Genomic DNA, 57,043 nt, shown 5'->3' with positions numbered 1-57,043 from the left:
ATGCACATGCGCCCCGCCCCTGCCATCCGTGCTGCCGCCAAAAAAGGCATCGCGCACAGGGAACGCGTGAGCGCGCAAGCGAGCCGGGCGTACTTTGGCCAGCTCATGGCCGCGAGCGCAAGTGCCGCATGAAACAGTCCTCCGCCAAGCACCCCCGCCAATGCGACGGCAAAGACGAGCGCGGGAAAGGCGAGAAATACATCTGCGGCACGCATGATCGCCGTGCGTACCCATCCGCTGCAAAATCCTGCCGCTGCACCGGCCACACAGCCAAAAACCGCAGCAGCGGCGACGAGTACAAGCGTCGCACCGAGTGTCGTCTGCGCGCCGACGAGGACGCGCGAAAAAACGTCGCGGCCATAGGAATCCGTGCCGAGAAGATACGTAGCAGACGGAGGCAAAAGCGCCGCCGATAGATCCTGCGCGTACGGATCGCATGGTGCGAGCACAGGCGCGAGGATCACGGCTGCGAGGAGCGCGCCGGTCATAAGAAGATACGGAAAAAGGGACTGCCATTCACAGCGTCTCATGCGCCCCCCTCCTTCTCACTGCGCTCCTCCATGCGCATGCGCGGATCGACCCACATCGAGACAAGATCGGCCGCGAGGTTCACTGCAACGTAGAGGATCGCCATCCATACGACGTAGGCGGCGATGAGCGGGTAGTCACGCATGAGGATCGCATCGACCGCCATCTTGCCGACGCCGTCCCACAGAAAGAGTGTCTCGACAATCGCCGTGCCACCGAGAAGCGAGCCGACCGAGAGCGCGAGCAACGTCAAGATCATCGGAAACGCCGACTTCATCACGCTGAAGCATAAAATGCGCCACATTGCGACGCCGCGTGCGCGCGCACCGAGCACGTAAGGCATGCCAAGCTCATCGAGGACGGCAGCCCGAATCTGCCGCGTGTACTTTGCGCCCATCGCGGAAACGAGCGTGAGCGTCGGCAGGATGAGGCTTGCTGGCTCTTCCGTTCTCCCCATGACAGGCAGAAGGCCGAGCTTGAGTGCAAAAAAGTAAAGCAGTAGAAGCCCGACGAAGAAATTCGGCAGCGCACTCCCAACGAAAGTGACGCTGCGAACCACTGCATCGAACAGACTTCCCCGAAAGACGGCGGCGATCACGCCGAGCGGCACGGCAAGAAGAAGCGTCACAAGAACGGACGCAACCATCAGCAGCGCCGTATTCGGCAGCTTCTCGGCGAATGTTTCCCAAACGGGCTTGCCCGAAATGTAAGAGCGACCCAGGTCGCCTGTCAGAACGCCCTCTGCCCATCGGCCGTACTGCACGGGAAGCGGCTGATCGAGCCCGAGCTCCGCCCGCTTCTCCGCCTTGATCTCCTCCGATACGACGCCCGACTGCTCGTAAATCATATCGACGGCGTCGCCTGCTGCAAAATGCATCATGGCAAACGTCAGAACCGTGATGCCAAAGAGAATCGGAACGAGCTGCAGCAGGCGATTTCGGACATAGTGCCCCATCAAGTACATTCCCTCTTTTCCGCGGTCATAATTCCTATTTTGCCTATTATAGCGAAACGAATAAAAAATTTTAACCCATAGCTGGGGATAGAAAACCCCCGCTGTGGGTTAAAATATTTCGATGGCTTCGCTATAATGATATTCACTATAATGATATAAGATCCAAACATTCCCGCATACGCCTTTGATCGGAATGCGGAACAGAAGCGGCAAGGAGCATCACATGCAAGGCAGAAATGAAGAAATGTCCGATGAAGATGAGGCGATCTTCGCACGGATCGAAGCGTATTGGGATGGGCGCAGCGCCGATTTCAGCGCGCACCGCCATCAGGAGCTATCCGGGCCAAATGCGTCAGCATGGCTCGGCGTGCTTCGCGAGCACTTGCCGCAGAAGAAGCATCTGCGCATCCTCGATATCGGCACAGGCTCCGGCTTTTTCGCAATCCTGCTCGCAGGCGAAGGGCATGCCGTGACGGGCATCGATATGTCGGCGGAGATGCTCCACGAAGCGAGGGCAGCCAGTCTCGCCTTTGGTCGGCGCGCGGCGTTTCAGAAGATGAACGCGCAGAAGCTCGCATTTTCCTCGGAGCGCTTCGACGCCATCGTCACGCGAAACCTCACTTGGACGCTTCCAGACGTCATGCAGTCGTACCGTGAGTGGCATCGCGTGCTCAAAAAGGGAGGCGTCCTACTGAACTTCGACTCGGACTACGGCGAGCAAACCTTCTCGAAGAGCGGCAGCCAAGCATCCGTCCATGCAGGTGTGCAGGAGGAACAGCTCACCACTTGCAATGCAATCAAGGGAAGCCTGCGCATCAGCATGCATCGTCGCCCTGCATGGGACACCTTCTTTCTTGAAAGCCTCGGCTTTCGCACAAAGATCGATTCCGATATCGCACCGCGCGTCTACCACGATGCAGCGCTCGCATATGATGACCTCCCGCTCTTCGCGCTATATGCACAGAAATAAGCCAGATCCGTCGAAGTACGCGATGGCGAAAAGCCCTATCCCGAATGCGAAGAGCACAGCCGTAAGGAACGTACGGCGCAAGATGCGCCCCTCCTGCCCCACGATGTCGACGGCAGACGTACCGAGCAGGATATTGCTCGGCGATAGGATCGTTCCGATCGCGCCGCCCGTCGTCTGGAGCGCGAGAAGCGGGATCGCGCTGAGTCCCAGCACCTCTGCCGCCTGCTCCTGAAATGCACCGAACAGGATATTCGAAGAAAGGTTGCTCGCGGTCAGGAACGAACCGAGCATGCCGACGTAGGCGGCGAAAAGCGGATAGCTTCTGCCCGCGAGTGTGGCGATGGCACTTGCCGCTGCCTGCGTCTGTCCCGTCATCACCATCACGGCTGCCATCGCGAGCAGAAGCGTGATCGGAAGCCCTGCAAGAACGGTGCGCCGCACGGCATAGACGAGCGCAGTGAAACCTATCGTCTTGATGTCCGTGCACAACGCGCGATGGTTTCCCTCGCGTTTTTTTTCATCTGTCGCGTTCGTCTCACCTCGCACGCGGAGGCAAAGAAAAAATGTGAGCAGGCCGGCAGATGCAGCGATGAAATTTGCTGGATTCACGCTCAAAAAAGCAATGCAGGCATCCTGCACGATGGATTGGATGAGTCCGATAGCGAGCACGAGCAGGAACGTCTGCTTCATGCCGCACCAGCCACCGATGAGGAATGCAATGATCCAGCCCGTCACGACACAGATCGGCGCAAAGAGATGTGACACACTGATCGCGAGCGCCGCGATCTCCTCCGTCTGCAATGTCATCTGCGTCAAGAGCCCTTCCCAACCGAGCGCAAACGTCCCGAATGTGCTGCCCCAGCACTGCCCAAGCTGTGCGATAAAGACGGCACGCGCAGGCGAAACGCCGCATTTGACGAGGATCGGCGCGCAGAGCAGCACGGGGATGCCGAATCCAGACGCCCCCTGCAGCAGATGAACGAAAAGCCAGCCGATGAGGAGTGCCTGCAGCACTGGATCCTCCGTTTGGCGGTGAAGCCACTCGATAAGCCGCGCAAAAAGCCCCATGTTCTCTGCTGCATTGTAAAGCAAAAGCGTCAGAAATATGACGAGAAGAATCGGCGCAGAGTGACACGCGCCTTGCACAGCGGCAATCGCCATTTTCCCCGGTACGCCAGCAAATGCCAACATCCCGACCGCAAAGGCACCGATAAGCCCCCAAAGTGCCGTCTCCCAAATGCTGCGGCGCAGGATGATCAAGAAAAATGCGAGCAGCGCAATCGGCAGGAATGTCGCCGCACTCGAAAACACGTCTTGCATAACACTTTCCTTCTAAGAGAAACATCTCTTTATTATCGGGTCAGTGGTAAAATAACCTACACCATATTTTACCAATTCTGTCAAGTTTCCTGCTTGCATGAGATTCTGATTTATGATAAAATGCTTTATATTGTGTTTTGGGATCAATTGTTCCCAGCGAGTAAGGAGGTGTAACACATGGCAAATGTTTGTGAAGTTTGCGCAAAGGGCGAGATGACGGGCAACAACGTCAGCCACTCCCACCTGAAGACGAAGCGTTCCTGGAAGCCGAACATCCAGCGCGTCCGCGCAATGGTCGACGGGGAGGTCAAGCGCATCAACGTCTGCACGCGTTGCCTGCGTTCCGGCAAGGTCGAGCGCGCCATCTGATGTACGATGGCATACAGCACAGCAGAAAGCTGATATATCATAAAAGGAACCGCCTAACGATGTTGGACGGTTCCTTTTACATTTATTGGGATTTTCTTTGCAGCCTGCGCTTTTATGCGTTCACGCTTCGAGACAGGCGGCGATGTGATCCAGGATGATGCCGGCAAGTTCCTGCTTCTGCATCAGCGGGTACTCCTGCACGCTTCCATCCGCCGAGAAGAGCTTGACGTGGTTCGTCTCGACGCCAAACCCCGCCCCTTTCTCAGAAACATCATTCGCGACAAGAAAATCGAGGTTTTTCTTTTGGAGCTTTTCCCGCGCGTACCGCTCGATATTCTGCGTCTCAGCAGCAAAGCCGACGAGAATCTGATGCTGTTTTTTTTCGCCAAGCTCCAGGAGTATGTCGGGGTTGCGCGTGAGCACCAGCGTAATCTCCCCGTCCTGCTTCTTTATCTTGTTTTTTGCGGCGGTCTTTGGGCGGTAGTCGGCAACTGCCGCCGCCTTGATGACGACATCGACATCGTTGTAGGCAGCGAGCACGGCATCGTGCATCTCGCGTGCCGTTTCGACCATCGTGCGCGATACGCCGGCAGGTTCTGGCAGCACACTCGGACCTGATATGAGCGTGACCGCGGCACCGCGTCGTACTGCTTCCGCTGCGATCGCATAACCCATGCGCCCCGTTGAACGGTTGCCGAGGTAGCGGACGGGGTCTAGCGGCTCGATCGTGCCGCCTGCCGTCACGAGGATGCGCGTTCCGGCAAGAGGCATCCCCGCACAAATGAGCCCCTCTAACGCCGCAATGATCTCATGTGGCTCCGGGAGCCGTCCCTTGCCCGATGTACCGCATGCGAGCTGCCCCGATGCCGGCTCAATGACCTGTATGCCGCGCGATTTCAGCTCCGTAAGGTTGCGCTGCGTAATGCGATTTTCGTACATATTCGTGTTCATCGCAGGTGCGACGACGATAGGCGCGCGCGTCGCGAGCAGCGTCGCCGTCAGCATGTCATCCGCAATGCCGCAGGCGAGCTTCGCAATGACGTTCGCCGTCGCAGGCGCGACGAGCACGAGGTCGGCAAGCTTTGCGAGCGCAATGTGCTCGACGTTGTAGGCATGCACTTTATCCCACATATTGGAGGCTACGGGGCATCCCGTGATCTCGCGGAATGTAAGTTCCGTGACGAACTCTTTCGCTTCGCGCGTCATGATGACATGAATCGAGGCTCCCGCTTTCTTGAGGCGGCTCGCAATCTCGACGGCCTTGTACGCCGCAATGCTCCCCGTCACGCCGAGCACGATGTTCTTGCCCGCAAATGTCATCTTAGAGGTTCTCCTTCGCGACCTTGTAGGAAATCTTGCCTTCGACAATCTCCTCGAGAGCATTCGTCACGTTCTTTGTCGAGCGCGCTTGCTCTGCCTTGACCTCATCACCGTCGAGGAGCTGACGCGCACGTTTCGCCGCGAGTACGACGAGCCCGTAGCGGCTGTCGACCTTCTTCATCAGTGCATCCGTCGAAGGATTGACCATGCTCATTTCCGTATTGATAGCTTTCATTTCCTTAACACCTCTGCGATCATTTCATCTTTTTCTTTTTTGCAATGCTCTGCAAGCACGATGGCCTGAATCCGTTCAACGGCATGCGCTACGGTATCGTTGATGATCCCATAGCCGTACTTATGGCCGAGCTCGATTTCCTCAGTTGCCGCACTAAGGCGTTTTGCAAGAACCTCCTCTGTCTCCGTACCACGGCCGCGGATGCGTCGCTCCAGTTCGGCAAGCGAAGGCGGAAGAAGAAAGATGAATATGCCGTCGGGGCACTTCTTCATGACGTTCAGGGCTCCCTGCGTATCAATCTCAAGCAGGATATCCTGCCCCTTCCCGCGCCGCTCCTCAATTTTTGCAAGAGGCGTTCCGTAGTAGTTGCCATAAACGTTCGCATACTCCAAAAAGCCGCCCTCCGCAATCATCTTCTCGAACGCCGCCTTGTCGAGGAAGTAGTAGTTCTTGCCATCGACTTCCCCTTCCCGTGGCGTCCGCGTCGTCGCCGAAATCGAATAAGCGAGCGCAGGCGTCTTTTGAAGGAGCTCGGTGCAGACTGTCCCCTTTCCCGTTCCGGATGCTCCGGATACGACGATCAATAGGCCTTTGCTCATTCGCTTTCTTCCTTGTCCCTGTTCTTTGCGTCCTCGTCCACGATCACGCGGTTTGCGACCGTCTCCGGCTGAACGGCAGAGAGGACAACGTGGTCGCTGTCCATGATGACGACGGCGCGCGTCCTGCGGCCGTACGTCGCATCGATGAGACGGCTGCCGTCGCGCGCCTCCTGCACGATGCGTTTGATCGGCGCGGACTCAGGACTCACGATCGCAATGACGCGATTTGCCGAAACGAAGTTGCCGAATCCTATGTTGATGAGTTTGATTTCCATCCAAAATCCCTTTCATTGCTGCGGTGGTCACTCAATGTTCTGTACCTGCTCGCGGAGTTTCTCGATCTCGCCTTTCATATCGACGATATATCTTGCAGCCTGCGTGCTGTTCGCCTTTGAGCCGATCGTATTCGCCTCGCGATTGATTTCCTGTATGAGAAAGTCGAGCTTGCGTCCGACCGGTGCTTTCGCATGCCTCAGCATCGAGCGGAACTGCTGGAAATGACTTCTGAGCCGAACGACTTCTTCCGTATAGTTGACCTTGTCTGCGAAGAGCGCCATCTCCTGTACGATACGCGTATCATCAATATCCTGTTCAGCAAGTAGCTCGTCCAAGAACTCTTTTATGCGCGTACGGTACGCCTGCACGATCTCGGGAGCAAGCGCTTCGAGCGAGTCGGTGAGATGTGCGAGCACATCGAGCCGCGCCAAAAAGTCGCGCTCGATGTTCGCTCCTTCCGCCCTTCGCATTGCCGTGAGGGATACGAGTGCCTCGCGGAGCACATTGAGGAGCATCGGTTCCAAGCCTTCGAGCTCCTGCGCCCGCTCGATCCGAAGAATATCGGGAAAGGCGGCAATCGCTGTGACGTCGTCGGGACGCGGCAGGCGAAGCACGTCGCTCATGCGGTTGAGTGCCTGCTGATACGAAAGCGCCAAATTCTCGTCAAGTGTGACGTTAGCCGCCTGCTCACGCCTGTCGATGAAACTGACTGTGACATCCACCTTTCCACGCGACAGCGCGGCATGAATCTCCTTGCGCATCGCCGCTTCGTATGCGGCGAGCTGATGCCCCATGCGAAAATTAAGTTCGAAAAAACGCTGGTTGACCGAACGTACCTCTATTGAAACCTTATAGGCATCCGTCTCCGCCAAAGCAGAGCCGAATCCCGTCATGCTGTTCAGCATACTGCACCCTCTCCGCTCAAAGCTTTCCTGAATAGACCATCTCGGCGGGGCCGGTCATAAAGACGTGATTGTTCGCTGCCCATTCGACCATGAGCTTGCCGCCGTCCAGCTCGATTTTCACCTTGCGCTCCGTCTTGCCGTTCAGGATGGCGGCGACCGCCGTCGCGCAAGCACCCGTTCCGCAGGCAAGCGTCACGGCAGCGCCGCGTTCCCAAACGCGCATGCGGATATGCGTGTGGTCGCGCACCTCGGCAAATTCCGTGTTCGTCTTTTTCGGAAACGCCTCATGATGCTCAAACGAGGAGCCGACGTCCGCAATCGGAAACGCCTCTGCGTCCTCGACAAAGATGACGCAGTGCGGGTTTCCCATCGAGACGCAAGTCATGCGGTATTCCTTTCCAAGAACAGCAATCGGCGCGTCGACGACACGATCCTTGCCGAAGCCTAAAACCGGGATCTCCTCTGCCGCGAGATGCGGCTCGCCCATGTCAACGCGCACGCCTGTGACACATCCCGCCTTTATGATAAGGTGCGGCACGAGCACGCCTGCCCCCGTCTCAATCGTAAGCTCCTCCTTGTCTGTCAAGCCGAAGTCGTGGGCATAGCGCGCAACGCAACGAATCCCGTTTCCACACATCTCCGCCTCGCTTCCGTCGGCGTTCAAAATGCGCATGCGAAAAGCCGCAATCCTAGACGGCAGGACAAGCAGGATCCCGTCTGCACCAATGCCGTAGTGCCGGTCACAGATACGCCGCACGTCCGCCGCGTCATGCTTCCATTCCGATTCCATGCAGTCGACGAGGACGAAATCATTGCCGCATCCCTGCCATTTCGTAAAGTCCATCATGAGTCTCCCCTTACGTTCTATCTTCATTCTATTATTATATGGGTTTCGCATACGTGTTGCAAGGGGGCATTCCTTGTATTTTGACTGTATGTGTAGGTTTGTCAATCATGTATTGCAAAATACCCATGCAAAGAGAGCGCACCTAATAATAGTGGCCTGACCCACAAACAAATAGTTGGCTTTTAGTTGGCTTTCCCAAGCCTGTCGTTTGTGGTCACGGAAAATCCTTCCCTTAATGGAAACGGAACGGAAGGATTGCCCTATCTCTCAATATTTGCGATAATAAAGGCAACATGTAGTTTGAATTTCTTTTGGAGGGATTTCGATGGAACTGGCTTTTTTCGATGGCACATTTATCCGACCCGACGAGCGCAAGGTTCTGCTCGAGGATCGTGGCTATCAGTTCGGTGACGGCATCTACGAGGTCACGCGTGTCTACAACAGGACGTGTTTTGCGCTTGACCGTCACCTCGCGCGCTGCCGCCGCTCCCTGCGCGAGCTTCGCATCCCCATCACTTACATGGACGAAGAACTAGCCGCCATACATCACGACATCATCAAAAAGAGCGGCATCAAAGACGGTACGATCTACTTCCAAATCACACGCGGCGTGGGAAAACGTACGCACACCTTTCCCGATCAGGTCGTGCCGCTTCTCTCGATGACAATACGCGAATCGAAACCCAATTCCGAGTGGCAGGAAAACGGCATCCACTGTGGTCTCTTTGAAGACATCCGCTGGCTTCGCTGCGACATCAAAACGCTCAACCTCCTCGGCAACATCTTTGCAAAACAGGATGCACATGACAAGGGACTGCAGGGAACGATCCAATACCGCAGGAATACCAATCTCATCACGGAAGGCGCATCGAGTAATTTCTTCTGTGTCAAGGATGGCGTCATTTGGACGCACCCCGCCGATAATCTGATCCTAAAGGGCGTGACTCGCTCGATTCTCCTTGAAGAAATCATCCCCCATCTCGGCTATACCGTCGTTGAAAAGGCAATCTCGCCCGAATTTGCCCTCTCGGCAGATGAGGCGTTCGTCACGAGCACGAGCCTTGAGGTAACACCCGTCGTCAACATCGCCGGCCATACCATCGGAGATGGTGCACCCGGCAAGGTCACACAGAGTCTTCTCGCGTCCTATCACGCACTAGTCAAGAAAGCTTGCTACGAAAAATGACGAAAAATGGTAGCATAAACCAAATGTATGATTCCAATTAGTTATACATTGGGAAAAGAATCACATTATTCATTGACAAAGGAAAAATTAGTACCTATACTAGGCATGTGATATAAATTATTACGATGCCGTTGAACCATGAAGTCATCGTGCATCTGCGCATAATTCCATGGTTCGTTCCTTTTGTTTTGGTTGTATGCTGCATAGCAAAAAGTTATGTTACCATATTTTAAAGGAGTGTTTTGTTCATGGCTAAGAACCCGGTCAAAATCATGGAAACTGTCCTTCGTGACGGTCATCAGTCCCTTTGCGCGACGCGTATGCGCACCAGCGACATGATGCCGCAGCTTGAGGCACTCGACAAAGTCGGCTACAAGGCTCTCGAAGCGTGGGGCGGCGCCACGTTTGACACCTGCCTTCGTTTCCTCGACGAGGATCCATGGAAGCGCCTCGATACGTTGAAGGCACATCTCAAGACGCCGATCCAGATGCTCCTGCGTGGTCAGAACCTCCTCGGCTACAACCATTATTCGAACAACGTCGTGGAAAAGTTCGTTCAGAAAGCTTCCGAGCACGGCATCGGCGTCTTCCGTATCTTCGATGCGCTCAACGATGTCCGAAACCTCAAGGTCGCAATCGAAGCGGCCCTGAAGTGCAAAGAAAAGCCGGAAGTCCAAGGCTGTCTCGTATACACGCTGAGTCCTGTTCATACGAACGAAACGTTCGTCGAACTCGCCAAGGAACTGCAGTCCATGGGTTGCCATTCTGTCTGCATCAAGGATATGTCCGGCCTTTTGAAGCCGTATGTCGCGGAAGACCTCGTCAAGAAACTCAAGTCCGCTCTTGATATCCCAGTTGAGCTCCATACGCACTGCACGTCTGGCTTCGGCCATGCGACGTACCTCAAGGCGATCGAGGCAGGCGTCGACATCATCGACACAGCGCTCGCACCATTCTCCTCCGATACGTCCCAGCCGTGCACGGAGACGATGATCCGCATGCTCGAAGGAACGGATCGCGATACGGGCATTGCCGTCCAGCAGCTCACGCCGATCTCCAAGCACTTCCTCGAAGTCAAGAAGCGTCTCATCAAGGAGTTCAACCTCAAGGGCTACTTCGACATCAATCCGAACGTCCTCGATTTCCAGATCCCGGGCGGCATGCTCTCAAACCTCGCCAATCAGCTCAAAGAAGCCGGCATGGAGGACAAGTATCAGGATCTTCTCGACGAGATGCCGCGCGTCCGCAAGGATGTCGGCTATCCGCCGCTCGTCACGCCATCTTCGCAGATCGTCGGCACGATGGCAACATTCAACATCATGAGCGGCGAGCGCTACAAGATGGTGCCAAACGAATTCAAAGACCTCGCGCGCGGCAAGTTCGGCAAGACGCCAGTTCCGGTCGATCGCGACTTCCTGACGAAGACTCTCCACGTTGATCCGAGCGAGATTATCACGGATTGCTCCATCGAAGATGCAAAGGCAGAATCCTTCGCAGACTTCGAGGCAGAACTCAAAAAAAAGGGCTATCTGAACCCATCCGAGGAAGATGTTCTCTCCTACGCACTCTTCCCGCAGGTTGCCGAGGAATTCTTCCAAGCTCACTTCAAGAAGATTACAGCGTACGTCAAGTAATATCCGCTTAACTGGAGACGAAGCCAGTGCCCACCGCTAGACGGTATGGGTACTGGCTTTTTCCGTTTCGTTGCAAGCTTGACGTTATTATACCTCTTTTTGTATAATAGCTATATGTTTATTATATGGTTTTTGAAAAGGAGGCTTTTTTATGGACTTATTGAACACCATCGTTTCAGAAGTCAATACGGTCTTATGGTCGTACGTCATGATCGTTCTGCTCATCGGCTGCGGTCTTTGGTTCACCCTTTCAACAAAGTTCGTACAGCTTCGCATGCTCCCCGAGATGCTGCGCCTTATCACGGATGGCATTGGTCACCGTCCCGATGGCGATGCCATCAGCTCCTTTCAGGCGTTTTGCGTCAGCACGGCATCACGCGTCGGTGTCGGCAATATTGCCGGCGTCGCTATCGCCATTGTCTTGGGCGGTCCCGGTGCCGTTTTTTGGATGTGGCTCATCGCCTTCATCGGCTCAGCGACAGGCTTCGTCGAGAGCACGCTTGCGCAGATATACAAATTGCCACGCGGAAACGGCAAATTCCACGGCGGTCCTGCCTATTACATAAAAAATGCATTGAAACAGCCTGGTGTCGCAAAACTCTTCGCTTTGCTCATCTCCGTTACATTCGGTCTCGTCTACGTATCGGTCCAGGCGAACACAATTGCGCTTTCCTTCCAAACCGCGTTTTCCATCCCCCCCATTACTACGGCCATTGTGCTTTCCATCCTGACCGCTCTCGTCATTTTCGGCGGCATGAGGCGCATCGCACGGTTCACGGAATGGCTTGTGCCCATCATGGCAACGATCTACATCCTTGCCGCTATTCTCGTCGTCCTCTTTAACATAGAGAAGGTGCCTTCCGTCATCGTACTCATCTTCCACGATGCCTTTACCGCACAGGCAGCAGTTGGCGGTGGGCTCGGCGGTGTTATCCTGACAGGCGTCAAGCGCGGTCTCTTTTCGAATGAGGCAGGCGAAGGCTCCGTTCCGAACGCTGCCGCAACGGCAAATGTCACACATCCAGTCAAGCAGGGACTCGTGCAGGCGTTCGGCGTTTATGTTGATACGTGGCTCGTCTGCTCCGCTACGGCATTCATCGTACTCCTCACGCAGCAGTATACGATCGGCGGCGAACTTACGGGCATCGCGCTCGCGCAGCAATCGCTCGCGACCGTATTCGGCCCTATTGCACCGCCTGCTGTCGCCATCCTCATTTTCCTCTTTGCCTTCAGCTCAGTCGTAGGCAACTACTACTATGGTGAAATCAACATCGCATTCTTCGAAGGCAATGTCAGGAAATACCTCTTCGTCTTCCGCATCGGCGTCGTCCTCATGGTGCTCTTCGGCTGTTTGGCCGAGCTTTCCTTCGTCTGGAACCTCGCTGACCTCTTCATGGGCTTCCTATGCATTACCAACCTCTATGCGATCGCACGCCTCTACAAATACGCAAAAATCGCACTTCACGGCTACGTCGAGCAGAAACGCAACGGCATCAAAGAGCCTGTATTCAATCCTGCTGACCTAGGTAACGAAACCGGCATTCATTCTTGGGGCATCAACGAGAAAAAAGCATGATCTTTTCTTCTCGAATGGAAAACAAAAATAAGGACATCCACTGCGGACGCAATTTTGCCCCCGTCGAATTTGACGGGGGCAAAGTTGCGTCTGCAGAAAATACCAAGGAATCACGGATAAAATGAAGTTCGTCAGATTGGCGTAGATTTTTCGTCCGAATGATGCGTTTCACGACATCAACATCAACATCGTTTGGAATGACGGGTTCGATGCCTTGCTCGATCAGATCGTGAACGATCCGAAATCCGCAACGCCAGCTCCTCATTTGTTGGCGGCGATCAGAGGGCAAGGCGGATAAAAGAATGCAGCGTTCGGCGAGACGAATGTCCCGCATCCCATGACCGCATAAATCAACCTCTTGTCCGTGCAGAGGCGAAAGGCACGTATCACCGTGCTCAGATTGAGGTCGAGAAAATCGGCTAGCTCCCGCTGCGGTGGGAGTTTTGTGTGCGGCGGCAGCCGTCCGCCGAGGATATCGCGCTCGAACCGCACAGCAGGCGTACGATAAAACGGAGCATACAGTCTTGTGCGATCCGGCCGCCATGTCATCGGATAGTCGCCAACTGAATGGATGGGCATAGGGTATCTTCCGTAACATTGTCATACATACAATCTTTCTATTGAAATCATACAATAAGCAGTATAACATGATAATTGTATGTATTATACCACAGAAGGAATGATGATGGATATGAAAAATGACATTGCTTCAACGAACACAACGGCATCCGTATCTCTTCATATCCTGCCCTTTATACTGGTCGGCTCGTTCCTGTCCATCTTCGATCAGTTCGTGATCAATGTCGCCGCCCCCGCCATCATGGCATCGTTACATCCCTCAGCAGCAGCATTCGAGGGTATTATGAGCGGCTATGCGCTCATCTACGGCATGGGTCTGATTGTCGGCGGACGCCTCGGCGACCGATTCGGAAGGCGGCGGGCCTACCGAATCGGACTGCTTCTCTTTGCCGCGACCTCGCTGCTCTGCGGCTGCGCACAAACAGCTGGCCAACTTGTCATCGCACGCCTTCTACAGGGACTTTCGGGCGCGGTTATGGTCCCACAGGTGCTCGCTCTGATCCGTGTCTCATACGAAGGAAAAACACGTGTGCAGGCACTGTCCGCATTCGGCGTCTCCATCGGGCTTGGGCAGATCATGGGGCAAGTGCTCGGCGGCTGGATTCCTGCATGGAATATTTTGGGGTTCGGCTGGCGCATGATCTTTCTCGCCAATATGCCCATCTGCCTGATCGCCGCGATTGGCTGCACGTCGCTTCCCTTGGATCCAAACGCTGCATACGAGGCACGCCACAACCAGCTTGGAAATCCGCTTCGGCTCTTCCGATATCGCGGCTATGCGATCGGAATTCTTCTCAATGTATGCCTGTACGCCGCCATTGTCCCCTTCTTTGTTGTGCTCGGCCTCTACCTGCAGAATATCTGCAGGCTCGCACCACAGACGGCGGGACTCGTCTTTATGGCAGTCGGCACAGGATTTGTCCTAGCCTCGTCTGCAGGACCCACACTCATGCGGAAGTTTGCGCCGCCACGCGTGCTGATCTATGGAACGATCTGCACAAGCGCAGGCATCCTCGCCGTGCTGCTCGGCACAATAACGGGACAGTCCACTGCAATCCCCTTCGTCATCCTCGCCCTGTTTCTCCTTGGGCTCGGCAACGGCACGGTGATTCCCATTGCAACAGGTGTCGTCCTGCGCTATCTGCCGATTGCGGATGCAGGTGTTGGCAGTGCCATCCTGACGACGGGACAACAGCTCGCAGGTGCGCTCGGAATTATGCTTGCAGGCGAGTTTCTGATGGGAGACGGCATCCCCCTCGACTCTCCCACAGCCTATGTGGACGGCCTCTCCCTTCAGGTATGCGCCGCATCGGCTGCACTCTGCTGCGCCATTTCCCTCAGCCGTATCTCTTCCGTGCAAGATATGTGAGGATAGAAGACAACGGAAGATTTGCGCTTGCCTCATTCCTCAATCTATCTTATACGACCATAGTGGACGGAGACTGTCATCTCCGGCAAACAGACACAAAGCGAAATAATGGAAAACGTAAAAACATCCTCTCGCTCCAAAACGAGAGGATGTTTCCTGCATTGGTCTCTCACGGTTTCTTCGATCCCTTAAAACTCGATGCCCTTTTGGGCCTTGATCCCCTGTTGGAAAGGATGCTTCACAAGACGCATCTCCGTCACGAGATCGGCACGTTCGATGAGTGCAGGGCACGCATCGCGTCCCGTGATGAGCAAGTGGAGTCCGAGTGGACGCAAATCGAGAAGAGCCATGAGTTCTGCTTCCGACACGAGCCCGAACTTCACAGCGTAGTTGAGTTCGTCCAAGATGACGAGATCCCATGCACCGCACGTGATCGCCACACGCGCTTTTTCGAGTGCTGCCTCTGCAGCCCGTCTATGTGCCACGTTTTTTTTCTCGCCTTTGCGCGTGAAGCCGAGACCGCATTGCGTGATCTGGATGCGTCCGTCTGCCTGCGCGAGCGCCTCGATGGCACGCAGCTCGCCATACTCCCAGCTGCCCTTAATGAACTGCAGGATGCATACGCGCATACCGTCTCCCCATGCACGAAGGGCAAGACCGAGTGCTGCCGTTGTCTTTCCTTTTCCATCGCCCGTATGGACGAGAAGGAGTCCTTGCTTTTTCATTCGCATTATTCCTTCCTTAATGGTATACTGGTAATGTTACGGTATCATATTACCATACATTCCGAATCCACTTTATACTCATAGGTTATCACCGTGATAAAAAAACTTCCGCATTTCCTGCTTTTTCTTTTTCTCATAACAGCCTACGTCGTCGCTCTTTCCTTCACCGTTGAACGATACGATACGCTCGGACTCCAAAAGCACACGATCGAAACTGCATTTGCAGAGAAAAACGGACGTCTCTACCTTTCGTGGACACCGCTCCCCTACCCTTGCTACTACAAAGTCGACGTCCTGTCACCGACGACGGGACTCGTCGAAGGCGAGGCGGGATTCCATCTCTTTGGTTCCTATTACACGCGTGAGCCGTCGATCGAATTGCCGCGAACGGCGATTCCGACATCGTACCGCGTCACGGCGTACGGCATTTTCGGCAAGGTCGGCAGCGACGCTGTCCCCGCAGCCAATCCGGATTTTCCAAAGCGGCCAAAGCATCCCGCCATCATCTCGCATTACGGCAAAGATACTCCTGCAAGCCTCATGCCGTTTCTCGTTTGGCACAACGTTCCTGGTGCCGTCTGCTACGAGCTTGAGATCCTTTCCCTGCCGCCGGATGCCGAAGGCGGTACGGTTCTCGCAGCGAGTCCGAAGCATCTGGAGAGCACGCACGAAATTTTCACAAACGGCTGGCAAGCCGATCTGCGCCCTTATGCAGACTCCGGCGTAGTCTATTGGCGCGTCCGTGCACTCGACCTCCACTTGCAGCCCATCGGTGAATTCTCCAAGGCGGAGGCAGTCACGCTCGATTCGAGCTTGCCGCTTCCGACTCACCCGCTGCTCAACGAATACGACTAGATGCCGCACTTCAAGCAACCGCTCTACCCCGTCTACAACTGGATCCCGCTGCACGGCATCATGCGCTACGAAGTCGAGCTCATGGCGGATCCTCCCGCGCAGCCAAACGGCACGCAGCCTGACCCTGGTCGGGCGTGGAGCAAGATCGTAAATGCCGCCACGACGTGCTACGACGAGTACCCACGCCCCTACGCTGGCGATTACTACTGGCGCGTGCGCGCCATCGATGCGGAAGGAAACGCGATCGGCACATGGTCGGATGCGGCGCATTTCGTCGTGAACAAACACCCAAAGCGTGTCAAAGTTGCCGTGCTTGGCGACAGCATCACGCATGGCGGCGGATCCATCTCCTACCCGCCCTCGGCACTTGAGTACAGCTATACGACGTATTTCGACTTTCCCTGTCTCAACCTCGGCAGGAGCGGCGACACCTCACGCATGACGTGCGACCGTTTCGAGCAGGACGTCTTGCCATTCCATCCCCAAAATCTCTTGATTCTCACTGGCTCAAACGGCCTGCGCACCTCGACGATCTCCGCACAGGACATCATTGACGACCTCGCAGCGATCGAAGAGAAGTGCCGTGCGCACGACATACGCCCGATTTTTATGACGCTCATACCGATCAACCCAACGAATATCCGGTTTGCGTTTCATGCGGAGACCGATCCGAATTGGAATGAGAAGCTTCGCCTGATCAACATGTGGATTCGCTCGCACGACTGCTGCATTGACCTCGAACCGTATTTCTACAATGAGACGGGGACGGATCTGGATGAATCGTTCTCGGTCGACGGGCTGCACCCTGATATTCAAGGAAAAATGCTCATGGGAGAGATCGTAAATGCCAGCGAGGCACATGCGTTGCTAAAGTGAATCGGCATCGTGCCGTATGCAGCACGCACACTTGCATGCAAGGGAAAGCCCGCCCACAAAAATACTGTCCTCTTGCCAAACGCACTTTTTGGTTGAACAAGACAATCGGACGGATGGTGTATGGGCGGGCTTCTTCAAATCCGGTTAATAACACCCTCGAAGAGGCCGACAAAAAAGGAGCCGATGCTGAATCCGGGCAACACTTTATCGGCTGCCATATTGACGGTGCCGACGGGTTCCCCTTTATATAGGAGCGTCATCTTTCCGACGATTTCACCGTCTTTCGCAGGCGCAGCGATGACACTCGGCACGTCACAGTGGATCGTGTAGTTCTTTGCGTCTTCGCCATCGATGATCGGGTAGTTGATATCCTCGACAGGGCGGACAAATGTTCGCGCCTCCTGCCCACCCTTGACCCAAACCTTGCGCGCAGTCCTGCTGCTCGTAATGCCCCGCACCATCGTGACGTGCCGAAAACCGTAGTCGAGCATCTTGCGCGCGTCGTCAAAACGATCATTTGGTGTCGGTGCGTGCATGACGATTGCGATGAGCGAGACGCCTTTGCGCTCGGCAGACGCTGCGAGACAGCCCCCCGCCGCATTCGTCCATCCCGTTTTGATGCCCGTGATACCGTCGTAGTGACCGAGGAGCTTGTTCGTGTTCTCGACCGGCAAAAACTTATCCTTTGGGAACGTCCAGCGAATGCCGGCGTTTTGCTGCCCGACGATCGAGCGGAACGCCTTGTTCCTCATCGCGTACCGAGCAAGACGCGCCATGTCGTGCGCCGTGGAATAGTGCATGGGGTTCGGCAAGCCATTCGGGTTGGCAAAGTGCGTATCCTTCATGCCGAGCTCAGCCGCCTTTTCATTCATGCGTTTCGCAAAGCTCGTCACGCCGCCGTCGATATGCTCGGCAACGGCGACGGCCGCGCCGTTATCGGAGCACAGCATCATGCCGGTCAAAAGCGCATCTGCCGTCAGCCGCTCGCCTGCGAGGATGCCGAGCGGCGTGTCTTCCGTCTGCTCGGCATTCGGGGTAATGAAGATTTCCGCGCGCGGACTGACGTTTTCAAGTGCGAGGATGCACGTCATCATCTTCGTCATGCTCGCGGGGAAGCGGCGCTCTTCGGCATTCTTCTCCCATACCACGCGTCCCGTCTCCGTCTCGATGAGAATGGCAGCGTCCGCCGTGATGGCTGGCTCTTCTGCGCTTGCCATGCGGGGGACGGGCAGCAAAGTGGCGGCAAGGACGACAAAAACCGCCGCAGCATAGTGTAAAAATCGCAAGGAAATGCCTCCTGAAGCTACAAGAATACGATCCCGTCCATTATAACACGTTCCCCCCACTTGTCGATAGCGCATCACCGATTTATGCATCTTTTTCCAGGATCTGCCACACGGCTCAAGACGCCTGCAGTTCTTTCGGCATCGCGAGCCGAAGCGCGTCGCCAATGCTCTCCGCTCCATGAAGCGTGATTCCATCAAAGGCGCCCTTCATCTGACGGAAGTTCTTCATCGGCAGGATGACGTGCGAAAAGCCGAGCCGTCGTGCCTCGGCGATGCGAAGATCCACTTGGCTCACGGCGCGAACCTCCCCCGACAGCCCGACTTCGCCGAAGACGATCATCTTTGGGCGCAAAAGGCGATTCGCGAAGCTCGACGCCATGGCGATACAGAGGCCGAGATCCGCGGCGGGCTCATCAATGCGTATGCCGCCCGCGACCTTGATGTAGACATCACACGCGCCAATCGGCAGCTTGACGCGCTTTTCGAGGACAGCGAGGAGGAGCTGAATGCGCTTGATGTCAACGGAGTCCGCCGTGCGCCTCGGCGGCACGTATGGCGTCGCAGCGACGAGAGCCTGCAGTTCGACAAGGAGCGGACGCGTTCCTTCGACAGTCGGCACGATGACCGTTCCCGTGTCCTGCTCGCGATCTGAGAGAAACAGCTTCGAAGCATCAGGCACATCGACGAGACCGATATCCCGCATCTCAAAGAGACCGAGCTCATTCGTGCTGCCGAATCGGTTCTTGACGGAACGCAGCACGCGATACTCGGCATTGCGCTCTCCCTCAAAGTAAAGCACAGTGTCGACGATGTGCTCGAGGACGCGCGGGCCTGCAAGCGTTCCATCCTTCGTGACGTGTCCGATGATGAAGGCAGCAATGCCGTCCGACTTCGCGATGCGCAGGAGGTCGACGGCACACTCGCGCACCTGTGAAACGCTGCCCGGTGCGCTCTGAACGGTCGGCTTGAAGACGGTTTGGATCGAATCGACGACGAGAAGATCTGGCTTTGTATTTTTTACGTGCCCCTCTATCGTCTCGAGATTCGTCTCGCTGACGATCAAGAGACCGTCTGCGATCGCCTGCAAACGGTCTCCGCGCATGCGGACCTGCCGCGTGCTCTCCTCACCCGTCACGTAGAGCACGTGGCGCCCCATGCGCGCAACATTGGCGCAAACGCGAAGCGTGAGGCTCGACTTGCCGACACCGGGATCGCCGACGATGAGCACCATCGAGCCCGGAATGACGCCACCGCCTAGGACGCGGTCAAGCTCGCCGCTGCCCGTCGGGAAGCGCGGCAAATCCTCAACTTTGACCTCGCGGATCGGCTGCGGCTTTGCCGCATCGGAAAGACCAAGACGCAGCCCGCGCTGCCCCAGCTCCGACATGACGGTCTCCTCGACCATCGTATTCCACGCGCCGCAGCCGGGACAGCGTCCAAGCCATTTTGGTGCGTCGTAGCCGCATTCCTGGCAGACGTAGACGGTTTTCCTCTTCTTTGCCATCGCTACCTCTCTTTTCCGCACGCGCGCAAGATCCGATCCACACCAAGGCGCATGAGGCGCATCGTCCATCTGCCGAGCCAAACGATCGCCCAAAAAAGATTGAGCGCGAGGTTGAGATACCTCTCACTGCGCGCTTTCGGCGCGAGTTTATTGCGCCGCATCGACAGTCTCCCGCGATACGGCATCTTCTTTCTTCAAAAAGACGAGCTCTCCATCCATCTTGCGCACCTGCACCGTGTCGCCCTCCTTGAATTCGCGTGCGAGCAGCCGCTCGGCAAGCACATCCCCAACGTGCTTTTGAATGGCACGGCGCAGGGGGCGCGCACCGTACTTCACATCTGTTCCGAGCGCGATGAGCTTTGCCTTCGCCGCAGGGCTGACTTCGAGCGCAATTCCCTTTTCCGCAAGGCGTGACCTGAGGTCGCGCAGGAGGATGTCGACGATGGAGGCAAGCGCTTCGCCGCTCAGCGAATGGAATACGACCATCTCATCGACGCGGTTCAGGAACTCCGGCTTAAAGATGCGGCGCACTTCTTCGAGCACGCGCGTTTCCGCCATCTTCTGCTTCTCCGCCTCATCCTGATGCGTCATAAATCCCATCGTGCCGGAAGAGGTTCGAAAATGGTTTGCTCCTGCATTGCTCGTCATGATGATGACGGTATTGCGAAAGTCGACCGTGCGCCCTTTTCCGTCTGTGAGGCGCCCATCATCGAGCACCTGCAGGAGCATGTTGAATACGTCTGGATGCGCCTTTTCGACCTCGTCGAGCAGAATGATGGAGTATGGCTTCCGGCGCACAGCATCCGTGAGCTGACCACCCTCCTCATAGCCGACATAGCCTGGAGGCGCGCCGATGAGACGCGAGACCGTGTGTTTTTCCATGTACTCGGACATATCGAAGCGAAGAATGGCATCCTCCATTCCGAAGAGTGCTTCGGCCAAAGCCTTTGCAAGCTCCGTCTTTCCAACCCCCGTCGGACCCAAGAATAGGAATGAGCCAATCGGACGTTTCGGATCCTTTAGCCCCGCACGGGCGCGGCGCACCGCCTTTGCGACGGCGCGAATTGCTGCATCCTGCCCAACGACGCGCCGCGTGAGGACGCGCTCGATGCGGAGCAGCCGCTCCGACTCCTTCGCCGCGATCTTGCGTACGGGGATACCCGTCCAAAGCGAGACGACGTCCGCAATATCCGATGCGTGCACAAAGACGGGAGCACCTTCCTGCACGCCTTTCCCACGCTCCTTGTCGAGCGCATCCCGCAGCGCCTGTTCCTGGTCGCGCAGGCTCGCCGCCCGCTCGTAGTCCTGCGCTTCGACTGCGGTCTCCTTGTCTTTTTCAATGGTCTCTATGCGCGCACGGCACTCCTTCTGCACGTCGAGCGGAACGGATTTTTTCACGCGTGCCTTCGCCGCCGCCTCGTCCATGACGTCGATTGCCTTGTCGGGCAGGAATCGATCCGTGATATAGCGTGCAGACAGCTTCACTGCTTCCTCGATCGCCTCGTCCGTAATCCTAGCGTGATGGAACGTTTCGTACGCCTCGCGCAGTCCAAGCAGGATCTCGCGTGCTTCCTGCGGCGTCGGTTCTTCGACGATCACGGTCTGGAAGCGGCGTGCGAGTGCCGCATCGCGTTCAAAGCGCTTCTTATACTCGTCGAGCGTCGTCGCGCCGATGACTTGAATCTCGCCGCGCGAAAGGGCAGGCTTTAAGATATTCGCCGCATCAAGCGAGCCCTCGCCCGAGCCTGCGCCGATGAGCGTGTGCATCTCGTCGATGAAGAGAATCGCATCTTTCGCCTCAATGAGCTCCTCGACAAGCCACTTCATGCGTTCCTCGAACTCGCCGCGATACTTCGTGCCCGCGACGAGCGATGCCATCGAGACCGAAATGACGCGCTTCCCCTGCAGCATATACGGAACGGTTTCGTCGGCGATGCGCTGCGCAAGCCCCTCGGCAATCGCCGTCTTGCCGACACCAGGCTCACCGAGCAGGATGGGGTTGTTCTTCGTTCGCCGCGCGAGGATCTGAACGACGCGCTCGATTTCTGTATCGCGGCCGATGACGGGATCGATCTTTCCATCCTTTGCCACCGCTGTAAGGTCGCGTCCAAACTGCGCAAGCACCGATCCCTTCTTCGACGCACGTACAGGCGGCTTGCCCGTTTCGCGCACGCGTTCCTCCCCTCTGCCGCCCATGTACGGATCTTCGATGTAGTCGAGCACTTCATCCTGGAATGCAGCGGGATTGATGCCGAGGTGTTCGAGTATTTCGATCGCTGCTCCGCCCTTTTCGTCGAGGAGCATCAGAAGAATGTGCTCCGAACGCGCGCAGCGCGCATTGACGTCGTCAGCAAGCTCCAGCGCGTTCGCAAGGATGCGGCGGGCGCGTGGCGTATAGCGTGGGTCGTCGGAAGGATTCGACGGCGCGCTCCGCACCATATCCTGCACCATGCGCAGGACGCGTGCATAGCCGATGCCGTGCCCTTGCAGAATGGACGCGGCAAGGCTGTCTGCCGCGTATAGGATGCCTAGCAGGAGGTGCTCCGTCCCGATATAGTCCTGCCCGAGTTCCTTTGCCATGTGCGCCGCGTGCTTCAATGCCACGAGCGTGTTTCCCGAAAACTGATTGCGATTGTTCATGTGAGATTCTCCTGTGGACGGGAACAAGAGAGAAGGATGCTCCTCGCCTGCTCTGCCCGAAGCCTGTCGATTTCATTCTTTGAGAGATTTTCATTCTCCGCGAGATTCTGCAGATACGAAACGCCGCTCCGCACCAAGATCTCGGAGAAGCACGACGCATCCACCTCGTGGATGAGTTTGAGGTCGATGCCGAGACGGACCTTCGAGAGAAGCTCGAGCGTCTCTTTCTTCGGCAGGAGGCGCGCGTAGCGCAAGAGCCCGTAAGCGCGCCACACCTCGTCATCAAGCTGTTCCTTTAAGTAAAGTGCGAGCGCCTTTCGCGCCTGCCGCTCGTGTGAGACGATCTCCTGCACGGCGGACTCGACGTTCGCGAGCAGTTCCTCCTCGGAAAAACCGAGCGTGAGCTGATTGGAAATAAGAAAGAGATTTCCTACGCTCTCCTTCTCGTCGCCGTAGACGCTCCGAATCGCAAGACCGAGCTGCGGCGAAACGTTTGCGATGTTTTGGATATTTTTCGTAAAGACGAGTCCCGGCAGATGCAGGAGCACCGAAGCGCGAAGCCCCGTACCAAGATTCGTCGGGCAGGACGTCAGGTAGCCCATGCGCTCATCAAATGCGATGTCGAGCTTGGACTCGATGAGATCGTCGAGGCGCGAAGCCGTCTGATTCGGCGTCCGAAGGTCGAACCCTGCCGCCATGCACTGGATACGCAGATGATCCTCCTCATTGACGAGGATGCTCGTACCGAGATTCTCCGAGAGAAAGACGACGCGGTGCTGCGGACTGCGAATGAAATTGCGGCTGATGAACTGCTTTTCCAACAGGACGCCGCGCTGCACGGGCGTCATCTGCTCCATGTCTGCCGCCGTGAACGCTTGACCGATTCCCTCGGACAAGACGGGCAGGATCGCCTCAAACGCGTGGCGAGAGGCCGCCAGCTGACGGTTATTCGCGCGATTCGGAAATGGAATTGCACGGAAATTGCGCGCGAGACGCACGCAGCTCACAAGGACGACATCGTTGTCCTTGCCCTTGCCCGACTGCCACGCAAGGCGGCCGCTCTTCAAAAGGTCATGCATCTCCATGCGCTGCGCCCCCTTCTTTTGCCGCGAGTTCCTTTTCGATACGGCGAATCGCATCGCGGTACTCTGCCGCTTTTTCGTATTCCTCGCGCATCACGCTCTCGCGAAGCTGCTCGCGCAGACGCGCCGCTCTTTGTTTTAACTCCAGCGCGCCGCCCGTGCGGTGCGGGATCTTGCCTGAATGGGCGCTCGAACCGTGGATGCGTCGCAAAAGCGGGTCGAGCTGATGACGGAACGTCTCATAGCATACGCTGCAGCCGATTTTCCCTGTCTGTAGGAAATCCGCGTAGCTCATGCCGCAATTCGGGCAAACGAGTTCTGTCTGCTCCGCGCGGCTGCCCCGATCCTCGCGCTCCTCGCGTGCGCCGAATACCCCCTTCAAAAAATCGTTGACTGAGACATCGCGCCCGCCGAAGGGCATGAGAAGGTCGCCGTACTTCGCCGCGCACTCCTCACAGAGATTCTTTTCGACGCGTCCACCCGCGCCTGCCTGTACAATATGGACGACCGCCTTATTGCGGCCGCAATCATCACACAACATACGATGCATTGCCTTCTTTCCCAATCACAATATCCCCTGCCATGCTAGGAGAATTTTTCCAATGTCAGCAGCAGGGACTTCAGCAGGTGGACACGTTCCTCTGCGCGCATCCCAGAACGATACGCCGCCGTGACAACCTGCATCAGGAGCGCCGCTTCGCGGCTCGAAACCATTTCATGCTGCAAAAGGCAATGCACCATGGAGCGCACCGTCCCCTGATCCGTCTGCGCATCAATCTTTTCGATCATATCCTGATAGACGAGATTATTGATCGGGATCTGCACGATGCGAATGTAGCCGCCAAGACCGCGGCGCGACTCGACGACAAAGCCCTTGTCCTGCGTGAACCGCGTCGAAAGCACGTAGCTGATCTGGGACGGCGCACAGGAAATCTCATCGGCGATATCGGTGCGCCGCAGTTCGACCTTGCCGTCCTGCTGCGTCGCGAGTCGTCTCAAAATATAGGCTTCAATCAAATCTGCGATATTGCTCAAGAAAATCACCTTCATCCGATTGACAATTTGACTATTAACGCTTTTATTATATTAGACTTTTTGACTTTTCGCAAGCAATATCGAAAAATAACAGCGAGCTGCCGGGAAGCCTCGCCCCCTCAGCCGCTCGCTGACACTTCATCTTAGTTCCATTGCTTTCGTCAGGACTGTTCCTCGAACATATCCTTGCCTACACCGCAGAGCGGGCAAACAAAATCATCCGGTAGATCAGCGAATGCAACGCCGGCTTTCAGCCCGTACTCCGCATCGCCCTTTGCCTCATCGTAGATCCAGCCGCAAACCGTGCAAACCCATACCTTCATGTCAAATGCCTCCTAATGAAAACAGAATACACAAGAATCATTCTTTTTTATCTATATTCGCTTCTGTCTCCAATTCTCCTGCTACACGCCCTTCCATCGCATGAAAAAAATTATGTACGGCTTCTGCCGCAGGGCGGTTCATCCCCGGTGCGGCGGCAAGTTCCTCGACGCACGCCTTCTTGATCTTCGCGATCGTGCCAAAGTGCGCATGGAGCGCCGCACGCCGTTTGGGGCCGATGCCAACAACGTGATCGAGTACTGAAACGAGATTTCGTTTGCCGCGCAGTTTGCGATGATACGTAATCGCAAAGCGGTGCGCCTCGTCGCGAATGCGCTGGATGAGATAGAGGGAGGCGCTGCGGCGCGGCAGCACGACAGGCTCGGAATTGCCTTCCGTAAAGACGAGTTCGAACTGTTTCGCAAGACCGACGACGGGCACGTCCGCATGTCCGCCTTCGCCGCGGATGATCTCAAGTGCCGAAGAAAGCTGCCCCTTGCCGCCGTCGATGACGATGAGATCGGGAAGCTCATCCTCTGCAAGTCCGACGTAGCGACGCCGCGTGACCTCCCGCATCGAAAGGAAGTCATCCGACTTGCCTTCCGTACTCTTTATCTTGAAGCGGCGATAATCCGACTTCTTTGCGATGCCATCCTCGAACACGACCATCGAGGCGACCGTCTCCGCACCTTGAAAATGCGAGATATCGAAGCACTCCATGCGGTACGGAGGATGCTTTAGCCCCAAGTATCGGCCAAGCTCCTCGACCGCTCCCCGCGTCCTCTGCATCGCCTGCTTGACACGCATCACTTCGTCTACGAGGTACTTTTCCGCGTTGCCCTCCGCCATCTTGACGATGTCGTGTTTCGTGCCGCGCTGCGGGCAGTGCACCTGTACCTTTGCGTTGCATTTCTTTTCCGAAAGGAACGCTTCCAAAAGGCTCTTTTCCTCTGCCGCAAGCTCAAGCGGAAGCAATACTTCGCGCGGTACGAAAGCGGCGCGATGGTAATACTGTTGCAGGAAGGCGAGCAGGATCGCCTCGTCGCTCTCCTCCTCGCTTCCCTGCAAGAGAAAATGCTCCCTGCCGATCATCTTGCCCGCACGGATGAAGAATACCTGCACGCAGACGCCAGCCTCCGAGCGCGCCATGCCGACGGCGTCCTGATCGCCCACGCCCGTGATGATGGTCTGCTTCTCAGCGACCTTGCGCACGGCGAGAAGCTGATCGCGCAGGCGCGCCGCGACCTCGAAATGAAAGGTCTCTGCCGCCTGTTTCATGCGCGACTGAAGTTCGCGCTCCACATCCTCCGTGCGTCCTTCCAAAAACAGGAGCACTGCATGCACCATCGCCGCGTAATCTTCTTTCGGAACCTTTCCCACGCACGGCGCAAGGCACCGCTTGATGTGATACTCCAAGCAAGGGCGCTCTTGAAGCCGGCGACAAGTGCGCAGCGGGAAGAGACGGCGCAGAAGCTTTAGGCTCTCATGGACGGCTGTCACATCCGTGTACGGTCCGAAGTACTGCGCTCCATCCTTCAGCACGCGGCGCGTGATGAATACGCGCGGGTACTCTTCCTGCACCGTGACCTTGACATAAGGATAGCTCTTGTCATCCTTGAGGCTGATGTTGTAGCGCGGGCGATGCTTTTTGATGAGATTGCATTCCAAAATCAACGCTTCGACTTCCGAGTGCGTCATGATCGTCTCAAAGTCGGCAACGTGTGAGACCATCGCGCGAACCTTCGGCGTATGGTTGCGGCTCGACTGAAAATACTGCCGCACGCGATTTTTGAGGACAATCGCCTTGCCGACATAAATAATGCGCCCATGATCGTCCTTCATGATGTATACGCCGGGGCTTTCCGGCAAAAGCTTCAGCTTCTCCTCTACTGCGTCCGTCATCGCGTACCTCCTCGCAATCCGAATTCTTATGCTATAATGCATGATAATTATAGCATAAAAAATGCGGCTGCCCTATGCGCAGCCGAAGAAGCGGCGCATTTGGGAAAAGTTTATGAAAGATTAAATTTCACAGTCCGGCATTGACGTCATATCCCGCCTATGCTAGACTATGGAAAATGCGGATGTGGCGGAATTGGCAGACGCGCTGGACTTAGGATCCAGTGCCGCAAGGCGTATGGGTTCGACCCCCTTCATCCGCACCAGTTTGTCGGGGATGCAATGGTTTCGACGGGGTATGGAAGCCACGAAGTTCGCAGGCCAATGGTTATGAATGCCTAAAGCTTGACCACGCAAAATTCAACTGACGAAGCTGAATACGCATACGCTGCTTGAGCCTAGCTCAACAGCCCCTCTGAAAGCGCGAGCCGTTAGCGGGCACGGAGGTTTCAAATAAGTACGGATGTTTTCTGGCTTTTTAGAAAAGCCAGTGGTGGAGAACTCTGAATCCCAGGGTTTCGCCCTTATGATGCCTGCATGCTCAGGCTATTGCGATAACGCTTTGTGATGTGGATGTATTTCGGACAGGAGTTCGATTCTCCTCATCTCCACCATGAAAATGCAAGACTCCGTTGGGGAAGCACCCTCAACGGAGTTTTTTTCCGCTTGCCTAAACGCAGTATGGCAGTATGAAGGTTCACTTCATCATACCGATCTCGCGATACGGTTTCTTCGGCTGAATCTCTTGCAGTTCTGCGCCAAGCGCTCTTGCCGTGGTCTCGACAAGCCGCTTCGTATGTCCCGTGGCAGAGAAGTACACGATGATCGTCCTGTCTGTCCTAACAGGTGCTGCTGCATTTTGACTGCTTGTCGTCTGTGTCTTTTCTTGCCGCTCCTGCTGTGTTTGTCCCCCCCCACAGCCTGCCAACGCAATCATGAGGATCGAGAGAAGAACGAGAATCGCGCGTTTCATAAACATCCCTCCCAATTACATATCACCTGATTTTCGATTACGATTTAGGCATCGTTTTGCTCAGCAGACGCCCCCTGGCATCAATCCATCCAAGAGAAACAATTTTATCATAGCGAACATGCGGGGCCGATTCATGCATTCCCATATGCACGCCGAGCAGGAGCAATAGGCAAAACGGCAGGGAACGATGGCATTCGTGAAGCATGATATCCTGCCGCATCTCGATGGAGAAGAACGGCTTAAACACTTCGTTTGAGATCGGGATCCCCACGATGAGCACCGATATGAGCATCCCGACGAGCAGGATATATGCACAAAATACATAATTTTATGGTATAATAAAGCGGTTAAAAAGGAGGGACATTTATGGAACTTCGGCTTTTGCGCTATTTCCTTGCTACGACAGAGGAGGGAAATATTACGGCAGCAGCACGTGTGCTCCGTATCACGCAGCCGACATTATCGCGTCAGCTCACCGTGCTCGAAGACGAACTCGGAAAAAAGTTGCTGATACGCGGTCGACGAAAGCTCCGACTCACCGAGGACGGCATTTACTTCCAAAAGCATGCGCAGGAAATCGTCACGCTCGCGGACAAGCTCGAACATTCCATCAAGGGGACATCCGAAACGATTCACGGCGACGTCTTCATCGGCGGCGGCGAGTCCGATGCCATGCGCCTCATCGCACAGGCAATCAAGCGTCTTCGTGCAGGCTATCCGCAGGTGCATTACCATCTTTTCAGCGGCAATGCAGATGACGTGGAGGCACGGCTTGAAAACGGTCTCCTCGACTTCGGGCTTCTCATTGGACCGGCCGACACAGAACGCTACGATACACTTCCACTTCCCATTCGCGACACATGGGGCATCCTCATGCGCCGCGATCATCCGCTTGCAAATGAGCCTGCCATCGAAGCCAAAGACCTTGCCGGCATCCCTCTGATCATCCCCGAACGCAAGGCAAATGCGCGCCGCCTTAAAGAATGGGCAGGCGAGGACGTCTTTTCGAACTACGACATCTTCGCGCGGCACAACCTCATATTCAGCGCCTCTCTTCTCGTCTCAGAAGGCGCAGGTGTCGCGATCACGCTCGACCGCCTCATCTATACAGATGGAACGGATCTCGTTTTCCGTCCGCTCTTCCCCCTGCTGCAAAGCGAACTTGTCCTGATTTGGAAGAAGTATCAAGCCTTCTCTCCAGCCGCACGCTTGCTCATGGGAGAACTGCGCGGCAAGCTCCTCAATCAGGATTAAGCACCGGCGCCTCCATACGTCAAAGGATGTCTTGCATGCAGAACCATTTTTATTGATAGAGTATGTATACGATACGGCTTTCGTATCGTTTTCTTTTGGAATTGCGGATAAATGAAAGTCTTAAAAGGAGTAATCTATGCTACTGACACGTAAATCCGTTGAACTGCTCGCACCTGCCGGTACTTGGGACGCACTCGCCGCCGGTATCGAGGCCGGCGCAGATGCCGTCTATCTCGGCGGCAAGCACTTCAACATGCGCATGCACGAAGGCGATTTCAATTTTGACGATGCCATGCTGAAAAAAGCCGTTGGATTCGCCCATGCGCACGATGTGCGCCTTTACATCACGCTCAACAACCTCATCAGCAACGAAGAGATTCCCGCTCTGCGCAGCTATCTTTCCTACTTGAATGAAATTCATCCTGACGCTCTTCTCGTACAGGATTTTGCCGTTCTTGAGCTCGTTCACGAAATGGGGCTTTCGATTCCCATTCACACCTCGGTCATGATGAATACGCACAACGAGCATGCGATCAAAATGCTCAAGAAGTATGGCATCACGCGTATCGTTGTTGGCCGCGAGATGACGCTCTCCGAACTCAGTCTCTTTCGCGAGCGCACGGGCATCGAGGTCGAGTATTTCATGCACGGAGACATGTGTTTCTCCGAGAGCGGGCAATGCCTCCACTCAGGCGTTCTCTTCGGGCAGAGCGGCAACCGCGGCCGCTGTCTGAAACCGTGCCGCTGGGCGTACCGTCTCATTGACGAAACGACGGGCGACGTGCTTGACGAAAGCAGTCTCGGTCCGTACAAGATGGCGCTCAAGGATATGTGCATGTACCGCGCGATCCCACAGCTCATCCAAGCGGGCGTCTTCTCATTCAAAATCGAGGGCCGCATGCGCCCTGCTCCTTTTATCCGCCGCATCGTCTCGACCTACCGAAAGGCGATCGACGCCTACATTGCCGACCCAAACGGCTACGCGACGGACGAAGCAGGCTGGAGGAGCCTCTACGAGAACCGCGCGCGTGACTTTACCACGACCTTTGCCTTCGGCGCGACAGACAAGAAAGACATCGGTTTCACGGGAGAGCGCGAACCGCGCTTCTTCAGCAAGGCCGTCAAAGAGGCGGGATTCCAAGACGACATTCTAAAGCAGGAGCGCGGCATCGACGCGGATACCGCGCCACACCGCCGCCTGAGTGTCCGTGTTGCAACGCCGAATGCTGCACGAGCTGCCATCGAAGCGGGTGCAGATGCCGTCTACGTCGGCGGTGAGGCATTCCGCCCGCTGCGCCCGTGGACACTTCGCGACTACGAGGACATGCTCGCCTTCGCAAAAGGCAAGGCAAAGGTCATCATCAACACGCCGCGCACAACGATGCGCCGCGAATGCGGCGAGCTCGAACAGTTCTTCACGGCGCTCAAGGCGATGAAACCCGATGGGCTCCTCGTCAGCAACCTCGGTTCGCTGAAGCTCGCGATGGACATCGCGGGGCTTCCCATCCAGGCGGATACATCCTTTAACATCTTCAATCACCTCGCGGCAAAGTTCCTGCACGAAAATGGTCTCTCGATGGCCTGCACGTCGTACGAACTCTCCTTCGAGCAGCTTCGTGAAATCGTCGAAAGCACAGATATGCCGCTTGAGGTCGTCGTCCACGGCTCTTACGAGTCCATGATCTGCGACCACGATATCCCCGGCATGAGCCTGCCCAGCTTCAATGAACTCGACAATCCAGAAGTGCTCGACCGACGCTATGCACTCCGTGACGAGGCGGACGAGATCCACTCCATCCGCATCGACCAGTACGGGCGCAACCACATCTACTTCGCGAAAGATCTTTGTCTCTACCCCTACCTCGACAAGTTCAACGGCTTCGCATCATACCGCATCGAGGCGCAGGACTATGAGCCTGCGCTCGTCTTTGCCGTCACGGCACTCTACCGTGACCGTCTTGATCGCCTGAGCAGGGACGATGCCGAGCAGGACAGGAAAATGCTTGCCGCCGTGCAGAGAAAAAGTCCCCGCGCATGGGGCATCGGAACGTATCGTTTCCGCCAAAGCAAAAATTCCATCTAGGCTTCCCTAGGATCCCATCAAAAGAAAGGTTTCACTTGCGAATGAATATGGAAGAAAAGCATTACATCGGAGCCAAAGCCATTCTCGAAAAGAAAAAGAAGTACATCATGCCTTGTCTCGAGCATTTCTACAAAGAGCCGCGCCAGATTGTCCGCGGCTCGATGCAGTACCTTTTCGACAGTGAAGGCAGGAAATACCTCGACTGCTTCGCGGGCGTATCCGTCATGAACTGCGGTCACTGCAATCCCGAAATCACGAAAAAGGTTCAGGCGCAGGTCGGCACGCTCCAACACGTCTGCAACATCTACTTGACCGAGAACTTCGTCAATCTCGCAGAAAAGCTCGCCGCCGTCACGCCCGGCAACCTGCAGAAAACATTCTTCTGCTCGACGGGCTCGGAGGCGACGGAGGGTGCCCTGCTCCTCGCTTCCATCTGCACGGGGAATGGGGAGATCATCTCACTGCGCAACGGTCTTCACGGCAGGACAAAGCTTGGCATGAGCATCACGGGCATCGCCATGTGGCGCACCGACCCAAACCCCGTCGGCGGCATCCACTTCGCGCCGAACCCTTACTGCTACCGCTGTCCGATGGGGAAAAAGCCAGGCACTTGCGACCTCGCCTGTGCTAACGCCATCGAGGATGTCATCAAGGTTTCGACTTCAGGGCGTCCCGGTGCCTTTATCGCCGAGATGATCCAAGGCAATGCCGGCATCGTCGTGCCGCCAGAAGGTTACTTCAAGCGTGTCAAGGAGATCCTCGCAGCACACGGAACCCTCTTTGTTGCCGACGAGGTGCAGACGGGCTTTGCCCGTACGGGCAAGATGTTCGCCATCGAACACTACGGCGTCGTGCCCGACATTCTCTGCGTCGCGAAAGCACTCGGCAACGGTGCGCCGATCTCTGCCTTTATTGCGAGTGCAAAGGTCGCCGACCATTACACGATGCCCGGAGCCTCGACGCTCGGCGGCAACCCCGTCTCAAGCACGGCAGGCATCGCGGTGCTCGACTACATTGCGGAGCATCATCTCGCCGAATATGCTGAAGCGCGCGGCAGGCAGCTCCGCACAGGTCTTCGCAATTTGCAGGAAAAGCACCCCATCATCGGAGATGTGCGCGGACTCGGCCTCATGACTGGCGCCGAGTTCGTTTATCCAGACGGAAGCCCTGCGCCGGACAAACTCGACGCCGTGCTCGAAGCGCTCAAAGACCGCGGATTCATCATCGGAAAGAATGGGGTCGCGCGAAATGTTATGGCATTTCAACCGCCGCTCGTCATCACGGAGAAAAATATCAACGATGTACTGAATGCGCTCGATCTCGTATTCGCAAAGCAAGGAATTTAACTGCCCCGCTTCTCTTTCAGTTCCTCGATTCCGCGCTGAAACTCTTCCATGGTAATGGAAAAGTACGGAAGTTCTTTCAGAATCGTATAGACTTCCTGCTGCGAGCGGGCTCCATCAATCCGCTTTGCAACACATTCTTCCGTCAAGGCATGAAGCAGTACATGCGTAATCTCATGCGAATCCATCGTCGTTTCTCCTCTAGCCCTTGCATCTAAGCGCAAAATCGTATACAGTGAGTGTACCACATCCGGCACATTCGCGCGAGAATGGAGTGATAAAATATGGCAGACCGATTCTACGAACTTCAAGTCGCAGGTGTCACGCGCCAGCTTCCGATCCTGAATGTAACCGACAAACTGGCGATCGCTGGATTCATCATGCTCGGCGATGTCGAGCTCACGACGGCCTGCGCAAAAGCGCTCGCAAAGAAAGTCCCAGCCGACACGGAAGTCGTGCTCACGGCAGAGACGAAGGGCATCCCCCTCGCAGCCGATCTCGCACGGGCGCTCGGCATGAAGCGCTACATTGTCGCGCGCAAGTCCGTCAAGGCGTACATGGAAGATGCAATCTGGGTAGAAGACGTCTCCATTACGACGAAAGGCTCGCAGAAGCTCTGTCTCGACGGCGTCGACATTGATCGCCTAAAAGGCAGGAAAGTGCTTCTCTTGGACGATGTCATCAGCACGGGGGGCTCTATGAAGGCACTTGCCGAACTCACGGAAAAGGCGGGAGGGATCGTATGCGGCGAAGCATGCGTACTCGCAGAAGGAACGGCCGCAAAACGCGACGATATCATCTTCCTCTCGCCTCTTCCACTCTTTGAAGCAGAATAAGCCGCTAACAAAAAGCCCCCGTTCACTCGGCCAACGCGGATGTGAACGGGGGGCATCTTTATGTGCATTTGTACTTCCACTTACTTGACGACCATGACGGGAATCTTCGACTCCTCGACGACCTTTTGGCTGACGCTGCCGATGAGCGCACCTTTGAACAGACCAAGGCCGCGGCTTCCCATGATGATGATGTCGCTCTTCTGGGACTCTGCAACAGCGAGAATCGCCTTCGGAATATTGCCTGTCTCGACGTGTTTCTCCGCCTTTATCGTCTCAGGAACCTTTTCCCAGATACGATCGAAGACAATGTGGCTCGGAATGTCCTTGTTGATGTTACTCGATACATAGACAAAATCGATTTCCGCCTTGCACTTCTCCGCAAAGAAAATCGCTTCATCTACAGCCTTGCAGCCATTGACCGAACCGTCGACCGGCACGAGAATTTTATTGATTTTACCCATGATAATCCCTCCTAACATCGATTACCTGACAGGACGTCTTCATTCCGCTCGTTCATTATTTCGCGATTCGCAAGAAAAATTCCTTCCTTTTCCGACGATTTTGCAAAACATTAAAAACCGTGCCCTACTTGACCGAAAGCGTGACAGTCTCCCCATTGATATTCCATTCCTTTTCCGTCCCTGCGAGCGTGCCGTAGGTGACGTTCGTCGCAAGGGTGATCGCCTTCAGGAATGCTTCGTTCTTCTTGACGATGGCTTCGAGTTTTTCGTTGCCTGCCATGCCGACGGCAATATGGTCGGTGACTTCGTAGCCGTTCTCCTTGCGCATCGTCTGAATCTTGCTGATGACCTCGCGCACAAATCCCTCTTCGAGGAGCTCTTCTGAGAGCGTCGTCTCAAGTGCGACCGTCACATCGCCATAGCGCTGACAGTTATAGCCGTCAGTCTGCGACATCGTGACTTCAACGTCCTCTGGAAAGAGGGCGATCTCTCCCTCGTCAAGCTTCAATAGCAGCTTGCCCGTCCGATCAAGCTCTGCCTTTGCCGCATGTCCGTTGACTTTCTTGAGTGCCGCTTGAATCTTGCCCATCTGCTTGCCGGCCTTCGGTCCGAGCACACGGAACTGCGGCTTGAAGCTGTAGGAAAGATATTCCTCCATGTCGTCTTTGAACGTGACCTGCTTGACATTCAGTTCTTCCTCGATGATCTTACGGTAGAACGCCGAAAGCTTTGCAGGCGCCTTGACGTACATATTGCCGATTGGCTGGCGATTTTTGATGTTCGCCTCGTTGCGCGCCGCGCGGCCGAGCACGACGATCGATTCGACTTCACCCATATTCGCTTCAAGATCCTTGTCAATATACGATTCGTTAGCCGTGGGGAAGTCGGTGAGGTGAACGGACTCCGGCGCCGTCTTGTCAATGCTGCAAACGAGATTGCGGTAGATGGATTCCGTGAGGAACGGGATCATCGGCGCAGCCGTCTTGGCCGTTGTCACGAGCGACGTGTAGAGCGTCATATAGGCATTTATCTTGTCCTGCTCCATGCCCTTCGCCCAGAAGCGGCTGCGGCTGCGGCGGACATACCAGTTCGAGAGTTCGCCGACGAACTGCTGTATCGCCTTCGCCGCCTCTGTCACGCGATAATGACTGAGATCGCTGTCGACTTCCTTAACCATCGTGCTCATGCGCGAGAGACACCATTTATCCATGATGGAGAGCTTCCCGTAGTCGAGCATATGCTTCGTCGCGTCGAAACCATCGATATTTGCGTAGAGGACGAAGAACGCGTACGTGTTCCAAAGCGTCCCCATGAACTTGCGCTGCCCTTCCTGCACGGCATCGTCATGGAAGCGGTTCGGCAGCCACGGCGCACTGTTTTCGTAAAAGTACCAGCGGATTGCATCCGCACCGTGCTTCGCAAGCGCCTCCATCGGATCGACGGCATTGCCCTTCGACTTGCTCATCTTATGCCCGTCCTTGTCCTGCACGTGCCCGAGGACGATGACGTTCCTGTACGGTGCCTGATGGAAGAGCAGCGTCGAAATCGCAATGAGCGAGTAGAACCAGCCGCGCGTCTGATCGACGGCTTCCGAAATGAAGTCCGCCGGGAAGCGGTGCTCGAAGATATCCTTGTTTTCAAACGGATAATGCCACTGCGCGAACGGCATCGCCCCCGAATCGAACCAGCAGTCGATGACTTCGGGCACGCGGTGCATTTCACCGCCACACTTCGGGCATTTGATCGTGACCGCATCGATGTACGGACGGTGCAGCTCGATCTTGTCGGGGCAGTTATCGCTCCTCTGCTTGAGCTCCTCAATCGAACCGATCGCGTGCTGATGTCCGCAAGAACACTCCCATATATTGAGTGGCGTGCCCCAGTAGCGGTTGCGGCTAAGCCCCCAATCCTGCACGTGTTCAATCCAGTCGCCGAAACGCCCCTTTCCGATACTCTCAGGGATCCAGTTGACCGTATTGTTATTCTGGATGAGCTCATCGCGCACCGCCGTCATCTTGATGAACCACGTCTCGCGCGCATAGTAAAGGAGTGGCGTGTCACAGCGCCAGCAGTGCGGATAGCTGTGCGTGAACTCCGGTGCCTTGAAGAGCTTGCCCTGCTTTTCCAGATCGGCAAGAATAAGCGGATCGGCCTCTTTGACGAAGACGCCCGGCCAATCCGTGTCTTCCGTGAGCTCGCCCTTGTTGTTGACAAAGTTGACGAATGCGATGTCGTAGTTTTGGCAGACGCGGTTATCGTCCTCGCCAAATGCCGGTGCGAGGTGTACGATGCCAGTGCCATCTTCCGTCGTGACATAGTTGTCGCACGTTACGACAAAAGCCTTCTTCGATGCGGGAATCTTACCGGCGGCATAGGGGTAAAGCGGCTCGTAGGAACGTCCTTCGAGCGCCTTGCCCTTCATGGTCCCAAGCACTTCGCGCTCACCATCGACGCCTTCAAAGACAGTGTCGACGAGAGCTGCCGCGAGATAGTAGGTCTTTCCTTCGACTCGAATCTTGACGTAGTCGACATCGGGGTTCACGCAGAGCGCAAGGTTCGAGGGGAGTGTCCACGGCGTCGTCGTCCATGCGAGGAAATACGCGTCCTCGTCCTTGGCCTTGAAGCGTACCATTGCGGAGCGCTCTGTCACGTCTTTATAGCCCTGCGCGACCTCATGCGAGGAGAGCGGCGTGCCGCAGCGCGGACAGTACGGAACGACTTTGTACCCCTTGTAGAGCAGCCCCTTGTTCCAAATTTCCTTGAGTGCCCACCACTCGGACTCGATGTAATCATTCTCGTAGGTGATGTACGGGTGCTCCATATCCGCCCAAAAGCCGACGACGTCGGAGAATTCCTCCCACATGCTCTTATACTTCCAAACGGATTCGCGGCACTTCTTGATGAACGGTTCGATGCCGTACGTCTCAATCTGATCCTTTCCGTTGATGCCAACGGCCTTTTCGACCTCAAGCTCGACGGGCAGGCCGTGCGTGTCCCAGCCCGCCTTGCGGAGAACGTGCTTCCCCTTCATCGACTGATAGCGCGGCAGCATATCCTTGATGACACGTGTCAGCACGTGCCCAATATGTGGCTTGCCGTTTGCCGTCGGCGGTCCGTCGTAAAACGTAAACGTGTCGCAGCCCTCGCGCTGGTCGATCGCCTTCTGCGCAATGTCGTGTGACTTCCAAAAATCGAGTATTTTCTTCTCGCGTTCCATGAAGTTCAGATTCGTGTCCACTTTGCTATATAGCAAGCCGATTCCTCCTTGCCTATCAAAACAATTCTCGCATGGCTACGATTGCAAGCTAACAGGCTCTATTGTATCACAGGGAAATGCTTTTATTCAAACAAAAATGTGCTTCTTCAGCCTGCAAAGAGTGCTTTTGCGAAGTCTTGTGCAACGAAAGGACGCAGATCCTCCACGCTCTCGCCGACGCCGATCCACTTGACAGGAATCGCAAGCTGGCTCTTGATCCCGATGACGACGCCGCCCTTTGCTGTGCCGTCGAGCTTCGTGAGAACGACGCCCGTGATCGGCGCAGCCTTTGTGAAAAGTTCCGCTTGGCTGATGGCATTCTGCCCCGTCGTCGCATCGAGGACGAGCAGCGTCTCATGCGGCGCACCTTTGATTTCCCTGCCGATGACTCGGTTGATCTTCTCAAGCTCCTGCATGAGATTTGACTTCGTCTGCAAGCGGCCTGCCGTATCAATAAGGAGAAGGTCGACCTTACGCGCGACGGCAGCCTTGACCGCGTCGAATGCGACGGCAGCGGGATCCGACCCCTCATCATGGCGGATGACTGGCACGCCCGTGCGGCGTCCCCACGCCTCAAGCTGATCGATGGCGGCGGCGCGGAACGTATCGGCAGCGGCGAGCAGGACATTCTTTCCCTGTCCCCTGTAGTAAGCGGCGAGCTTGCCGATCGTCGTCGTCTTTCCCGCGCCGTTGACGCCGATGACGAGGAGGACGGTCGGTCCCGCCTCTGCCGTATGCATCGTATTCTCTCCCTTTTCGAGAATCGCCGTGATTTCTTTTTGAAGGAACGGTTTTAGATCCTCCGGGCTTTTGATCTCCTTTTTCTTAATGCCCTTGCGCACCGCCTCCATGAGCGTTTCTGTCGTCTGAATTCCGACGTCTGCCAGGATGAGCGCCTCTTCGAGTTCCTCCAAGAAATCTTCGTCGATGTCAGCGTAGCCGATGACGAGTTTCTCGATCTTGTTCGTGAGATTCTCGCGCGTCTTATCCAGCCCTTTTTTCAGTTTGTCAAAAAATCCCATAGCATGATCTCCCCTTATCCTAGGATGCCGGTCCCACTTCATCAAGCTTGACGGAAAGCACCTTCGAGGCGCCCGCGTCCTCGAGCGTCACGCCGTACATCGTGTCGACGGCTTCCATCGTCCCCTTGCGGTGCGTGACGACGATGAACTGCGTGCCCTCGGCAAATTCCTTTAGAAAGCTGCCGAAGCGCGCGACGTTCGCTTCGTCGAGCGGCGCATCGATCTCATCGAGCACTGAAAATGGCGATGGCCTGTAGCGCAGGAACGAGAAGAGCAGCGCGATGACGGTGAGTGCGCGCTCGCCTCCTGAAAGCGCCGATAGGTTCTGCCGTTTCTTCTGTGGCAGGACGACGAGAATGTCGACCCCCGTATTTAAGACATCCGTCTCGTCTATAAGCTTCAGCTCCGCCTTGCCGCCGCCGAAGAGGCGCGCGAAAATCTCTGCAAAGTATTCCTGTATTTTCGCAAAGGCTTCCTTGAATTGGCGCGTCATGACGGCATCCATCTCCATGATGATGCGCGCGAGATCGCCTTTCGCTGTCTCAAGGTCGGTCGCCTGCTTGTCAAGGAACGCATGGCGTGCCCGCAGCTCCTCATACTCCTGCACAGCGTTCGGATTAATGGGGCCGAGCGCTGCGATCTGTCGTTCGAGTTCTTTCATCTTCGCGTGAAGCTCCTGCGGCGGGAGGTCGATCGCCTCTTCTTCCGCGCGCTCCGGCGTCAACCCGTATTCCGCTAAAATCGTCTCCTGCCACTCGGAAAGTGCAAGCTCCATTTTCGCACCCGAAAGTTCGAGTTGATGGATGCGCGCCTGTATCTCGCTGTGCTTGCGTCCGATGGCACGTGTCTTTTGGTCGGCCGCTTGGCTTTTTTCGATGGTTTCCATGCGCTTGGCATAGAGTGCATCGCGCGCTGCCTTGCCCGCATGAAAGACTTCCTGCCATGCTTTTGCATCGTGCGAAAGAGACGCAAGCCGCTCCGTACTACGCCCAGCAAGCTCTGCGAGATCCCTTTCTTCCTGCTCGTTTTCAATGAGTGCCCGCTCACTTCGCTTCTTGTCGCGCTGCCGCAGGAGGATGTGCTCGCGGCTTCGCATGGCTTCCTGTTCGAGGACAGCACGGCTCAGTTCATGTTCCTGTATCGAAGCCGCGAACGTATTGGCTTCTTCTTCCGCATCGGCGAGCCGTTCGCGCGCCGCCTCTTCGGCTCGCGTGAACGCGTTCACTTCCTGCTCCGCCGCACGCACGGCGCGCACGAGAAAGACGCGCCGATTCTGCACCTTTGCAAAGCTTTCGCTTGCACGCGCCGCCGCCTCTTCAAGTGCTTTGACCTTCCCCTGCTGTTCCGAGAAATTTTCATTGAGGCGTTCGAGGTTGACGCGCATCTCCGCACATGCAAGGCCTGCTGCACGGACAGCCTCTTCTGCTGTATGACGCGCTGTTTCAACCTTTGTCGCATCCTCGATCAACTGTTTCTTTGCCGCCGCAAGCGTCGCACGCTCCGTATGCCATTCCTGCAAGGAGGTGCGAAGCAACTCGATTTCCCCGCCTCGATTCAGAAAGCTTGTCTCTGCATGTCCCCTGCTGCCGCCCGATAGCGAACCGCCCGGATTCAGCAGTTCGCCGCCGAGCGTGACGATGCGCAGGCGCTGCCCGTGCCGCCTAGCGAGGCCGAGCGCATGATCCAATGTGTCGACCACAAGCGTCCGCGCGAGCAGGAAGTCGATCGCCCTTTGATACGCAGCCTCCGTCTTGACGATCGCATTTGCCCAGCCAATAACGCCTGCTGCGCCTCTTACCGCCTCGTCTGGCGGACGGCGCGTGACGAGTGTCGAGAGCGGCAAAAACGTCACGCGTCCGAGACGCTCACGCTTTAGAAATGCGATTGCCGCCTTCGCCGTATCCGTATCCTGCGTCACGATATTCTGCAGGCTGCCGCCGAGCGCGGTCTCGATTGCCGTCACGCAGTCTTTCGGCACGTCAATGAGTTCCGCAATCGCACCCGCAATCCCGCCACGCCAGCTCTCATGACTCTTCAAGACAGCCTTCGTCGCTTTGCCAAATCCCTCGTAGGCCTGCTGCATGCGCGCGAGCACCTGCACCTTGCTCTCTGCTGCCGTCTGCTTTTGACGAAGTGCCATGATGTGTGCGTCAAGATCGCGGAGTGCACGGCGCATCTCCTGTTCCTTCTTCTCGGTGGCCGCCTGTTCCCGCCGCGCAGCGCTGCGCTCGTTCTCCTGCGCTTCCTTCTCATGCGCGAGTTTTTCCTTTCGTTTCTCGTACTGTGCAAGGCTTTCCTTTGCCGCTCGTATCTCCTGCGCACGGTTATCCTTTCCCTCTTCTTCCTTTTCGATGTCGCGATCGAGGACAGCAAGTTCCTGCTGCTTCTGCGCAAACTCCTGCTGCTTTTCGGCTCGCTTTTCACGCGCCGTCCGCGCCTCGTCCCTACACAATCTCACGCGTGCGGCAACCTTGCTCGCTTCTTCTTTTTCTTCCCGCAGCGCCGCCTCGCTCTTTTGCAGGTGCTCTTTCTGATCCTGCTCAAGTGCGGTGAGCTTGCCGATCTCCGCGACAATTGCCGCGATCTCGCTTGAAAGCTCAGCGCGCCGCGCGAGAATGCGCTTGTGTGCCGCCTCGCTTTGTCTTTGACGCTCGCGCAGCGCCGCCATCTCACGCTCTGCCTGTTCGATCTTTTGACGCTGTGCTTCGTTCTCCTGTGCCTTCTCCTGCATCGCAGCTTCGATGGTCAGGATCCCTTGGTCTAGCATTTCCTTTTCAGCCTCTGCCACACGGATCTGTGCGCTCGCCTCGACTTCCTCGTCGCGTGCCTTTTCGAGCTTCACATCGTTTTCCGCCTTGCGTGCGCTCTCGCACGCAAAGTCGCCTGCAAGCTTCGTAAGCTTGCAGGCTTTGTACGATTCATTCAGTGCATTGTAGCTGCGCGTTCTTTCGGCATGGCGCGCAAGAGGCTCAAGCTGGTTTTCTATCTCGTGGATAATGTCGCGCACGCGCACGAGATTGCTGTCCGTATCCGTGATCTTGCGCACCGTCTCGCGCTTTCGATTGCGGTACTTCGTAATGCCTGCCGTCTCCTCAAAGAATGCGCGGCGCTCTTCAGGACGGCTGTTCAGGATGTCATCGATGCGGTTCTGCCCGATGATGCTCATGCCGTCGTGGCCGATGCCCGTATCGGCGAAGAGATTGTATATATCCTTCAAGCGACAGCGTGAACGGTTGATGTAAAACTCGCTCTCGCCGCTTCGATAGAGGCGACGCGTCACGACAACTTCACGGAAATCAACGGGAAGATCCCCCTCGTTTGCAAAGATGAGCGAAACCTCAGCGAGTCCAAGCGCCCTGCGCTCTGCCGACCCCGTAAAGATGATATCCTCCGCCTTCGTACCGCGCAGATTGCGCACGTTCTGCTCGCCGAGCACCCAGCGAATCGCATCCGTGATATTGCTCTTTCCGCTTCCGTTTGGTCCGACGATTGCCGTGATGCCCTTGTCGAACTCGATGGATATCTTATCCGCAAAGGATTTGAAGCCGTATGCTTCCAAACGCTTTAGCTGCACGCTTACACCTGCCTAAAATGCTGCTTGTACTCCGGCGACGACGTGTAGTCCTGAATGAAGTGCATGAATCGGTCATCGACGGCGCTGCTCCGCTTATGTCCGTTCCAGTAGAGGAAAACCGCAAGCTCCATCGGCGGCACGAGCTTTTTGCGTACCATGCTGCGATCAGCGTGCACGACAAAGTCCGGAAGAACGGAAATGCCCATCGCACTCACGACGAGCTGTTTGATCGTCTTCGTCTGCGACGTGCTCAGCACAATTTCCGGCGTAAATCCCTGCTCCGTGCAGCGAGAGAAGGTCTCACGGTACTGATACGTGCGCGGCTGCTGAAGGATAAACTTTTCCTCTTTCAGATCAGAAAAGCGGATTTCATCCTGTCCCGCAAGCGGATGGTTGGGAGCGAGACAGAGACGCATCGTGTCGTGCATGATTGCCATGCTGTGTTCCCATTGCTCAGCGGGATTTCCGAGCACGATGCCGAAATCGAGTTCTCCGATGTCAGCGCGCTGGCGCACCTCGTCCGAATCGCCGAACTCCTGCACATCGAGATGGATGTCTGGAAATGCCGCGCGAAACTTCACAAAGAGATCGGGAAAAAGATACGCCTCCACCATCGGCGGGATCCCGAAACGCACCGTTCCACTGCAGTCGTGCCGAAAACGCATCATGTCGCGTTTCGCTTCATCTGCGTCACGCATGATGCGCTTTGCATGAACGAGAAACGCCCTGCCCTCCTCCGTAAGCTCGACATGCTTTTGGCTGCGGTCAATGAGCATAAGCCCCAATTCCGCTTCGAGTGCCTTGATCGCCTTCGTGACCGACGGCTGCGAGACATGGAGCACCTCCGCCGTACGCGTGAAATTCTCCAGCTCACTGATCATGCAAAAATACTCCAGTTGCCGAAATTCCATTTCGTCCCCCATACATTTCATTCATTCTTTCGCCGTCGATTCTCATGCAGCGTCTTTTGCTCAACAAATCCATTCTATCATAGCCTATGGTTATAGACAATCATTTCTCACATTTTCTACCCAAAAGAGGAAGTTGTAAAATAAATAAAAGCACACCGTCCACATAAAGCGTAAACCGGACGACACTCCTCACAGCCTATCTTGCGTTCTTCCGCAAAACTTGTGCTTCGAGTTTGGCAAGCCCCGGCACGCCGCGCAGTTCCTCCGGCTCGTAAGTGATGAGCAGGCTGCCCGTCGCCGTATTGGCCACCGCGTCATCTACGCCTTGGAATGTCTTTGCATACGCTTCAATCTGCGCTGCGAGCGGTTCGTTTCCGATGAGCATAGGACTTCCCACGCGCACGCGCCCTGCGATCGCACTGCGAACCGTAAGCGACTTGCAAAACGCATCGAGCGAGATACGTGCTCCTTCCCGTGCGGAACAGCCTCTGCACAAGAGCTTCTTTGCATCGCATTTGATCTTCAGCAAATGCTGTGCGCCATGTGCTGCTGAGAGCACGGCGAGTGCCGTACCGCAAAGAACGTGCAACCGCTTGCTGCCGTCGAGGAAGAGCGTGAGTATCGTTCCTGCCGTCGATGCAGCGAGCGGAATTCCGAGCGGCAACTTTTGAAAGTTTTTCTTGATGTTCATAATGTTCTCCTTGAAGTGACATGGCTTGTCAAAAGAACCCGAAGCGGCATATGCATGCAACGTGTCCAAGAGTCCCATGACGGCGACGGACTGCACGAGCCCGCGACGCACGAAGCCGTAATCGTCCGCTTCATACGCTTCCCAAAACGCCTTGAACTCATGTACCATACGGTGCTCGTATGCGTTTTCATTTATCGTCTGCGTCTTTTTATCGATGCAGACTGTCACGGATTTGATTGCGTTTGGCGTGCCGTCAGCGCGAATCCATCCCTTCTCGCCCTGAATCAAAATTGCGCTCGGACTTTCCGAGTCTTTCGCATTCACGGCCGTCGCGACGAAGTCTTCATAGACGAGCAGAGCGGCTCCCGACGTATCGACGCCATTGAAGCCAAGGTTCGGCGCGTAAACTGCCTTTTCCGGCACGCCAAAAAGTCGGACGATGAAGTTGAGATTGTAGCTGCCGAGGTCGTTTAAGGCACCGCCGAAACAATCGGGGTCAAATGCAGGCTTGACATCGCCCGTGCGATAGGAATCGTAACGACTCGAATACTGCGAAAAATTGGCCTGTACGGAGCGAATCCTGCCGATCTGCGGCAAAAAACGCTCAATGACATGGAAGTTCGGAAGATGGAGCGTCGTCACCGCTTCGATGAGAAAGAGCCGCCTTTCCTCCGCCAAATCCCGCAAGATGCGCGCTTCCTTGCCCGTCACAGTGAATGGCTTTTCGACGATGACGTGCTTGCCCGCCTCGAGTGCCCGCTTCGCGTAAAGGAAGTGCGCCGTATTGACGAGACCGATGTAGACGAAGTCTGCCTCCGTCTCGCGAAGAAGCGCTTCGTAATCCGTATAGACGTGTGCAATGCCGTATTCTCTTGCAAGCGCCTCCGCGCTCTCTTTGCTGTGAGACCGTGCCCATATTGCGGTGCGCTCGATTTCCGGCACGAACGCGAGCGCCTTGAGTGCGTCGTGCACGATCATGCCCGTGCCGAGAATCGCCAGTTTCATAGCAGACCCCTCCCTACTTTATCCCTGTAGTCATTCCCTTAAACTCCATATCGTAATCATGCCCCTTCACGACGCGATGCCTTTTCGCATCAAAAGCAGGGTTCACGATACTTTTGGCAGGATCGTACTCCTCCGTCTGAATGCCGAGCAAATCGAGGAGCGTATGGATGAAATCATCCGTCATATAGGGACGGTCTTTCGCCGCTTCGATTGCCGCCCATTTCTCAGGATGATGCGCGCGATAGGCGGGAGATGCCCAAAAGATCAGCGGAACTTCGAGCGTCTCCTTCGTCGGATGCTCCTCAACATGCCCAGAGAATACGCCGTTGTCGTAGACGGCTTCGCCATGGTCAGGCAGGTAGACGATGAGCGCATCCTTTTCCGCGAACTTGCCGATGAGACTCGTGACAATGAAATCGTTGTAAAAGAGCGCGTTTTCGTACTGCGCGATCTCTGTTCGCTTCTCCTCGGAAAGCGTGTCCTGCGGCGGCGGCACATCAGCCGCCGTAAACTTCGTAAAGAGATACGGGAAACGCATGTAGTAGAGCCCGTGTCCGCCCATGAGATGGATGACGAAGAAATTTTTCTCTGTGCTCTGTGCAAGCGCCTCGTCGACGAGCGGAAAGAGAGCCTCATCATGCTCTCCCATATCCTCATGGGAGTCACGCAGGCGCGTAAAGCGCCGATAGTCACTGCGCTCGGCAAATAGCTGCGCGACATTCCCCCAAATTCCAGAGCTCTCCTGATTCGAGAGCCAAAATGTCTTGTAGCCCGCCACGCGCATGACGTCGATGAGATTGTTATACGTATACCATTCGCGGTCTGACTCCGCATCGGCAAACGTAAAGAGCTTTTGGAGCACGGCGACCGTCGCCGTCTCGGGACTTATCACATCGCGGCAGATGGCGATTTCCCCGCTTTTTTCCATCGCATCGAGTCCCGGCGTATTTTCAAGCGGATAACCGTAAAGATGCATGCGCGCGCGGTTCGTCGACTCTCCTAAGATAAAGATGACATAGGGCGTATCACTCGCGTTCGCCGTCAGCGTGACTTCGCGTGCTGTCTCTCCCTTGAGCTTTTCAAACGCTTCGATATTGCGCACGGCCGTATCCGCTGACCGCGCAACGCGCACGGCAGGTATGTCGAGCGAATCATTCACAATGAACGAATGAAACGTCTGCCATAGCAGGATGCCCGACAGAGCACCGAGCACAAGCACGACCATGAAAAGGCGCGTGCGCAAATGGCGCGAAAAAGGCATCCGTCGCGCAGCGGAAAAGCGGCGGTAGCAAAAGGCGATGAGGACGATGGACAGGAGACTGAAAAGAAGCCCGCGCCCGGAGGCATACATCGAAAGGAACTCCTTTGCCTCATTCGGATTCGTTTGAAGCATCGCCGTGATGATGCCTGCGCCGATAAGCGTCTCATACTGCCCAATGGCAAAGAGTTCCAATACGGCGAGCAGCGCCGAGATGCAAAACGAGCCGAAAAAGAGCGCACGGCGCACGCGCCGAATCGGCACGAAGCCGAGCAGGATCACGTAGAGCAATGTTGCGCCGAACAGGAAAACGGCGTCTGTCACGAGTACGGGCATCTGTGCTGCGCCGTATTGGTGCAGATTGAGCCACGCAATCGAGATAAAGTTCAGCACGTAAAGCGCGATGAGCCAAAACGCCGCATGTTCAACCGTCTGCGTGCAGCGTGCCCAAATCCGAAGCACCATCCTTCTGACCTGTCCCAAAATTTCCCTTGCCCCGCTTTCGTGGTAAAAATGCCCCTTCGCCCATAAATATTGTAACAGCCTGCAAAAAATATGCGCAAGCCCCACAATAACAAGGATTCCTTCATCGCATACATCGGCTCGCCCGCGTTCTTGTCATGCAGCGTCCTCCCGATTGCCCATCCGGCACATGCCCTAGGCTCAAAAACGCGTCCTGTCTGGATCGCTGCGCGCATCTTAGATATCCCAATGCAGTCTGTCAGGATTTGGCGTCGCCTTGTCGATGGCGGCCAGAATCCAGGAGGCATTGTCGTGCGCAGCGGCAAAGGCTGTTTTGATGGCGGCTTCGTTTTCGTGCGGTACATCCATTGCGTGGATCGCCATGTGCATGTAGTCCTTCGCAATGAACGTATCGCCGTGCGAGGCGGCGAGCTGTGCCTTGAAACGATATCCGTAGTAAAGATAGCTGTTGTGCAGTGCAGGAATATCCTTGTAGACTTCGATGCGCTCGTCTGCCTCCGCCTCGGCATCCGCAGTTCTTCCCATGTGGTACAGGAGGTTCCAGCGATCTGCCCACAGCTCGCCGCGCAGGATGTACTTGTAGAGGAAGTCGGTCGACTCAGCCAGTTCGATTGCAAGGTTGATATGGCGAAGTGCCTCTTCGTCCCTTTCTTGTTCACGTTCGAGCGAACTCAAGCGTTGAAGTGCATACGTTTTTTCCTCTACGTCTTCGGCGCTCTCTTCGTCGACGTCCGCTTCGACGACACTTTTGAAGAGTTCGAGTGCTTCTGCCTGCTTGTCGATGCCCTGCATGGCAAGAAAGTGGGCAAGGCGTGCGCGCGCATGCCAATTGTCCATGCCGCCGGCGAAGAGTGTCTCGGGCGGGTGGGCGGATGAGTCCATTACGAGGCGGACGAGTTCGTGAAAGGTGTCTTGTGTCATGGAAAAGCCTCCTGCAATCCTATGGTATAATAAAGGTATTATACCATAAAAAGCGGGTCACCGACTCTTTCCAGTCCGCACCCCGCTTCTATCCTGTATGGGAGCTGTTCTTTCACAGCCTTTTTTCCTGCATCACGAGCGGCTTGCGGCCTGCTCCGGATTCGGATCCTGCTTCGGACCGCGCTCTTTTGCAACGGCGAGCATGAGCTTCAGACGATTGAGCTGGTTGACCTCTGAAGAACCTGCATCGCAGTCAATTGCCGTGATGTTCGCTCCTTCGTAGCTTGTGCGGAGATCGTGCATGACGCCTTTGCCCGTGATGTGGTTCGGCAGGCAGCCGAAAGGCTGCAGGCAGACGACATTCGGTACGCCGCTCTCAAGGAGCTTGACCATCTCGCCCGTGAGGAACCACCCCTCGCCCGCCATGTTGCCGAGACTGACGTGGCGGGCAGCGAGACTCGCCGTATGCTCGATGGTATGCGGCGGCATGAAGTGCTTGCTCGCTTTGAGTGCCTTGCGCATCGGATGGCGGAAAAACTCAAGGATCTTGATGAACATTTTGCCGAAGAGCTGATCCTTGTACTTGCCTGCGAGCAGCTTGTGCTTCGCGATCGAGTCATAGGCAGAGTAGAGGAAGAAGTCGACGAAATCCGGCATGACGACTTCCGCACCCTCCTGCATCAAGACCCTTTCGATGTGGTTGTTCGCCACTGGATGATACTTGACGAGAATTTCGCCGACGATGCCGACTTTCGGCTTCCAAAGGTGCTCGTCAATGGGCAGATTGTCGAAGTCACGGACGATTTCCTTGACCTGACGGCGGAACTTCAGGAAGCTGCCCTGTGCGATCTCTTTCTTGCAGCGTGCCATCCACTTCTTGTAGAGTGCCTCCGTCTGGCCTTTCGTAATCTCGTACGGCATCATGCGATTGCGGACGTTCATGAGGAGATCCCCGTATATCGCTGCCTTGATTGCGTCAACGAGCATCGGGCGGTCAAGCGTGAAGGAATCCGTCTCCTCCGGCAATCCGCGGCAGGCGAACACGGGCACTTGCGGGAAGCCCGCATAGCGCAGTGCCTGACGAAGCACGCTCATGTAGTTCGTCGCACGGCACGCGCCGCACGTCTGAAAGAGCATGATGCTCGTGTGGTCGGGGTCGTACTTGCCCGACTTCAGCGCGGCAATGAGCTGACCGATGACGACGATCGCCGGATAGCACATATCGTTGTTGACGTAGCGCAGGCCGAGGTCGATTGCTTTCTTGCCGGGCATCGGCGGGATGACCATGTCGTAGCCGTACTTCGTCAGCGCCGCGTGCAGAAGCTCGAAGTGGATCGGTGCCATCTGCGGCGCGAGAACCGTATGCGTCTTCTTGCAGTCTTCGGTGAAGTGAGGACGCTCGATGGGCCTTACCTCTTGATACGGCATCGGCGTCCTGCGCGCGAGTGCCGCCATCAGCGAGCGCAGGCGGATACGCGCCGCACCGAGATTTGAGACTTCGTCGAGCTTGATCATCGTATAGATGCGATTGTGCGCCTCGAGGATGTCTTTGACCTGCCCCGTCGTCAGCGCGTCTAAGCCACAGCCGAACGAGCTGAACTGTATGAGCGTGATGTTCGGGTGTTCAGCGACGAACTGTGCCGCATGGTAAAGGCGTGCATGATAGCTCCACTGGTTGACGACTTCAAGCTTGCTGCTTTTCACCGGGATATGATAGACAGCGTCTTCCGAGAGAATCGGAAGGCTGTACGACTGAATCATCTCCGGCACGCCATGGTTGATTTCGGGGTCGATATGATACGGGCGCCCGACGAGCATGATCGCCTGCTCGCCCGTCCTGGCAATGCGTTCCAAAATTTTCGCGCCGTAGTCGCGCACGTCTTGGCGATACCTCTCGATTTCCTTGTAGCTTGCCTCGACGGCTGCCTTGATCTCCTGCTTCGTGAGATCCTCCCGTGCTCCGATTTCCTCGTAGAGGCGCGTGACGAGACGCTTCTCGTCGTGAATCGGAAGGAACGGCTGCATGAAGTCGATGTTCTTCTCACGCAGGATATCCATATTGCCACGGATATTCTCCGCATAGGACGCGACAATCGGACAGTTGAAATGATTCGCCGAAGGATGTTCCTCATCCTGCATGTTGTACGGCTCGCACGGATAGAAGATCTTCTTGACGCCTCTTTCGACGAGATCCATGATATGCCCATGCACGAGCTTTGCTGGATAGCAGAGCGAATCCGACGGAACGGTCGCCATGCCCTTGTAGTACATCTTCGCGCTCGACTTGCCCGAAAGCACGACTTCATAGCCAAGGAACGTGAAGAACGTGAACCAAAATGGATAGTCTTCATACATATTGAGCGTGCGCGGTATGCCGATACGCCCGCGCGTCGGATGCTCAAGCGGACGGTAGTAGCGGAAGAGGCGATCATACTTGTACGCGTAGAGATTTGGCACATCCGCCTCGTGCTTCACGCCGCCGACGCCGCGCTCGCAGCGGTTGCCCGTGAAGTACTTGCCGCCGTCGGGGAACTTCTGCATCGTGATGAGGCACTTGTTGCCGCAGTGGCCGCAGCGATACGACGTCGTCTGCGTCTTAAACGTATCGAGCGCCTCGGCGGAAAGCAGCGCGGAGTGCTCCGTCCCCGCCTCGAGCGCGAGAATCGCCGCGCCGTAAGCTCCCATGAGTCCCGCGATATCGGGACGGATGACATCGCGGTCTAAGAGTTTTTCCATGCAGCGGAGCACGGCGTCATTGTAAAACGTGCCGCCCTGCACGACGATATGGTCACCGAGCTCGCGCACATCCTTAAGCTGCATGACCTTGAAAAGCGCATTCTTGATGACGGAGAACGCGATGCCTGCCGAGATGTCGGCTACCTCCGCTCCCTCCTTCTGCGCCTGCTTGACCTTCGAGTTCATGAAGACCGTGCAGCGCGTTCCGAGGTCGACGGGCGCTTTTGACTCGATCGCTTTTGCGGCGAACTCTGCCGGCGTCATCGAAAGGCCTTCGGCGAAGTTTTGGATGAACGAGCCACAGCCTGCCGAGCACGCTTCATTGAGCGTGATATTGCCAATTGTGCCTTCCTTGACAAAAAAACACTTCATGTCCTGCCCGCCAATATCGAGGACGAACGAGACATCGGGACAGAATTCCTGCGCCGCACGCAGATGGGCAAACGTCTCGACTTCGCCCCCATCGGCATGAAGCGCCGCCTTGACGATCGCCTCGCCATAGCCCGTCGTCATCGTGCCCGCGATATGCGCCTTAGGCGGCATTTCCGAGTAAAGCGACTTCATCTCCGATACGACTGTTGCGAGCGGCGAGCCCTGATTGCTGCCGTACGAGGTATAAAGGATCTCCTTGTCCTTGCCGATCGCCGCGATTTTTGTCGTCGTCGACCCTGCGTCAATGCCGATGTAGACCGGACCTTCATAGCGTTTAAGTTCACCGCGCTTTACCTTGTCGCGGTCGTGTCGCGCTTTGAACACCTCGTAGTCCGCCTCATCCGCAAAGAGCGTGAAGTCCGCCTTGCGCGTCTCGCTTGCCGCAGCTGTTTTGGCGCGTTCGATGCACGACTCGAGCTCCGTCGTATTGATGATTTTCGACTCGTCCGAAAGTGCTGCGCCCATCGCAACGAAGTAGTTCCCATAATCGACATCGACGACGTGCGCCTCGTCAAGCTTCAGCGTTTCGATAAAGCGCTGCTTGAGTGCCGGCAGGAAATGCAGCGGGCCGCCGAGGAGTGCGACGTGTCCACCGATCGGACGTCCCTGTGCGAGATTTCCGATGGTCTGGTTGACGACGGCCTGAAAGATGGAGAGCGCAATGTCCGCCTTCTCCGCGCCGTCGTTCATGAGCGCCTGCACGTCCGTCTTGGCGAAGACACCGCAGCGCGACGCGATCGAGTAAATCTGCTTGCCCTTTTCTGCGAGCGCATTCAGCCCCAACGCATCCGTCGAGAGCAAGGATGCCATATGATCGATGAACGATCCCGTTCCGCCCGCACAGACGCCGTTCATGCGCTGCTCAGGTGCTGCACCGAAGTACGTGATCTTCGCGTCCTCGCCGCCGAGCTCGACGACGGTGTCCGTCTGCGGGATGAGCTCCTTGACCGCAGTCGCGCAGGCAATGACCTCCTGCACGAAGGGAAGTCCGATGCGCTGGGCAATGCCCATGCCCGCCGACCCCGTCAGCGCGAACGAAAATTTCTTTTCGCCTACGATGCGCTTCAGTCGCGTCAGATTCTCTTGAAGGGCATTGCCGATTTCGGAGAAATGGCGCGCGTAGTTCTTACAAATAATCTGCTTCTCATGGTCGAGCACGACGAGCTTGATTGTCGTCGACCCTACGTCAATCCCTACATTGAGTGCTGCATCCATTATCATACACCACCTAGTGTTACCGTAATATAAGAAAGAAACCAAGCCACATAAAAGCTTCTGTATCATTCTAACGCAAACAGGCAGGCGGCGCAAGTAACAATTCTTACTTACACTGCCTGCCAAATTTCTCGATCATACCAAACCCTCTCCAGGCACAGCCCACAGGCAGGAGCCGTCGCGCTCGCACGGCTTCTCGACTTCGCTGCAAGGATCGTGGCAAAGTCCTCAGGCGTAATATTTCCAAGCCCGACATGCAAGAGCGTGCCCACGATGTTGCGCACCATGTGGTAAAGGAATCCGTCGCCGTGGATGCGGCATTCGATGATGGCGTCCACCTTCTTTTCGATCCGCGCTTCAAACATCGTGCGGACGGGGCTCATCGACGCACCGCCGCTCGCGCGGAACGACGAAAAGTCGTGCCTGCCGAGAATCACGCCGAGCGCCGCCTGCATCGCCTCGATATCGAGCGTACGACGCTCGTAATACGCATAGCGCGCCGTGAGCGGGTTCGGCGTTTCCCCCTGCTGAATGCGATAGATATACGACTTGCTTCGCGCGCTGTGACGCGCCGAAAAGTCACGCCCGACCTCCGCCGCACGGCGAACGGCAATATCCGATGGCAGGAGGCTGTTGACGGCGCGCGCAATACGCTCCGTCGGGATCCTGCCATCCGTAAAAAAGTTTACGACCTGCCCGAGGGCGTGCACACCTGTGTCCGTACGCCCCGCGGCGGCAAGCTCAATCGTATCGCCGAAGACGCGGCCGAGCATTTCCTCCAAGACGTTCTGCACGGCATAAATCGGCGGTCTCTGCCGCTGAAAGCCACAATACGCCGTGCCGTCGTAAGCAATTTCGAGCGCGATGTTGCGCGCACGCGCCCTCATTTCTTCCTTGTGTTCGCGCTTCATGGAAACATCCTTATCGAAGTGAGAAAAAGAGACCGTAGAGTGCCGCCGCAACGCCCCACGATACGTAGTCGAGCGTAGCGAAATGCAGTGCCTTCATCTGAGTCCGTCCTTCACCGCCATGGTAGCAGCGCGCCTCCATCGCCATTGCGAGATCATCGGCACGGCGAAACGCGGAGAGAAAGAGCGGGACGAGAATCGGAATGAGCGCGCGCAACCGCTTCAAAATGCTGCCTTCGGTAAAGTCCGCGCCGCGCGACTGCTGCGCCTTCATGATACGATCGGTCTCCTGTATGAGCGTCGGCACGAATCGCAGCGCGATCGTCATCATCATCGCGAGCTCGTGCGCAGGCACACCGACGCACCGAAACGGCGCAAGCAGCCGTTCAAGCGCATCCGTGAGCGCAAGCGGGCTCGTCGTGAACGTGAGCAGCGATGATAGGAAGATCAAAAGAACGAGGCGCAGGGAAATGAAAAAGCCCTGCTCGATCCCCTCGCGCGTCACCGTAAACGCCCAAATCTTGGCGAGTGCCTCGCCCGGCGTAGAGAGCAAGTGGATCAGGAACGTGAAGAAAATGATCCACATGATGGGGCGCAGGGAGCGAACCATCATGCGCATCGGCACACCAGACGCAAGCATGAGCGCGAGCGTCAATGCCGATAGGATGGCATAGGCAGGCGCACTGCTGAACGCGAATACAGCAAAGAGGAAGAAGAGCAGGAGGACGATTTTCGTCCGCGGGTCGAGGCGGTGCAGAACTGACCTTCCGGGATAATACTGTCCGATTGTGATATCCGATAGCATCAGCTTTTCTCCCCTCTCATTTTTTTGAGTGCTGCGCATATTGCCTGTTCCGCTTCCTCAGCCGTCAGAACATCTGTCCGTTCCAAAGGAAGTCCTGCTTCGCGCAGGTGCCTTAGGAGCGTCATGACATGCGGCTGCCGAAGCCCCGCTTCGCGCAGGACATCCGTCTGTCCAAACACAGCCTGAGGTGTGCCGTCCGCGACAAGCATTCCCTTATTGAAGACAAGAAGATGTCTCGCAAGCCGTGCGATGTCGTCCATATTGTGCGAGACGAAAATGACCGTCGTCTTTTTCCTGCGATGAAGTGCTGTGACCATCGAAAGAATTTCCTTCCGACCGCGTGGGTCAAGCCCCGCCGTCGGCTCGTCGAGAACAAGGTACTTGGGACGCAGGGCGAGGATGCCCGCGATCGCGACGCGACGCATCTGCCCGCCCGACAGGACAAACGGTGAACGCGCATGGAATCGTTCGTAATCCAAATGGACGAGTTCCATCGACTCGCGCACACGCGAAGCGACGTCCTCTCCCGAAAGCTCAAGATTTTTGGGGCCAAAGGCGATATCCGCCTCGACCGTCTCCTCGAAAAGCTGCTGCTCGGGGTACTGGAATACCATGCCGACCTTCATGCGCGCAGCTCTTGCCGCCTTCTTCTCACTCTTTTTCTGCGGCAGCAGATCGACGCCGTCAACGACAACATGTCCTTCCGTCGGATGCAAAAGACCGTTTAAGTGCTGAAGGAGCGTCGATTTGCCCGAGCCCGTATGACCGGCAATCGCCGTAAACGTGCCTTCCTCAATCGTTGCCGTGACCTCTTTCAGCGCCTGTCGCTCAAACGGCGTCTTTGGCATGTACGTGTAAGATATGTGTTTTATTTCGATGGACAAGGCTCTTCCCCCGTCAAAGCACAAATCAAATCATCATCGGTCAGGATATCGCGCGGGAGCTTGACGCCGTCCTTCAAAAGCCCTGCCGCAAGGCAAGCTGCGAGTGGCGTCTCCAGCCCCCATTTCTGCATGGCGGCATGATCCGTCAGCACCTCGCGCGGCGTTCCGATGGCAGCGATACGACCGTCCGCCATGATGATGACGCGCTGCGCCTCGCTCGCCTCCTCCATGAAGTGCGTGATGAGCACGACGGTCATACCTTCCGCATGAAGCCTTTTCAACACCATCATGACTTCCTCACGCCCCTTTGGGTCGAGCATCGCCGTCGGCTCGTCGAGCACAAGGCACTTCGGCTGCATCGCCAGTGCGCCCGCTATCGCAACGCGCTGCTTCTGTCCGCCGGAAAGAAGATGCGGCGCAAACGAGCGAAAATGCTCCATGCCAACGGCAGCGAGTGCACACCTTACGTTCTCGCGTATGCGCTCTGGCGCCATGCCGATATTCTCCGGACCAAATGCGACATCGTCCTCGACAATGGCAGCGATGAGCTGGTTGTCTGGGTTCTGAAAGACCATGCCGACTTCACGCCGGATCTCCCAAACACTTCCCGCCTCGCTCGTATCGAACCCCGCAACGCGGCAGTTTCCCGCAGTCGGCAGCAATATCGCATTGATGTGCTTTGCAAGCGTCGATTTGCCCGAACCATTTGCGCCGAGCACAGCGACGAACTCCCCCTTCTCAATCGCAAGCGAGACATCCGAAAGCGCCATTCGCTCGGTCTCGTCTCCCGCATGGTAGGCATGAGATAAATGTTCCATTTCGATAAAAGACATTCTTTCTCCTCTGCTCCTTCCAAACGGCTCAAAGCCACTCGAGCATGCTCCCAAACGCATCTATGCAATATGCACCATCCTTCGGCATGCCTTTTGGGCCCAATGCACAAGTATCATTCTATCGAAATGCGTATGATTTTTCAACCACGAAAATATACTTGTCCGCCTTATAGGAAATCGTATAGCAATATGCTATAATATGCTAAAATGTTATATTGATAATGGTTGTAGGAGGATCATCGTATGGCAACAATCAACGAAAATTATATGAAGCTGCAGGGAAGCTATCTGTTCGCCGAGATCGCACGCCGCGTCGCGGCATACAAGGAAGCCAATCCCAGTGCCGACATCATTCGCCTCGGCATCGGCGATGTAACACAGCCCCTTCCTGCCGTCTGTATCGAAGCCATGCACAAGGCCGTCGACGAGATGGGCAAGGCAGAGACATTTCGCGGCTATGGTCCGGAGCAAGGCTATTCCTTCCTGACAGAAGCCATCATCAAGAACAATTACACGGATCGCGGCATTTCAATCGCCTCTGATGAAATTTTCGTCAGTGATGGCTCAAAGAGCGACTCAGGCAACATTCAGGAAATCTTCGGCACGGACAACCGCGTCGCGATCACCGACCCCGTCTACCCCGTCTACCTCGATACAAACGTTATGGCAGGCCGTACGGGCGACATCAAGGAAGACGGTCACTTCGAAGGCATTACCTACCTGCCCTGCACGGCAGAAAACAGCTTTGCACCGGATCTTCCAAAAGAAAAGGTCGATATCATCTACCTCTGCTGTCCGAACAATCCGACCGGCACAACGCTTTCACGTGAAGAGCTTACGAAATGGGTAAACTACGCAAAAAAGAACGATTCCGTCATTCTCTTTGACGCAGCATATGCAGCGTATATCACGGAGAAAAACATCCCCCGCTCCATCTACGAGATCCATGGGGCAAAGGACGTCGCAATCGAATTCCGTTCATTCTCAAAGACAGCGGGATTTACGGGTACGCGCTGCGGCTACACAATCGTTCCAAAGAGCGTCATGGGACGTACGAAAGATGGGAGCCGCGTCGAATTCAACAAGCTTTGGAATCGTCGTCATACGACAAAATTTAACGGCACGGCTTATGTCGTGCAGCGTGCAGCAGCAGCCATCTATACCGAAGAGGGCAAAAGGCAGGTCAAAGAGTTGATCGCATATTACATGGAAAATGCGCGCATCATTCGCGAAGGGCTACAGAACGTCAACATAAAGGCCTACGGCGGAATCAATGCGCCGTACATTTGGCTCAAGACGCCGCACGGCATGAGTTCGTGGGACTTCTTCGATAAACTTTTGCATGAGGCCAACATCGTCGGTACGCCGGGCGCAGGCTTCGGACCATGCGGTGAAGGGTATTTCCGCCTTACCTCTTTTGGCAGCCGCGAAAATACCGAACGCGCCGTTGCACGTTTTGCGAAACTGAAGTTCTGATATCCACGTCTATGATAGGAAAATCTCCTCTCTTAAAAAATGCAGCGTTTCCCAAAAGATAGACATAAAAGCGCAGGAAAGCGATTTCCTGCGCTTTTTGCGATACACCTTAATATTTTTTGATTTTTTCGATGATATTTCGCGTCCTTTGGGACAGGAAAAAAGCGATCGAGGACTTTGCTATTGTTCATCGGAGCCATTGCAATACGAGATAAATTGCAACGCCGACGCCAAGCAGCACGATAACAGCTGGAAGGACAACGACGAACAGGAATGCGACAATCGCCACCGCACCAATATAAAAAGCGAGCTTCATCCAAACGTTATAGCGAACGGAAAGGAGCGGCCCAAAACTCAAATGGAAGCCGCTTCTACCACATGTATATCGATGGAATTGATGCCCTTGCGTGTGTCTTCGAGCATCTGACGAATTCGTATGCGCATCGATCGTGACACCGCCATAACTGTTTCGTTCTTCTGCCGACATTTCGCGAACAGTCGAGCCATTCTCTTGATCAGCCATGCCTATCCCCCTCCATATAATATCATAATCAGATACAAAAAACCTCCTTTTCCGAAGAAAAAGAGGCTCATCTTCCGATGGCAGGGGCAGTAAGACTTGAACTCACAACCTACGGTTTTGGAGACCGTTGCTCTACCAGTTGAGCTATACCCCTACATGGGGCGACTTATGGGGATCGAACCCATGCATGCTGGAGCCACAATCCAGTGTGTTAACCGCTTCACCAAAGCCGCCATGAAAAGCCTCGCTTATGCGAGGCTTGAATCAGC

At 55.9% G+C, this 57,043-nt stretch carries 51 protein-coding genes, 3 tRNA genes and 1 other RNA gene (1 of these 55 cut by a window edge); 15 read left to right on the top strand and 40 right to left on the bottom strand.

Annotation, left to right across the window (positions count from 1 at the left end; translation table 11 throughout):
- Together HMPREF1985_RS03580 and HMPREF1985_RS03575 are read right to left on the bottom strand one after the other, a co-directional pair.
- On the bottom strand, window positions 1–530 hold the 5' portion of the coding sequence (locus HMPREF1985_RS03580; protein WP_021771103.1) for an ABC transporter permease. The gene continues 286 nt to the left of window position 1, outside the view; the window shows 530 of its 816 coding nt (coding positions 1–530); its start codon is at window positions 528–530; its stop codon lies off the left edge, out of view.
- On the bottom strand, window positions 527–1,483 hold the full coding sequence (locus tag HMPREF1985_RS03575) for an ABC transporter permease (protein ID WP_040636965.1): 957 nt from the start codon (window positions 1,481–1,483) through the stop codon (window positions 527–529). Before HMPREF1985_RS03575 ends, HMPREF1985_RS03580 begins: the two co-directional genes overlap by 4 nt.
- 223 nt (window positions 1,484–1,706) lie before the next feature.
- On the opposite strand from HMPREF1985_RS03575, the gene HMPREF1985_RS03570 reads away from it, so the two are divergent.
- Window positions 1,707–2,453: a class I SAM-dependent methyltransferase gene (locus tag HMPREF1985_RS03570; RefSeq protein ID WP_051349050.1), complete on the top strand. Its 747-nt coding sequence runs from the start codon at window positions 1,707–1,709 to the stop codon at window positions 2,451–2,453.
- Here HMPREF1985_RS03570 and HMPREF1985_RS03565 read toward each other — a convergent pair.
- Entirely contained in the window at window positions 2,436–3,773 is a 1,338-nt protein-coding gene (locus tag HMPREF1985_RS03565) for an L-lactate permease (protein ID WP_021771100.1), read from the bottom strand. The two genes, HMPREF1985_RS03570 and HMPREF1985_RS03565, sit on opposite strands and share 18 nt — an antisense overlap.
- 177 nt (window positions 3,774–3,950) lie before the next feature.
- On the opposite strand from HMPREF1985_RS03565, the gene rpmB reads away from it, so the two are divergent.
- The gene (gene rpmB, locus HMPREF1985_RS03560) at window positions 3,951–4,142 is read left to right on the top strand and encodes a 50S ribosomal protein L28 (RefSeq protein WP_021771099.1); all 192 of its coding nucleotides are present in this window, start codon (window positions 3,951–3,953) and stop codon (window positions 4,140–4,142) included.
- A gap of 120 nt (window positions 4,143–4,262) precedes the next feature.
- Here rpmB and coaBC read toward each other — a convergent pair whose 3' ends face one another.
- The 6 genes from coaBC to dapF are packed head-to-tail and all read right to left on the bottom strand — an operon-like array spanning window position 4,263 to window position 8,321.
- Window positions 4,263–5,462, bottom strand: a complete 1,200-nt coding sequence (gene coaBC / locus HMPREF1985_RS03555; protein ID WP_021771098.1) for a bifunctional phosphopantothenoylcysteine decarboxylase/phosphopantothenate--cysteine ligase CoaBC — start codon at window positions 5,460–5,462, stop codon at window positions 4,263–4,265.
- A gap of 1 nt (window position 5,463) precedes the next feature.
- Entirely contained in the window at window positions 5,464–5,697 is a 234-nt protein-coding gene (gene rpoZ / locus HMPREF1985_RS03550; RefSeq protein ID WP_021771097.1) for a DNA-directed RNA polymerase subunit omega, read from the bottom strand.
- The gene (gmk, locus tag HMPREF1985_RS03545) at window positions 5,694–6,296 is read right to left on the bottom strand and encodes a guanylate kinase (protein ID WP_021771096.1); all 603 of its coding nucleotides are present in this window, start codon (window positions 6,294–6,296) and stop codon (window positions 5,694–5,696) included. The genes rpoZ and gmk overlap by 4 nt, the downstream gene beginning before the upstream one ends.
- Window positions 6,293–6,571, bottom strand: a complete 279-nt coding sequence (gene remA / locus HMPREF1985_RS03540; RefSeq protein ID WP_021771095.1) for an extracellular matrix/biofilm regulator RemA — start codon at window positions 6,569–6,571, stop codon at window positions 6,293–6,295. The genes gmk and remA overlap by 4 nt, the downstream gene beginning before the upstream one ends.
- Window positions 6,572–6,598: 27 nt before the next feature.
- Window positions 6,599–7,477 carry a YicC/YloC family endoribonuclease gene (locus tag HMPREF1985_RS03535; protein ID WP_021771094.1) on the bottom strand — a complete coding sequence of 293 codons (879 nt, stop codon included), beginning with the start codon at window positions 7,475–7,477 and terminating at the stop codon, window positions 6,599–6,601.
- 16 nt (window positions 7,478–7,493) lie between these two features.
- The gene (gene dapF, locus HMPREF1985_RS03530) at window positions 7,494–8,321 is read right to left on the bottom strand and encodes a diaminopimelate epimerase (RefSeq protein ID WP_040636963.1); all 828 of its coding nucleotides are present in this window, start codon (window positions 8,319–8,321) and stop codon (window positions 7,494–7,496) included.
- Window positions 8,322–8,649: 328 nt separating this feature from the next.
- Between dapF and dat the strand changes: the two genes are divergently transcribed.
- From dat to HMPREF1985_RS03515, 3 genes are all read left to right on the top strand, one after another.
- The gene (dat, locus tag HMPREF1985_RS03525) at window positions 8,650–9,510 is read left to right on the top strand and encodes a D-amino-acid transaminase (RefSeq protein ID WP_021771092.1); all 861 of its coding nucleotides are present in this window, start codon (window positions 8,650–8,652) and stop codon (window positions 9,508–9,510) included.
- Window positions 9,511–9,758: 248 nt separating this feature from the next.
- Entirely contained in the window at window positions 9,759–11,144 is a 1,386-nt protein-coding gene (locus HMPREF1985_RS03520) for a pyruvate carboxylase subunit B (protein WP_021771090.1), read from the top strand.
- Between the two features lie 151 nt (window positions 11,145–11,295).
- Window positions 11,296–12,720, top strand: coding sequence for an alanine/glycine:cation symporter family protein (locus HMPREF1985_RS03515; protein ID WP_021771089.1), 1,425 nt, complete (start codon window positions 11,296–11,298; stop codon window positions 12,718–12,720).
- Here the strand turns inward: HMPREF1985_RS03515 and HMPREF1985_RS11565 are convergent.
- Both HMPREF1985_RS11565 and HMPREF1985_RS11560 read right to left on the bottom strand, forming a co-directional pair.
- Window positions 12,701–13,054, bottom strand: coding sequence for a hypothetical protein (locus HMPREF1985_RS11565; protein WP_155943515.1), 354 nt, complete (start codon window positions 13,052–13,054; stop codon window positions 12,701–12,703). The genes HMPREF1985_RS03515 and HMPREF1985_RS11565 overlap by 20 nt on opposite strands.
- Window positions 12,982–13,299 carry a GntR family transcriptional regulator gene (locus HMPREF1985_RS11560; RefSeq protein ID WP_021771087.1) on the bottom strand — a complete coding sequence of 106 codons (318 nt, stop codon included), beginning with the start codon at window positions 13,297–13,299 and terminating at the stop codon, window positions 12,982–12,984. Before HMPREF1985_RS11560 ends, HMPREF1985_RS11565 begins: the two co-directional genes overlap by 73 nt.
- Window positions 13,300–13,411: 112 nt before the next feature.
- On the opposite strand from HMPREF1985_RS11560, the gene HMPREF1985_RS03505 reads away from it, so the two are divergent.
- Window positions 13,412–14,668, top strand: coding sequence for an MFS transporter (locus HMPREF1985_RS03505; protein ID WP_231385161.1), 1,257 nt, complete (start codon window positions 13,412–13,414; stop codon window positions 14,666–14,668).
- 188 nt (window positions 14,669–14,856) lie between these two features.
- Here HMPREF1985_RS03505 and cobO read toward each other — a convergent pair whose 3' ends face one another.
- The gene (gene cobO, locus HMPREF1985_RS03500; protein ID WP_021771085.1) at window positions 14,857–15,393 is read right to left on the bottom strand and encodes a cob(I)yrinic acid a,c-diamide adenosyltransferase; all 537 of its coding nucleotides are present in this window, start codon (window positions 15,391–15,393) and stop codon (window positions 14,857–14,859) included.
- Between the two features lie 93 nt (window positions 15,394–15,486).
- Between cobO and HMPREF1985_RS11555 the strand changes: the two genes are divergently transcribed.
- Together HMPREF1985_RS11555 and HMPREF1985_RS11550 are read left to right on the top strand one after the other, a co-directional pair.
- Window positions 15,487–16,248: a hypothetical protein gene (locus HMPREF1985_RS11555; RefSeq protein WP_021771084.1), complete on the top strand. Its 762-nt coding sequence runs from the start codon at window positions 15,487–15,489 to the stop codon at window positions 16,246–16,248.
- Complete coding sequence (locus HMPREF1985_RS11550; RefSeq protein ID WP_021771083.1) at window positions 16,249–17,124, top strand: SGNH/GDSL hydrolase family protein; 876 nt, start codon at window positions 16,249–16,251, stop codon at window positions 17,122–17,124.
- Between the two features lie 134 nt (window positions 17,125–17,258).
- Here the strand turns inward: HMPREF1985_RS11550 and HMPREF1985_RS03490 are convergent, their stop codons facing one another.
- The 9 genes from HMPREF1985_RS03490 to uvrC form a co-directional block, all read right to left on the bottom strand.
- Window positions 17,259–18,410 (bottom strand): D-alanyl-D-alanine carboxypeptidase family protein, encoded by a 1,152-nt coding sequence (locus tag HMPREF1985_RS03490; RefSeq protein WP_040636961.1) that lies wholly within the window; start codon window positions 18,408–18,410, stop codon window positions 17,259–17,261.
- Between the two features lie 115 nt (window positions 18,411–18,525).
- Window positions 18,526–19,914: a DNA repair protein RadA gene (gene radA, locus HMPREF1985_RS03485; RefSeq protein ID WP_021771081.1), complete on the bottom strand. Its 1,389-nt coding sequence runs from the start codon at window positions 19,912–19,914 to the stop codon at window positions 18,526–18,528.
- Window positions 19,915–19,916: 2 nt separating this feature from the next.
- Window positions 19,917–20,075: a hypothetical protein gene (locus HMPREF1985_RS11280; RefSeq protein ID WP_021771080.1), complete on the bottom strand. Its 159-nt coding sequence runs from the start codon at window positions 20,073–20,075 to the stop codon at window positions 19,917–19,919.
- The gene (locus HMPREF1985_RS03480; RefSeq protein WP_021771079.1) at window positions 20,062–22,554 is read right to left on the bottom strand and encodes an ATP-dependent Clp protease ATP-binding subunit; all 2,493 of its coding nucleotides are present in this window, start codon (window positions 22,552–22,554) and stop codon (window positions 20,062–20,064) included. Before HMPREF1985_RS03480 ends, HMPREF1985_RS11280 begins: the two co-directional genes overlap by 14 nt.
- On the bottom strand, window positions 22,551–23,639 hold the full coding sequence (locus HMPREF1985_RS03475; protein WP_021771078.1) for an ATP--guanido phosphotransferase: 1,089 nt from the start codon (window positions 23,637–23,639) through the stop codon (window positions 22,551–22,553). The genes HMPREF1985_RS03480 and HMPREF1985_RS03475 overlap by 4 nt, the downstream gene beginning before the upstream one ends.
- Window positions 23,626–24,177: a UvrB/UvrC motif-containing protein gene (locus HMPREF1985_RS03470; protein WP_021771077.1), complete on the bottom strand. Its 552-nt coding sequence runs from the start codon at window positions 24,175–24,177 to the stop codon at window positions 23,626–23,628. The genes HMPREF1985_RS03475 and HMPREF1985_RS03470 overlap by 14 nt, the downstream gene beginning before the upstream one ends.
- 44 nt (window positions 24,178–24,221) lie before the next feature.
- Window positions 24,222–24,671 (bottom strand): CtsR family transcriptional regulator, encoded by a 450-nt coding sequence (locus tag HMPREF1985_RS03465; RefSeq protein ID WP_040636959.1) that lies wholly within the window; start codon window positions 24,669–24,671, stop codon window positions 24,222–24,224.
- A 161-nt stretch (window positions 24,672–24,832) separates the two neighbouring features.
- Entirely contained in the window at window positions 24,833–24,994 is a 162-nt protein-coding gene (locus tag HMPREF1985_RS03460; RefSeq protein ID WP_021771075.1) for a rubredoxin, read from the bottom strand.
- A gap of 37 nt (window positions 24,995–25,031) precedes the next feature.
- Complete coding sequence (uvrC, locus tag HMPREF1985_RS03455) at window positions 25,032–26,894, bottom strand: excinuclease ABC subunit UvrC (RefSeq protein ID WP_040636957.1); 1,863 nt, start codon at window positions 26,892–26,894, stop codon at window positions 25,032–25,034.
- A gap of 178 nt (window positions 26,895–27,072) precedes the next feature.
- Here uvrC and HMPREF1985_RS03450 point away from each other — a divergent pair.
- Together HMPREF1985_RS03450 and ssrA are read left to right on the top strand one after the other, a co-directional pair.
- Window positions 27,073–27,157: transfer RNA gene (locus tag HMPREF1985_RS03450), tRNA-Leu, on the top strand.
- A 7-nt stretch (window positions 27,158–27,164) separates the two neighbouring features.
- Window positions 27,165–27,505: a transfer-messenger RNA gene (gene ssrA, locus HMPREF1985_RS10965) on the top strand.
- Window positions 27,506–27,588: 83 nt separating this feature from the next.
- Here ssrA and HMPREF1985_RS03445 read toward each other — a convergent pair.
- Window positions 27,589–27,864, bottom strand: coding sequence for a flavodoxin (locus HMPREF1985_RS03445; protein WP_040636955.1), 276 nt, complete (start codon window positions 27,862–27,864; stop codon window positions 27,589–27,591).
- A 37-nt stretch (window positions 27,865–27,901) separates the two neighbouring features.
- The gene (locus HMPREF1985_RS03440; RefSeq protein WP_155943514.1) at window positions 27,902–28,144 is read right to left on the bottom strand and encodes a hypothetical protein; all 243 of its coding nucleotides are present in this window, start codon (window positions 28,142–28,144) and stop codon (window positions 27,902–27,904) included.
- Between the two features lie 86 nt (window positions 28,145–28,230).
- On the opposite strand from HMPREF1985_RS03440, the gene HMPREF1985_RS03435 reads away from it, so the two are divergent.
- The 3 genes from HMPREF1985_RS03435 (at window position 28,231) to HMPREF1985_RS03425 (ending at window position 32,547) form a co-directional block, all read left to right on the top strand.
- Entirely contained in the window at window positions 28,231–29,118 is an 888-nt protein-coding gene (locus HMPREF1985_RS03435) for a LysR family transcriptional regulator (protein WP_021771071.1), read from the top strand.
- Window positions 29,119–29,254: 136 nt separating this feature from the next.
- Window positions 29,255–31,201, top strand: a complete 1,947-nt coding sequence (locus tag HMPREF1985_RS03430; protein WP_021771070.1) for a peptidase U32 family protein — start codon at window positions 29,255–29,257, stop codon at window positions 31,199–31,201.
- A 41-nt stretch (window positions 31,202–31,242) separates the two neighbouring features.
- The gene (locus tag HMPREF1985_RS03425) at window positions 31,243–32,547 is read left to right on the top strand and encodes an aspartate aminotransferase family protein (protein WP_021771069.1); all 1,305 of its coding nucleotides are present in this window, start codon (window positions 31,243–31,245) and stop codon (window positions 32,545–32,547) included.
- On the opposite strand, the gene HMPREF1985_RS03420 is transcribed toward HMPREF1985_RS03425, so the two are convergent.
- Complete coding sequence (locus tag HMPREF1985_RS03420) at window positions 32,544–32,732, bottom strand: hypothetical protein (RefSeq protein ID WP_021771068.1); 189 nt, start codon at window positions 32,730–32,732, stop codon at window positions 32,544–32,546. The genes HMPREF1985_RS03425 and HMPREF1985_RS03420 overlap by 4 nt on opposite strands.
- A gap of 96 nt (window positions 32,733–32,828) precedes the next feature.
- Between HMPREF1985_RS03420 and HMPREF1985_RS03415 the strand changes: the two genes are divergently transcribed.
- Complete coding sequence (locus tag HMPREF1985_RS03415) at window positions 32,829–33,380, top strand: phosphoribosyltransferase family protein (protein ID WP_021771067.1); 552 nt, start codon at window positions 32,829–32,831, stop codon at window positions 33,378–33,380.
- An 80-nt stretch (window positions 33,381–33,460) separates the two neighbouring features.
- On the opposite strand, the gene HMPREF1985_RS03410 is transcribed toward HMPREF1985_RS03415, so the two are convergent.
- From HMPREF1985_RS03410 to HMPREF1985_RS03350, 13 genes are all read right to left on the bottom strand, one after another.
- Complete coding sequence (locus HMPREF1985_RS03410) at window positions 33,461–33,841, bottom strand: universal stress protein (protein ID WP_040636953.1); 381 nt, start codon at window positions 33,839–33,841, stop codon at window positions 33,461–33,463.
- A gap of 124 nt (window positions 33,842–33,965) precedes the next feature.
- Window positions 33,966–37,058 (bottom strand): isoleucine--tRNA ligase, encoded by a 3,093-nt coding sequence (gene ileS / locus HMPREF1985_RS03405; protein ID WP_051349059.1) that lies wholly within the window; start codon window positions 37,056–37,058, stop codon window positions 33,966–33,968.
- A gap of 146 nt (window positions 37,059–37,204) precedes the next feature.
- Window positions 37,205–38,119 carry a signal recognition particle-docking protein FtsY gene (gene ftsY / locus HMPREF1985_RS03400; RefSeq protein WP_040636951.1) on the bottom strand — a complete coding sequence of 305 codons (915 nt, stop codon included), beginning with the start codon at window positions 38,117–38,119 and terminating at the stop codon, window positions 37,205–37,207.
- Window positions 38,120–38,138: 19 nt separating this feature from the next.
- Complete coding sequence (smc, locus tag HMPREF1985_RS03395) at window positions 38,139–41,693, bottom strand: chromosome segregation protein SMC (RefSeq protein ID WP_021771063.1); 3,555 nt, start codon at window positions 41,691–41,693, stop codon at window positions 38,139–38,141.
- Between the two features lie 2 nt (window positions 41,694–41,695).
- Window positions 41,696–42,604 carry a LysR family transcriptional regulator gene (locus HMPREF1985_RS03390; RefSeq protein WP_040637045.1) on the bottom strand — a complete coding sequence of 303 codons (909 nt, stop codon included), beginning with the start codon at window positions 42,602–42,604 and terminating at the stop codon, window positions 41,696–41,698.
- Window positions 42,605–42,800: 196 nt separating this feature from the next.
- On the bottom strand, window positions 42,801–44,300 hold the full coding sequence (locus HMPREF1985_RS10960; protein ID WP_021771061.1) for a Gfo/Idh/MocA family oxidoreductase: 1,500 nt from the start codon (window positions 44,298–44,300) through the stop codon (window positions 42,801–42,803).
- A gap of 13 nt (window positions 44,301–44,313) precedes the next feature.
- Window positions 44,314–46,041 (bottom strand): phosphoethanolamine transferase, encoded by a 1,728-nt coding sequence (locus HMPREF1985_RS03380; RefSeq protein WP_231385160.1) that lies wholly within the window; start codon window positions 46,039–46,041, stop codon window positions 44,314–44,316.
- 216 nt (window positions 46,042–46,257) lie between these two features.
- Complete coding sequence (locus HMPREF1985_RS03375; RefSeq protein WP_021771059.1) at window positions 46,258–46,962, bottom strand: hypothetical protein; 705 nt, start codon at window positions 46,960–46,962, stop codon at window positions 46,258–46,260.
- Window positions 46,963–47,094: 132 nt separating this feature from the next.
- The gene (locus tag HMPREF1985_RS03370; protein WP_040636949.1) at window positions 47,095–51,345 is read right to left on the bottom strand and encodes a 2-hydroxyacyl-CoA dehydratase; all 4,251 of its coding nucleotides are present in this window, start codon (window positions 51,343–51,345) and stop codon (window positions 47,095–47,097) included.
- Window positions 51,346–51,455: 110 nt separating this feature from the next.
- Window positions 51,456–52,256 carry a tRNA pseudouridine(38-40) synthase TruA gene (truA, locus tag HMPREF1985_RS03365; RefSeq protein WP_021771057.1) on the bottom strand — a complete coding sequence of 267 codons (801 nt, stop codon included), beginning with the start codon at window positions 52,254–52,256 and terminating at the stop codon, window positions 51,456–51,458.
- Between the two features lie 10 nt (window positions 52,257–52,266).
- The gene (locus HMPREF1985_RS03360) at window positions 52,267–53,058 is read right to left on the bottom strand and encodes an energy-coupling factor transporter transmembrane component T family protein (protein ID WP_021771056.1); all 792 of its coding nucleotides are present in this window, start codon (window positions 53,056–53,058) and stop codon (window positions 52,267–52,269) included.
- On the bottom strand, window positions 53,058–53,942 hold the full coding sequence (locus HMPREF1985_RS03355) for an energy-coupling factor transporter ATPase (RefSeq protein ID WP_040636947.1): 885 nt from the start codon (window positions 53,940–53,942) through the stop codon (window positions 53,058–53,060). The genes HMPREF1985_RS03360 and HMPREF1985_RS03355 overlap by 1 nt, the downstream gene beginning before the upstream one ends.
- Entirely contained in the window at window positions 53,927–54,775 is an 849-nt protein-coding gene (locus HMPREF1985_RS03350; protein WP_021771054.1) for an energy-coupling factor transporter ATPase, read from the bottom strand. Before HMPREF1985_RS03350 ends, HMPREF1985_RS03355 begins: the two co-directional genes overlap by 16 nt.
- Window positions 54,776–55,018: 243 nt before the next feature.
- Between HMPREF1985_RS03350 and HMPREF1985_RS03345 the strand changes: the two genes are divergently transcribed.
- Window positions 55,019–56,251 (top strand): LL-diaminopimelate aminotransferase, encoded by a 1,233-nt coding sequence (locus tag HMPREF1985_RS03345; protein WP_021771053.1) that lies wholly within the window; start codon window positions 55,019–55,021, stop codon window positions 56,249–56,251.
- A gap of 187 nt (window positions 56,252–56,438) precedes the next feature.
- On the opposite strand, the gene HMPREF1985_RS11275 is transcribed toward HMPREF1985_RS03345, so the two are convergent.
- From HMPREF1985_RS11275 to HMPREF1985_RS03335, 3 genes are all read right to left on the bottom strand, one after another.
- Window positions 56,439–56,774, bottom strand: coding sequence for a hypothetical protein (locus HMPREF1985_RS11275; RefSeq protein ID WP_155943513.1), 336 nt, complete (start codon window positions 56,772–56,774; stop codon window positions 56,439–56,441).
- A 78-nt stretch (window positions 56,775–56,852) separates the two neighbouring features.
- Window positions 56,853–56,928 (bottom strand) — tRNA-Trp (locus HMPREF1985_RS03340).
- A 3-nt stretch (window positions 56,929–56,931) separates the two neighbouring features.
- Window positions 56,932–57,007, bottom strand: a tRNA-His gene (locus HMPREF1985_RS03335).
- Between the last annotated feature and the right edge of the window lie 36 nt (window positions 57,008–57,043).

It is taken from the genome of Mitsuokella sp. oral taxon 131 str. W9106 (assembly GCF_000469545.1).
Taxonomy (GTDB): Bacteria; Bacillota; Negativicutes; order Selenomonadales; family Selenomonadaceae; genus AWVT01.
The sequence above is the reverse complement of the archived record's forward strand: the minus strand, read 5'-3'. Positions and strand labels throughout refer to the sequence as shown.

Bases quoted from the DNA above. Each gene is read 5' to 3' on its own strand.
- rpmB (WP_021771099.1), top strand. From the start codon at position 3,951: ATGGCAAATGTTTGTGAAGTTTGCGCAAAGGGCGAGATGACGGGCAAC.
- gmk (WP_021771096.1), bottom strand. From the start codon at position 6,296: ATGAGCAAAGGCCTATTGATCGTCGTATCCGGAGCATCCGGAACGGGA.
- HMPREF1985_RS03535 (WP_021771094.1), bottom strand. From the start codon at position 7,477: ATGCTGAACAGCATGACGGGATTCGGCTCTGCTTTGGCGGAGACGGAT.
- remA (WP_021771095.1), bottom strand. From the start codon at position 6,571: ATGGAAATCAAACTCATCAACATAGGATTCGGCAACTTCGTTTCGGCA.
- HMPREF1985_RS03515 (WP_021771089.1), top strand. From the start codon at position 11,296: ATGGACTTATTGAACACCATCGTTTCAGAAGTCAATACGGTCTTATGG.
- HMPREF1985_RS03475 (WP_021771078.1), bottom strand. From the start codon at position 23,639: ATGGAGATGCATGACCTTTTGAAGAGCGGCCGCCTTGCGTGGCAGTCG.
- HMPREF1985_RS03480 (WP_021771079.1), bottom strand. From the start codon at position 22,554: ATGAACAATCGCAATCAGTTTTCGGGAAACACGCTCGTGGCATTGAAG.
- dapF (WP_040636963.1), bottom strand. From the start codon at position 8,321: ATGGACTTTACGAAATGGCAGGGATGCGGCAATGATTTCGTCCTCGTC.
- dat (WP_021771092.1), top strand. From the start codon at position 8,650: ATGGAACTGGCTTTTTTCGATGGCACATTTATCCGACCCGACGAGCGC.
- HMPREF1985_RS03390 (WP_040637045.1), bottom strand. From the start codon at position 42,604: ATGGAATTTCGGCAACTGGAGTATTTTTGCATGATCAGTGAGCTGGAG.
- HMPREF1985_RS03345 (WP_021771053.1), top strand. From the start codon at position 55,019: ATGGCAACAATCAACGAAAATTATATGAAGCTGCAGGGAAGCTATCTG.
- HMPREF1985_RS03415 (WP_021771067.1), top strand. From the start codon at position 32,829: ATGGCAGACCGATTCTACGAACTTCAAGTCGCAGGTGTCACGCGCCAG.
- rpoZ (WP_021771097.1), bottom strand. From the start codon at position 5,697: ATGAAAGCTATCAATACGGAAATGAGCATGGTCAATCCTTCGACGGAT.
- truA (WP_021771057.1), bottom strand. From the start codon at position 52,256: ATGAAGCGCGAACACAAGGAAGAAATGAGGGCGCGTGCGCGCAACATC.
- radA (WP_021771081.1), bottom strand. From the start codon at position 19,914: ATGGCAAAGAAGAGGAAAACCGTCTACGTCTGCCAGGAATGCGGCTAC.
- ftsY (WP_040636951.1), bottom strand. From the start codon at position 38,119: ATGGGATTTTTTGACAAACTGAAAAAAGGGCTGGATAAGACGCGCGAG.
- HMPREF1985_RS03460 (WP_021771075.1), bottom strand. From the start codon at position 24,994: ATGAAGGTATGGGTTTGCACGGTTTGCGGCTGGATCTACGATGAGGCA.
- HMPREF1985_RS03435 (WP_021771071.1), top strand. From the start codon at position 28,231: ATGGAACTTCGGCTTTTGCGCTATTTCCTTGCTACGACAGAGGAGGGA.
- HMPREF1985_RS03425 (WP_021771069.1), top strand. From the start codon at position 31,243: ATGAATATGGAAGAAAAGCATTACATCGGAGCCAAAGCCATTCTCGAA.
- HMPREF1985_RS03370 (WP_040636949.1), bottom strand. From the start codon at position 51,345: ATGGATGCAGCACTCAATGTAGGGATTGACGTAGGGTCGACGACAATC.
- HMPREF1985_RS03575 (WP_040636965.1), bottom strand. From the start codon at position 1,483: ATGGGGCACTATGTCCGAAATCGCCTGCTGCAGCTCGTTCCGATTCTC.
- HMPREF1985_RS03520 (WP_021771090.1), top strand. From the start codon at position 9,759: ATGGCTAAGAACCCGGTCAAAATCATGGAAACTGTCCTTCGTGACGGT.
- HMPREF1985_RS03430 (WP_021771070.1), top strand. From the start codon at position 29,255: ATGCTACTGACACGTAAATCCGTTGAACTGCTCGCACCTGCCGGTACT.
- ileS (WP_051349059.1), bottom strand. From the start codon at position 37,058: ATGGAACGCGAGAAGAAAATACTCGATTTTTGGAAGTCACACGACATT.
- uvrC (WP_040636957.1), bottom strand. From the start codon at position 26,894: ATGACGGACGCAGTAGAGGAGAAGCTGAAGCTTTTGCCGGAAAGCCCC.
- HMPREF1985_RS03445 (WP_040636955.1), bottom strand. From the start codon at position 27,864: ATGAAACGCGCGATTCTCGTTCTTCTCTCGATCCTCATGATTGCGTTG.
- HMPREF1985_RS11280 (WP_021771080.1), bottom strand. From the start codon at position 20,075: ATGCGGCGCAATAAACTCGCGCCGAAAGCGCGCAGTGAGAGGTATCTC.
- HMPREF1985_RS03470 (WP_021771077.1), bottom strand. From the start codon at position 24,177: ATGTTGTGTGATGATTGCGGCCGCAATAAGGCGGTCGTCCATATTGTA.
- HMPREF1985_RS10960 (WP_021771061.1), bottom strand. From the start codon at position 44,300: ATGAAACTGGCGATTCTCGGCACGGGCATGATCGTGCACGACGCACTC.
- HMPREF1985_RS03410 (WP_040636953.1), bottom strand. From the start codon at position 33,841: ATGGGTAAAATCAATAAAATTCTCGTGCCGGTCGACGGTTCGGTCAAT.
- HMPREF1985_RS11560 (WP_021771087.1), bottom strand. From the start codon at position 13,299: ATGCCCATCCATTCAGTTGGCGACTATCCGATGACATGGCGGCCGGAT.
- HMPREF1985_RS03360 (WP_021771056.1), bottom strand. From the start codon at position 53,058: ATGCTATCGGATATCACAATCGGACAGTATTATCCCGGAAGGTCAGTT.
- HMPREF1985_RS03420 (WP_021771068.1), bottom strand. From the start codon at position 32,732: ATGGATTCGCATGAGATTACGCATGTACTGCTTCATGCCTTGACGGAA.
- HMPREF1985_RS03565 (WP_021771100.1), bottom strand. From the start codon at position 3,773: ATGCAAGACGTGTTTTCGAGTGCGGCGACATTCCTGCCGATTGCGCTG.
- cobO (WP_021771085.1), bottom strand. From the start codon at position 15,393: ATGAAAAAGCAAGGACTCCTTCTCGTCCATACGGGCGATGGAAAAGGA.
- HMPREF1985_RS03570 (WP_051349050.1), top strand. From the start codon at position 1,707: ATGCAAGGCAGAAATGAAGAAATGTCCGATGAAGATGAGGCGATCTTC.
- HMPREF1985_RS11550 (WP_021771083.1), top strand. From the start codon at position 16,249: ATGCCGCACTTCAAGCAACCGCTCTACCCCGTCTACAACTGGATCCCG.
- HMPREF1985_RS03505 (WP_231385161.1), top strand. From the start codon at position 13,412: ATGAAAAATGACATTGCTTCAACGAACACAACGGCATCCGTATCTCTT.
- HMPREF1985_RS11275 (WP_155943513.1), bottom strand. From the start codon at position 56,774: ATGGCTGATCAAGAGAATGGCTCGACTGTTCGCGAAATGTCGGCAGAA.
- HMPREF1985_RS03375 (WP_021771059.1), bottom strand. From the start codon at position 46,962: ATGACACAAGACACCTTTCACGAACTCGTCCGCCTCGTAATGGACTCA.
- HMPREF1985_RS03350 (WP_021771054.1), bottom strand. From the start codon at position 54,775: ATGTCTTTTATCGAAATGGAACATTTATCTCATGCCTACCATGCGGGA.
- HMPREF1985_RS11565 (WP_155943515.1), bottom strand. From the start codon at position 13,054: ATGCGGGACATTCGTCTCGCCGAACGCTGCATTCTTTTATCCGCCTTG.
- coaBC (WP_021771098.1), bottom strand. From the start codon at position 5,462: ATGACATTTGCGGGCAAGAACATCGTGCTCGGCGTGACGGGGAGCATT.